Source organism: Paraburkholderia heleia NBRC 101817 (assembly GCF_000739775.1).
GTDB lineage: Bacteria > Pseudomonadota > Gammaproteobacteria > Burkholderiales > Burkholderiaceae > Paraburkholderia > Paraburkholderia heleia.
In genome coordinates, this window is sequence record NZ_BBJH01000023.1 from 1 (window position 1) to 54219 (window position 54219).

64 protein-coding genes and 1 pseudogene (1 of these 65 only partly in view) are annotated in these 54219 nt (G+C 60.6%); 10 read left to right on the forward strand and 55 right to left on the reverse strand.

Annotated elements, in window-relative coordinates; translation table 11 throughout:
* Positions 1-222 precede the first annotated feature (222 nt).
* On the forward strand, positions 223-714 hold the full coding sequence (locus BHE01S_RS19255; protein ID WP_245639786.1) for an IS21 family transposase: 492 nt from the start codon (positions 223-225) through the stop codon (positions 712-714).
* An 88-nt stretch (positions 715-802) separates the two neighbouring features.
* Here the strand turns inward: BHE01S_RS19255 and BHE01S_RS19260 are convergent, their stop codons facing one another.
* From BHE01S_RS19260 to BHE01S_RS19330, 17 genes and pseudogenes are all read right to left on the reverse strand, one after another.
* The gene (locus tag BHE01S_RS19260) at positions 803-1078 is read right to left on the reverse strand and encodes a BrnA antitoxin family protein (RefSeq protein ID WP_042266759.1); all 276 of its coding nucleotides are present in this window, start codon (positions 1076-1078) and stop codon (positions 803-805) included.
* Positions 1050-1331 (reverse strand): BrnT family toxin, encoded by a 282-nt coding sequence (locus tag BHE01S_RS19265; RefSeq protein WP_042266761.1) that lies wholly within the window; start codon positions 1329-1331, stop codon positions 1050-1052. Before BHE01S_RS19265 ends, BHE01S_RS19260 begins: the two co-directional genes overlap by 29 nt.
* Positions 1332-1385: 54 nt before the next feature.
* A complete protein-coding gene (locus tag BHE01S_RS19270) occupies positions 1386-2453 on the reverse strand; it encodes a phage late control D family protein (RefSeq protein ID WP_042266763.1) in 1068 nt (355 codons plus the stop codon).
* Between the two features lie 278 nt (positions 2454-2731).
* Positions 2732-3154, reverse strand: a pseudogene (locus tag BHE01S_RS39670) (phage tail protein); the annotation flags it as partial.
* Between the two features lie 25 nt (positions 3155-3179).
* Positions 3180-5759: a phage tail tape measure protein gene (locus tag BHE01S_RS19280; protein ID WP_042266766.1), complete on the reverse strand. Its 2580-nt coding sequence runs from the start codon at positions 5757-5759 to the stop codon at positions 3180-3182.
* A complete protein-coding gene (locus BHE01S_RS36870) occupies positions 5752-5877 on the reverse strand; it encodes a GpE family phage tail protein (RefSeq protein WP_084069001.1) in 126 nt (41 codons plus the stop codon). The genes BHE01S_RS19280 and BHE01S_RS36870 overlap by 8 nt, the downstream gene beginning before the upstream one ends.
* A gap of 8 nt (positions 5878-5885) precedes the next feature.
* A complete protein-coding gene (locus tag BHE01S_RS19285) occupies positions 5886-6248 on the reverse strand; it encodes a phage tail assembly protein (RefSeq protein WP_042266768.1) in 363 nt (120 codons plus the stop codon).
* 62 nt (positions 6249-6310) lie between these two features.
* The gene (locus BHE01S_RS19290; protein ID WP_042266769.1) at positions 6311-6820 is read right to left on the reverse strand and encodes a phage major tail tube protein; all 510 of its coding nucleotides are present in this window, start codon (positions 6818-6820) and stop codon (positions 6311-6313) included.
* Between the two features lie 27 nt (positions 6821-6847).
* Complete coding sequence (locus tag BHE01S_RS19295; protein WP_042266771.1) at positions 6848-8020, reverse strand: phage tail sheath protein; 1173 nt, start codon at positions 8018-8020, stop codon at positions 6848-6850.
* Positions 8021-8060: 40 nt separating this feature from the next.
* Positions 8061-8504, reverse strand: coding sequence for a tail fiber assembly protein (locus BHE01S_RS19300; protein ID WP_042266773.1), 444 nt, complete (start codon positions 8502-8504; stop codon positions 8061-8063).
* Positions 8505-8506: 2 nt separating this feature from the next.
* Positions 8507-8740, reverse strand: coding sequence for a gp53-like domain-containing protein (locus tag BHE01S_RS39995; protein WP_456152311.1), 234 nt, complete (start codon positions 8738-8740; stop codon positions 8507-8509).
* Between the two features lie 114 nt (positions 8741-8854).
* Complete coding sequence (locus tag BHE01S_RS38460) at positions 8855-9040, reverse strand: hypothetical protein (protein ID WP_042266775.1); 186 nt, start codon at positions 9038-9040, stop codon at positions 8855-8857.
* A 5-nt stretch (positions 9041-9045) separates the two neighbouring features.
* Complete coding sequence (locus BHE01S_RS38685; protein WP_042266778.1) at positions 9046-10629, reverse strand: hypothetical protein; 1584 nt, start codon at positions 10627-10629, stop codon at positions 9046-9048.
* Positions 10626-11195 (reverse strand): phage tail protein I, encoded by a 570-nt coding sequence (locus BHE01S_RS19315; RefSeq protein WP_042266781.1) that lies wholly within the window; start codon positions 11193-11195, stop codon positions 10626-10628. The genes BHE01S_RS38685 and BHE01S_RS19315 overlap by 4 nt, the downstream gene beginning before the upstream one ends.
* On the reverse strand, positions 11188-12099 hold the full coding sequence (locus tag BHE01S_RS19320; protein WP_042266783.1) for a baseplate J/gp47 family protein: 912 nt from the start codon (positions 12097-12099) through the stop codon (positions 11188-11190). The genes BHE01S_RS19315 and BHE01S_RS19320 overlap by 8 nt, the downstream gene beginning before the upstream one ends.
* Positions 12096-12446 (reverse strand): GPW/gp25 family protein, encoded by a 351-nt coding sequence (locus BHE01S_RS19325; protein WP_042266784.1) that lies wholly within the window; start codon positions 12444-12446, stop codon positions 12096-12098. Before BHE01S_RS19325 ends, BHE01S_RS19320 begins: the two co-directional genes overlap by 4 nt.
* Positions 12443-13132: a phage baseplate assembly protein V gene (locus BHE01S_RS19330; protein ID WP_042266786.1), complete on the reverse strand. Its 690-nt coding sequence runs from the start codon at positions 13130-13132 to the stop codon at positions 12443-12445. Before BHE01S_RS19330 ends, BHE01S_RS19325 begins: the two co-directional genes overlap by 4 nt.
* A 378-nt stretch (positions 13133-13510) precedes the next feature.
* Here BHE01S_RS19330 and BHE01S_RS37885 point away from each other — a divergent pair, with 378 nt between their 5' ends.
* Together BHE01S_RS37885 and BHE01S_RS37890 are read left to right on the forward strand one after the other, a co-directional pair.
* Positions 13511-13951 (forward strand): hypothetical protein, encoded by a 441-nt coding sequence (locus BHE01S_RS37885; protein WP_157025481.1) that lies wholly within the window; start codon positions 13511-13513, stop codon positions 13949-13951.
* 122 nt (positions 13952-14073) lie between these two features.
* Positions 14074-14451, forward strand: coding sequence for a hypothetical protein (locus tag BHE01S_RS37890; protein ID WP_167337696.1), 378 nt, complete (start codon positions 14074-14076; stop codon positions 14449-14451).
* A 69-nt stretch (positions 14452-14520) separates the two neighbouring features.
* Here the strand turns inward: BHE01S_RS37890 and BHE01S_RS19335 are convergent, their stop codons facing one another.
* The 12 genes from BHE01S_RS19335 to BHE01S_RS19390 all read right to left on the reverse strand — a co-directional run bounded on the left by BHE01S_RS19335 (position 14521) and on the right by BHE01S_RS19390 (position 21120).
* A complete protein-coding gene (locus BHE01S_RS19335; protein WP_281177762.1) occupies positions 14521-15006 on the reverse strand; it encodes a phage virion morphogenesis protein in 486 nt (161 codons plus the stop codon).
* Positions 15003-15500: a phage tail protein gene (locus tag BHE01S_RS19340; protein WP_084069004.1), complete on the reverse strand. Its 498-nt coding sequence runs from the start codon at positions 15498-15500 to the stop codon at positions 15003-15005. Before BHE01S_RS19340 ends, BHE01S_RS19335 begins: the two co-directional genes overlap by 4 nt.
* A complete protein-coding gene (lysC, locus tag BHE01S_RS36875) occupies positions 15493-15726 on the reverse strand; it encodes an Rz1-like lysis system protein LysC (RefSeq protein ID WP_245639787.1) in 234 nt (77 codons plus the stop codon). The genes BHE01S_RS19340 and lysC overlap by 8 nt, the downstream gene beginning before the upstream one ends.
* The gene (lysB, locus tag BHE01S_RS39125; RefSeq protein ID WP_042266790.1) at positions 15614-16045 is read right to left on the reverse strand and encodes an Rz-like lysis system protein LysB; all 432 of its coding nucleotides are present in this window, start codon (positions 16043-16045) and stop codon (positions 15614-15616) included. The genes lysC and lysB overlap by 113 nt, the downstream gene beginning before the upstream one ends.
* A complete protein-coding gene (locus tag BHE01S_RS19355) occupies positions 16042-16848 on the reverse strand; it encodes an N-acetylmuramidase domain-containing protein (RefSeq protein ID WP_042266791.1) in 807 nt (268 codons plus the stop codon). Before BHE01S_RS19355 ends, lysB begins: the two co-directional genes overlap by 4 nt.
* Positions 16845-17117, reverse strand: coding sequence for a phage holin family protein (locus BHE01S_RS19360; RefSeq protein WP_042266793.1), 273 nt, complete (start codon positions 17115-17117; stop codon positions 16845-16847). The genes BHE01S_RS19355 and BHE01S_RS19360 overlap by 4 nt, the downstream gene beginning before the upstream one ends.
* Before the next feature lies 1 nt (position 17118).
* The gene (locus tag BHE01S_RS19365; RefSeq protein ID WP_042266794.1) at positions 17119-17463 is read right to left on the reverse strand and encodes a putative holin; all 345 of its coding nucleotides are present in this window, start codon (positions 17461-17463) and stop codon (positions 17119-17121) included.
* A 17-nt stretch (positions 17464-17480) separates the two neighbouring features.
* Positions 17481-17687, reverse strand: a complete 207-nt coding sequence (locus BHE01S_RS19370) for a tail protein X (protein WP_042266796.1) — start codon at positions 17685-17687, stop codon at positions 17481-17483.
* Entirely contained in the window at positions 17687-18169 is a 483-nt protein-coding gene (locus BHE01S_RS19375; RefSeq protein WP_052405987.1) for a head completion/stabilization protein, read from the reverse strand. Before BHE01S_RS19375 ends, BHE01S_RS19370 begins: the two co-directional genes overlap by 1 nt.
* A gap of 99 nt (positions 18170-18268) precedes the next feature.
* Positions 18269-18994, reverse strand: a complete 726-nt coding sequence (gene gpM / locus BHE01S_RS19380) for a phage terminase small subunit (RefSeq protein ID WP_042266798.1) — start codon at positions 18992-18994, stop codon at positions 18269-18271.
* Positions 18991-20004, reverse strand: a complete 1014-nt coding sequence (locus tag BHE01S_RS19385) for a phage major capsid protein, P2 family (RefSeq protein ID WP_042266799.1) — start codon at positions 20002-20004, stop codon at positions 18991-18993. Before BHE01S_RS19385 ends, gpM begins: the two co-directional genes overlap by 4 nt.
* A gap of 48 nt (positions 20005-20052) precedes the next feature.
* A complete protein-coding gene (locus tag BHE01S_RS19390; protein WP_084069007.1) occupies positions 20053-21120 on the reverse strand; it encodes a GPO family capsid scaffolding protein in 1068 nt (355 codons plus the stop codon).
* A gap of 153 nt (positions 21121-21273) precedes the next feature.
* Here BHE01S_RS19390 and BHE01S_RS19395 point away from each other — a divergent pair, with 153 nt between their 5' ends.
* Together BHE01S_RS19395 and BHE01S_RS19400 are read left to right on the forward strand one after the other, a co-directional pair.
* Positions 21274-23037, forward strand: a complete 1764-nt coding sequence (locus BHE01S_RS19395; RefSeq protein WP_042266802.1) for a terminase ATPase subunit family protein — start codon at positions 21274-21276, stop codon at positions 23035-23037.
* Entirely contained in the window at positions 23034-24101 is a 1068-nt protein-coding gene (locus tag BHE01S_RS19400; protein ID WP_042266803.1) for a phage portal protein, read from the forward strand. Before BHE01S_RS19395 ends, BHE01S_RS19400 begins: the two co-directional genes overlap by 4 nt.
* 229 nt (positions 24102-24330) lie before the next feature.
* On the opposite strand, the gene BHE01S_RS37895 is transcribed toward BHE01S_RS19400, so the two are convergent.
* Positions 24331-25206: a hypothetical protein gene (locus tag BHE01S_RS37895; protein ID WP_157025487.1), complete on the reverse strand. Its 876-nt coding sequence runs from the start codon at positions 25204-25206 to the stop codon at positions 24331-24333.
* A 779-nt stretch (positions 25207-25985) separates the two neighbouring features.
* Between BHE01S_RS37895 and BHE01S_RS19405 the strand changes: the two genes are divergently transcribed.
* The gene (locus tag BHE01S_RS19405; protein WP_042266804.1) at positions 25986-26282 is read left to right on the forward strand and encodes a hypothetical protein; all 297 of its coding nucleotides are present in this window, start codon (positions 25986-25988) and stop codon (positions 26280-26282) included.
* Between the two features lie 117 nt (positions 26283-26399).
* On the opposite strand, the gene BHE01S_RS19410 is transcribed toward BHE01S_RS19405, so the two are convergent.
* From BHE01S_RS19410 to BHE01S_RS19445, 9 genes are all read right to left on the reverse strand, one after another.
* Positions 26400-27893 (reverse strand): ATP-dependent nuclease, encoded by a 1494-nt coding sequence (locus BHE01S_RS19410; protein ID WP_084069009.1) that lies wholly within the window; start codon positions 27891-27893, stop codon positions 26400-26402.
* 2 nt (positions 27894-27895) lie between these two features.
* Positions 27896-28882, reverse strand: coding sequence for a reverse transcriptase domain-containing protein (locus BHE01S_RS36880; RefSeq protein ID WP_084069010.1), 987 nt, complete (start codon positions 28880-28882; stop codon positions 27896-27898).
* A 447-nt stretch (positions 28883-29329) separates the two neighbouring features.
* On the reverse strand, positions 29330-30019 hold the full coding sequence (locus tag BHE01S_RS36100) for a DUF2971 domain-containing protein (RefSeq protein WP_052405991.1): 690 nt from the start codon (positions 30017-30019) through the stop codon (positions 29330-29332).
* Positions 30020-30087: 68 nt separating this feature from the next.
* A complete protein-coding gene (locus tag BHE01S_RS19420) occupies positions 30088-30330 on the reverse strand; it encodes a hypothetical protein (RefSeq protein WP_042266805.1) in 243 nt (80 codons plus the stop codon).
* Positions 30331-30425: 95 nt separating this feature from the next.
* Positions 30426-31067 carry an AAA family ATPase gene (locus BHE01S_RS19425; RefSeq protein WP_042266806.1) on the reverse strand — a complete coding sequence of 214 codons (642 nt, stop codon included), beginning with the start codon at positions 31065-31067 and terminating at the stop codon, positions 30426-30428.
* Positions 31068-31142: 75 nt separating this feature from the next.
* Positions 31143-31355 (reverse strand): ogr/Delta-like zinc finger family protein, encoded by a 213-nt coding sequence (locus tag BHE01S_RS19430; protein ID WP_042266807.1) that lies wholly within the window; start codon positions 31353-31355, stop codon positions 31143-31145.
* Positions 31352-31615 carry an ogr/Delta-like zinc finger family protein gene (locus BHE01S_RS19435; RefSeq protein WP_042266810.1) on the reverse strand — a complete coding sequence of 88 codons (264 nt, stop codon included), beginning with the start codon at positions 31613-31615 and terminating at the stop codon, positions 31352-31354. Before BHE01S_RS19435 ends, BHE01S_RS19430 begins: the two co-directional genes overlap by 4 nt.
* On the reverse strand, positions 31612-33495 hold the full coding sequence (locus tag BHE01S_RS36105) for a replication endonuclease (protein ID WP_052405992.1): 1884 nt from the start codon (positions 33493-33495) through the stop codon (positions 31612-31614). Before BHE01S_RS36105 ends, BHE01S_RS19435 begins: the two co-directional genes overlap by 4 nt.
* A complete protein-coding gene (locus BHE01S_RS19445; RefSeq protein WP_157025489.1) occupies positions 33495-33743 on the reverse strand; it encodes a hypothetical protein in 249 nt (82 codons plus the stop codon). Before BHE01S_RS19445 ends, BHE01S_RS36105 begins: the two co-directional genes overlap by 1 nt.
* A gap of 146 nt (positions 33744-33889) precedes the next feature.
* Between BHE01S_RS19445 and BHE01S_RS37900 the strand changes: the two genes are divergently transcribed.
* The 3 genes from BHE01S_RS37900 to BHE01S_RS37905 all read left to right on the forward strand — a co-directional run bounded on the left by BHE01S_RS37900 (position 33890) and on the right by BHE01S_RS37905 (position 36127).
* A complete protein-coding gene (locus BHE01S_RS37900; protein WP_157025492.1) occupies positions 33890-34300 on the forward strand; it encodes a hypothetical protein in 411 nt (136 codons plus the stop codon).
* 388 nt (positions 34301-34688) lie between these two features.
* Positions 34689-35018 carry a helix-turn-helix domain-containing protein gene (locus BHE01S_RS19455; RefSeq protein WP_042266817.1) on the forward strand — a complete coding sequence of 110 codons (330 nt, stop codon included), beginning with the start codon at positions 34689-34691 and terminating at the stop codon, positions 35016-35018.
* A gap of 575 nt (positions 35019-35593) precedes the next feature.
* Entirely contained in the window at positions 35594-36127 is a 534-nt protein-coding gene (locus BHE01S_RS37905) for a hypothetical protein (protein WP_157025494.1), read from the forward strand.
* A gap of 266 nt (positions 36128-36393) precedes the next feature.
* Here BHE01S_RS37905 and BHE01S_RS19460 read toward each other — a convergent pair whose 3' ends face one another.
* Positions 36394-37719 (reverse strand): hypothetical protein, encoded by a 1326-nt coding sequence (locus tag BHE01S_RS19460; protein WP_042266818.1) that lies wholly within the window; start codon positions 37717-37719, stop codon positions 36394-36396.
* Positions 37720-38326: 607 nt separating this feature from the next.
* Here BHE01S_RS19460 and BHE01S_RS19465 point away from each other — a divergent pair.
* A complete protein-coding gene (locus tag BHE01S_RS19465) occupies positions 38327-38767 on the forward strand; it encodes a hypothetical protein (RefSeq protein ID WP_042266820.1) in 441 nt (146 codons plus the stop codon).
* A gap of 160 nt (positions 38768-38927) precedes the next feature.
* Here the strand turns inward: BHE01S_RS19465 and BHE01S_RS19470 are convergent, their stop codons facing one another.
* From BHE01S_RS19470 to BHE01S_RS19540, 15 genes are all read right to left on the reverse strand, one after another.
* Positions 38928-39965 carry a porin gene (locus BHE01S_RS19470; RefSeq protein WP_084069012.1) on the reverse strand — a complete coding sequence of 346 codons (1038 nt, stop codon included), beginning with the start codon at positions 39963-39965 and terminating at the stop codon, positions 38928-38930.
* 139 nt (positions 39966-40104) lie between these two features.
* Complete coding sequence (locus tag BHE01S_RS19475) at positions 40105-42636, reverse strand: glucose/quinate/shikimate family membrane-bound PQQ-dependent dehydrogenase (protein WP_042266822.1); 2532 nt, start codon at positions 42634-42636, stop codon at positions 40105-40107.
* 53 nt (positions 42637-42689) lie between these two features.
* Positions 42690-43793, reverse strand: a complete 1104-nt coding sequence (locus tag BHE01S_RS19480) for a porin (RefSeq protein WP_084069014.1) — start codon at positions 43791-43793, stop codon at positions 42690-42692.
* A 290-nt stretch (positions 43794-44083) separates the two neighbouring features.
* Complete coding sequence (locus BHE01S_RS19485) at positions 44084-44818, reverse strand: trimeric intracellular cation channel family protein (RefSeq protein WP_042267000.1); 735 nt, start codon at positions 44816-44818, stop codon at positions 44084-44086.
* The gene (locus BHE01S_RS38690) at positions 44815-45030 is read right to left on the reverse strand and encodes a hypothetical protein (protein ID WP_042266823.1); all 216 of its coding nucleotides are present in this window, start codon (positions 45028-45030) and stop codon (positions 44815-44817) included. The genes BHE01S_RS19485 and BHE01S_RS38690 overlap by 4 nt, the downstream gene beginning before the upstream one ends.
* A 56-nt stretch (positions 45031-45086) precedes the next feature.
* Positions 45087-45515: a MarR family winged helix-turn-helix transcriptional regulator gene (locus BHE01S_RS19495; RefSeq protein ID WP_042266826.1), complete on the reverse strand. Its 429-nt coding sequence runs from the start codon at positions 45513-45515 to the stop codon at positions 45087-45089.
* A 201-nt stretch (positions 45516-45716) separates the two neighbouring features.
* Positions 45717-46877 (reverse strand): porin, encoded by a 1161-nt coding sequence (locus BHE01S_RS19500; RefSeq protein ID WP_042266828.1) that lies wholly within the window; start codon positions 46875-46877, stop codon positions 45717-45719.
* 488 nt (positions 46878-47365) lie between these two features.
* The gene (locus BHE01S_RS19505; protein ID WP_042266830.1) at positions 47366-48100 is read right to left on the reverse strand and encodes an ABC transporter substrate-binding protein; all 735 of its coding nucleotides are present in this window, start codon (positions 48098-48100) and stop codon (positions 47366-47368) included.
* Between the two features lie 96 nt (positions 48101-48196).
* On the reverse strand, positions 48197-48973 hold the full coding sequence (gene benD, locus BHE01S_RS19510) for a benzoate diol dehydrogenase BenD (RefSeq protein ID WP_042266832.1): 777 nt from the start codon (positions 48971-48973) through the stop codon (positions 48197-48199).
* Entirely contained in the window at positions 48970-49992 is a 1023-nt protein-coding gene (benC, locus tag BHE01S_RS19515) for a benzoate 1,2-dioxygenase electron transfer component BenC (RefSeq protein WP_042266833.1), read from the reverse strand. The genes benD and benC overlap by 4 nt, the downstream gene beginning before the upstream one ends.
* 52 nt (positions 49993-50044) lie before the next feature.
* Positions 50045-50533, reverse strand: a complete 489-nt coding sequence (gene benB / locus BHE01S_RS19520; RefSeq protein WP_042266835.1) for a benzoate 1,2-dioxygenase small subunit — start codon at positions 50531-50533, stop codon at positions 50045-50047.
* Complete coding sequence (locus BHE01S_RS19525) at positions 50530-51900, reverse strand: Rieske 2Fe-2S domain-containing protein (RefSeq protein WP_042266836.1); 1371 nt, start codon at positions 51898-51900, stop codon at positions 50530-50532. The genes benB and BHE01S_RS19525 overlap by 4 nt, the downstream gene beginning before the upstream one ends.
* A gap of 113 nt (positions 51901-52013) precedes the next feature.
* A complete protein-coding gene (catA, locus tag BHE01S_RS19530; protein WP_042266838.1) occupies positions 52014-52949 on the reverse strand; it encodes a catechol 1,2-dioxygenase in 936 nt (311 codons plus the stop codon).
* Positions 52950-52990: 41 nt separating this feature from the next.
* Positions 52991-53281, reverse strand: coding sequence for a muconolactone Delta-isomerase (catC, locus tag BHE01S_RS19535; RefSeq protein ID WP_042266840.1), 291 nt, complete (start codon positions 53279-53281; stop codon positions 52991-52993).
* Positions 53282-53310: 29 nt separating this feature from the next.
* On the reverse strand, positions 53311-54219 hold the 3' portion of the coding sequence (locus BHE01S_RS19540; RefSeq protein WP_042266841.1) for a muconate/chloromuconate family cycloisomerase. Its footprint extends 240 nt past the window's final position; 909 of the gene's 1149 nt are visible here — the last part of the coding sequence; its start codon lies beyond the right edge, outside the window; its stop codon occupies positions 53311-53313.

A 54219-nucleotide genomic window follows, 5' to 3' on the forward strand; every position in this document is an offset into this window, starting at 1 on the left:
TGGCGTCGGATGGCCCGTCAAGGCGGGAGGCGGCCATTCCATCTATAAAGCGACTACAAACAAAACTGCGATAATTTATGTTATGTCAAATTGCAGGGGCTAACGAGTTGAAAAACTATCAACTCCGACAGGTTGAGTTAGACGTTTGTAAACATACTTACAAATGCTTACAGAAATTCAGCCTTATCGCCCATGATTGTCGCAGCCCCCCGACATGGCGACTTGTCCGATTTCCTGACGTTGACCGATGGTCTGTCAGTCGCCCGTGTCGCCGATATCCTTCGCTGCTGCACCCGCACCGTCCGTAATTACGCCGCCGGCCGGTCTCCAATCCCGTGGCATCGCATCGAGCTGCTGCGCCTGCTGAAACGCGAATCTACCGCTGCAGCTCCGCGCGCCGAAAGCCCGTCCAACAATTCCGATGTTGGAGTGACGGCGAACATCGAACCCGATCCCGCCGCGCCCGATGTGCCACCCGCCGAAATGCTGGCGTGGGTCGGCGTCCACGCGCCGCACTATCTTTCGAGTCAACGCAGCTTCGCCCTCTATGTGCGCGGCTGGAATGTCGTCGACAAAATCCGCCGAGCGAAAGCCGAAGGCACGTTCGCCGGCGTCCTGGCGCGCTGGCGTGTGCTCGCGGCGGAACTGCCAAAGACGTGGCGCTCTGGCCGCATCTGGAATGACATAGGCCCACCCGCGTACAACACGGCGTAGACGCGGTGGATGCGCAAAAGGGCCGCTATATGGCAGCCCTTTTGCGGGAGTCTTGAAGCCCAGGTTGTTTAGGCATGCGTCGTCAAGCTTATGCGTGATGTGTTCTCAGCCATTCACGCAGCGCATTGTTCATGCGAGTCTGCCAGCCCTCGCCTCCCGCCTTGAAGCGTTCGACAATATCGGCGTCGTACCGCACCGTGACCGCGACTTTGGGATTCGCGAGTTTCGGCCGTCCGCCGCGCCGCTTCATCTGTGCAAACTGTTCGTCGGTTGGCTCGAACGTGTCAGGGTCCGCAGCGATACCGCGAGCAATTGCGGCTTCCTCTTCGGGCGTGTTACGGATCAATTTGCGTGGCTTGTTCATAGCGGTCAATCTCCCGGTTGTTGGCCTTGCGCAGACTGATAACCCGAAAGGCCTCTCCGCGCTGGGTGAAAACGACGCAATACAGACGGTCAGCAATCACCGCATAACCAATTTCGCGCAACTCGCCGTAATCCTTGCGATCGTCGGGCGCGCACCATACAGCCGACCAGTCGATAGCTTCTGCCAGGGCCAGCGAAACACCGTGCTTGTACTGGTTCGAGTCGCTTTTGGCTGGGTCGTAGGTCGTTTCCATGTGGTTATTGTAGGTACAAAAACATAGAACATCAACAAGTTTTTGTAACTACAATTATTTGTCACCTTTGCGGAAATGGGAGCGGTGGCGGTCTGTCGTTGGGTCATCGCGCACCTCCAGCTCTAGCGCGGTCGTGAATCCGCCTTCGCCGATCGTGTGCGTCGCCTTCTTCACGAGCCAGGGCGTTTCGTCGATTTCAGCCTTGAAGCCGGAAACGGTCACGGGCAGCTCAGGAAAAATCTCGGCCTGCCCGAGCGCGAGCGTGTAGTCGAGCGTTGCCTGACTGCGCTGCGTGCGCGCAAACTCCGCTTCGGCGGCCGCGCGCGCTTCGGCTTCGGTCGCATAGTCTTCGGGCAATACCTTGACGTTGTGATTGTTCTCGCCGCCGACTATGACCGACTTGCGCTTTCCCTGCCCGTTTGAATGGTAGTGCGCACGCACGGCCGCATAGCTCTCGCGCTGCGATATGTGATAGCGGTGCTGGTCGCCGCTCTTGCGCGTGATGTTGAGCACGCTGAGCGCCCTTCCGCTCGCGGTCTTGCCGGTGCCGATCGGCATGAACAGCAGACGCAAATCCTTGACGTTCATCACGGCGTCGTAACGCTTCGCGACGCGCGTGAGGAAAGACATATCGCTCTCGTGCGTCTGGTCGATATGCGCGATCACGATTTTCGCGAGCGCTTCGGCAATGGCCGGTTTGAGCGAGTGGCGGCCGGCGATCGCGCTCACGATCGCGCCGAGCGTCTGCGCGTGCCAGCTCTGTTCCCGCCGCTCGTGCATCGCCTCTGTCATCGAGGCCGAGCGCGCGCGGATCGTGATGATATCGGGGGCGCCGCTGTGCTCAACTTCGTCGACGGTGAACGTGCCTTTGTCGACAAGCGTCTCGCCGACCCATCCGATCGCAACCTTGATCGCGGCGCCGCGCTTCGGAATCGCGAACGAGCCTTTCGAGTCGTCTAGCACGAGGTCGAGTGTGTCGGCTTCTTCGGCGCGTGATTCGGAAAGCGACAGGCTGATAAGGTTCGGCGCGATCAGGCGCGAGAGGTCGCGCCCGTCGAGCGTGATGCGGTAATCGGCCTGCGGCTCTTTGCGCAATACGACTTCGGCGGCCTTGTCCGTCATGCGCCCCCCGTCTTTTCGAGAACATACGCAACGACCGTGTTGACGGCTTCGCCGGTGTCAGCACTGATTGTTTTCGCCGCCTTCAGGGCTCTATCAAGCGAGATGCCGCTCGCGGTCGAGAGCCCCTTGAGGGCCGCTTCTGCAGCGTCAGGCGCGACAGTGACGGCTGCAGTGATCGCCGCGGATTTCATGCTGCTGAGCGACAGGTTTTTCACGTTGTCGACGACCTGCGCGCCGACCCTGGCGACGGCGCCCGCCTGCGTGAGCAGCTGCTTTGCCTCGCTCTTTGTCTTGTCGCTGTCGGCAGTAACGGCGAGTGTTTCGTCGGCGACGCGCTTGAGCGTGAGCGTGAATTCGATTTTCTTTGGCGCCCCTTCGGCCGTGTGGAACGTCTGCGTCTCGTTCAGGCTGTCGATGATATAGGCGCCGTACACATTGCCGGCGCCGTCGACGAGCACGTAAGCGTCGCCGGCGTCGGCCATCGTCGCGAGCTGCTTGATAGATGCGATCGAGCCGAACGACTCGGCCGGAACGACGGTTCCGTTGAGCGTGATCGTGTCGTCGCCGGCGCCGGTGTACTGGCTCGCATCACGCACGCCAACGCGCGAGCTGGTGCGGTGCTTCCAGTTGCGTTGACGCTGCAGCTCCTTGTAAGGCGCAGTCGACAGGCTGAACACGAATTGATCGAGCGCCATCATCATTTTGGGTTTCCTCCTGGCTTATCGATTACCCGCGATCGGAAAGGCTCGAACCGATGCGCGAACGCTTCGCGCTCTCGCGGCGGTCCAGTTCGGCCGCAACGGCGCGCGCAATCGCCTGCGCATCGGCGCCGGCCTGCGGGTAAATGTTGATGACAATTGGCGCCGGCGCGCTCACGGCAGCAGCGGCCGCCGGCTGGCTCGCGAGCGGCGCCCGATTGTCGATCGGCACGGTCGGCCGCACGAACGGCGCGGCGGCGGTAATGCCTGGCACGCCGAACGTCGTTGCCGCAACGGTCGCGAGGCCTGCGGCGGCCCTGGCGATGCGCCCTTGGCCGCCCTCCATGCCGATCGCAGCGCCCTCGCTCATGAATCCGCCGAGTTCGGCGAATACCCGGCTGGGGCTGTGAATGCCGAGCTTTTCCTTGAACCATCCGACCGTCGAGCTGGCGACGTTCACGATCGCATCCTTGACCGTGCCGAGGCCGCCCGTGAGGCCATTGACGAGGCCGCTGACAATGTTCGAACCGAACCCCGCGAATTGCGCCGGCAGGGTGGAAAACCACGTCATCGCGCCCGCGAACGTCGCGCGCACGCCGTCCCACAGGCCGCCAAAGAACGTCTTGACTGGTTCCCAGTACTGGTAAATCAGGTACGCGCCAAGCGCGATCGCGGTGATCGCGAGGCCGATCGGGTTCATCAGCATCATGCGGCCCACAAACATGATCTCCGAGCCAAGCATACGGAATGCGCCGGCCCCCATGCCGATTACGCGCGCCAGAATGCCGCCCTGCATGCCGAGCGTCGACATGCTGAACTTGAGCACGGCCATCGGGCCGAGCACGCCCGCGAGCGCGATCGTCAGCGTGCCGCAAACAACGAGGATCGCGGCGAGCGCGGCGAGAACGGTGAGGATCACTTTCGCGGCCGTGCCGTATTCCTTCATGAACCCGACAACCTTCTGCGTAGCGCTCGCCGTCAGTTCGAGGCCTGCGTTGTACATCGGCGTGATTTTCTCGCCCATTTCCGTTTTCAGGTCCCTGAGCTGTCGGTACGCTTCCAGCTCGCGGCCCTGCGATAGCTGCGCGCCCTTCCCGGCCGCTCCATCAATGCCATCGGCGCCGGCGTTCAGGTGCTCATTCTTGTGAATCTGCTCGCGCTGCATGTACATCGTCGTGAACAGGTTCGCGGCCGTGCGATTCGTGAAAATCGTCGCGATCATGTCCTTGACCTTGTCGGGGTCGGTGATGCCCTTCGCTGCGAGCTTCGGCAATAGAACCTTTTCCATCCATTCGAGCGGCGAGGCCTTCAGCACGTCGCCGCCGGCGAGCGCGCCGGGTTTGATCTGCTTGATCATGCCGATCTTGTTGTATTCGACCATCTTCGGGTCGAGCAGTCCGAGGCCTTGCATGACCTTCGCCGCCTTCACGGTCGTTTTGCCCTGGTAGATGTTGCTGTACGCCGACATCAGGCCCGTGCCGACAGCATGGCCGCCCATTTCCTGAATGAGCGGTTCCATCTGGTAATAGAACGCGTCCTTGCGCATCTGTTTCGCAGCAACGCCGCCGGTCTGGATGAAGTTGCGCCACTCGTCGCCGCCCACGCGGCCGCCGGTCGCCGTGAGGACCTTCTGCACCATGTTCGCTTCGTCCCTGAACGTCGCTTCGTTTTTCGTGCCGCCGCGCAGCTCGATCACCTTCAGCATGTTCATGAACTTTTCTTCGTTCGCGTGCGCGTCCTCGCTTCCATACAGGGAATCATTGGCGAACTTCATTTTCGCGAGCGTCGGCATCACCATTTGCGCGTGATGCTCGTCGGCGAAAATGCTCAGCGCGTCGCGCATCATCACCATGTTGTCGTTTCGCGATACGCCGTACTGGTTCATCGATTTGACGTAACGCACGGCGTCATTCGATGCGCGATCGCCGAGGCCGAGCGCACGCACGCGCATTTCCTCGCGCTGGAATTCCTTCGCTTCGTTCAGCGATTCGCGCAGGTCGCCGAGTACGTGCGTGCCGGTCGAGCGGGCCGCGTAGCCGCCTACGGCCATGCCGGCCGCAGCGCCCTGCATTTTCTCCATGTTCCGGCGAGCAGACGCCACACGCTTTTCGCGATCGCCGATCGCTTCGAGCTTGCGCATCTGGTCGTTCATCGTCGCGGTGGTCGACGCGATGCTGCTGCGCAGGTCGCGCTCGTGCCGGGACAGGTTGCCCGTATTCACGCCGGCGGCCGCGAGCTGGTTGCGCAGCTCGCGCACGCGGGCCGATTGCCGCTCGTGTTCTGTTCCAAGGCTCGCGGCCGTCCGCCTGGCCTTCTCGAATTCCGCGGACATCTGGCGCGAGGGATTGGCGGTTGCCTTCAGCGTGGCGGCCAGCTCGCTCACGCGACCGCGCGCGGTGTCGAGCTGGGAAGCGGTCGACGCGAGCCCCTTGCGCACCTCGCGAAACTCGCCGATGGTCTTTTGCGTCTTGCCCATTTCGGCCAGCTCGCGCCGCGTTTCCTTGAGCGAGCCGGCAAGCCCCTTGTTACCGGCGAGGATGTTTTTCAGGGGCTTCGTCATGTTGTCGACCATATCGAACATGACGCGAAGTTTCAGGGCGTTATCCATCGTTTCCGTTTCCGCTTCTCACGCGCGCACGCTCGCGCCATTCCATCAGTTCAGCAAGGCCGAACCCGTCCATTACGACAGGCGTCCATCCTGTGAAAATGGTCGCGATATCGGCCATCGCGTCTTCTACATGCTCAGGGATTCCATGCGCGCTTTCGCGGCCTTCGGCATCAAAAAACCGGCAAAGATACCTCCCAGTTGCACGAGGTCGGCCGGGTCGATGTTGGCGACATCGAACTCGGTGAGGGTCGGCGTCGAGATACGCGGGAGCACTTTCGAAAGCGCCGTAACGTCGAGGTTCACGAGGTCGGAAAGCGACACGCCGCGCAGCTCGCCCGATCGCGGCTTGCGCAGCGTTACGCGGTCGATCACCTGCTTGCCCTCCCCGCGCACGAGCGGGGTGTCGAGAATGTGCGTGTTCGGATCGGCGGACGCCGGCGGGTTGGATTCGTTTTCCGGGGCGCTGTTGGCGTGGTCTGCTCGTTGCATGGTCTGGGTCCAGGGAATGAGGTTGGAGAGGCTTGGCGGCCCGTTTCCGGGTCGCCGTGGCATTACAGGCCGATCGCGGTGCGAAGTGCCTGCAGCAGATCGGTGCCGTTGATGTTCTCGATCATGTTCACGAAGTCGAGTTCGATGATCGTTTCGCCGTTCACGGTGAGCTTGTAGTAACTCGCGGCGGTCGTGATCTTGACGGCGGTGTCTTCCTTCGCCTTCGCGTTGCCGAGGTCAATTTCCGAGTGACGGCCGCGCACGACGACTTCGATCGCGTCGTACTTGTCGGAGTCCTCCGCCTGATAGCCGCCGGCGAAACGCAGCAGTACGGCGTCGTGCTTCAACGCTGCGTACTGCGTGAGGACCGACTTCACGAGGCCGCCGCACGTCCATTCCATCTGGATCGCTTCCTGGCCAAAGTCGACTTTGACCGGGCCGCTCATGCCGCCGGCCTGATAGTCCTCCATCTTGCGAGTCAGCTTCGGCAGCGTGATTTCGGGAACCTTGCCGGCGAAGTTCTCGCCGTTGTGAAAGAGGTTGAACCCCTTCAGTTTGCTAGGCAGGGCCATTGCGTTTTGCTCCTGTGTTGTGCCGGCTTACGCGGTAACGCGCGAGGCGAAATCGGCGAGGTACTGGTCGGTGATGCGCTGGCGCAGCAGCAGGTTTTCGAGCGGCGGCACGGGCGTATAGTCGTAGTCGATGTACGCCTTGCCCGACTTGAGCACGTCGGTCGTGTTCGGCTCGGCATCCCACCACGACGACCCGCCGATGAGATAGCCCTGCGAGGTCCATTCGCGCATCTTTGCGTTGATGCTCTCAATGATGTCGCGGGGCAGCGAGGGATTGAGCGGGCCGTCGACAACGGGCATCTGCGCTTCGGCGATCGAATCGGCGATGACCTGCGCGGTGCGCGTGTAGTTCTCGAACATGAAAAGCGGATCGTCGGAATAGGTGCGCGATCCCCAGAAACGGTAACCATTGCGGTTGATGAGGGTCGTCACGTCCTGCTCGTTCAGGTAGCCCGCATCCGTCGACGGGTCCTGCAGATCCCATGACACGTCGGCGCTGATACCCGTCACGCCATTGACGGCGACGTTCGAGAGCGTCTTGTGCCAGCCCGTGTCGTTGTCGATCTTTGCGCGCAGGCCCATCGCATACGCGACGGCCGGCACCTCGGCCGTTGCGCTCGTTGTCTCGTCCCATGCGAGGAAATTCGGCCAGATCACCATGACTTCGCGCTGGCTGAACTGCTTGCGGTAGGTCGTGACTTCCTCCTTGGTCTTGCAGCCGTTTGCGAAGGCATAGACAAAGCCGCGAAGCGTCTGCGCGATCGAGGCAAGCTCGGCCGTCACGGGTTGCGTGTCGAGGAACGGAGCGCCGAGGATCCGCGGTTTGACGCCGAGCTTCGCCTGCGCCGTGAGAAGCGCCTTGATGCCGGTGTATTTGCCATCGGCCGTGACGGTGCCGATCACGTTGGTCGTCGTTTCGGCGTCGTCCTTGCCTTCGGCCACGCGCACGACAACGGTGACCGGCTTGGTCTGCAGGCCGATCGCGTTCAGCGCCCTGTAAAGCGTGCCCCTGGTGCCGGCCTTGCCGAGCGCCGCAACGACGTTCGTGAGCAGCACGGGCGTGTTGAGCGGGAACGTCGCTTCGTCGGCATCTTCGGCGGTCGCGACGAGGCCGAGCACGGCCGTCGACACGGTACGGATAGGCCGCGTGCCTTCGTTGATTTCCAGCACGCGTACGCCGTGGTGATAGTCCTGCGGCATGTTCAGGTTCTCCGGTGAGAGTGAGAGAGGAAAGCGGCCGTTACAGGGCCGTGACGAAATCCGGCACGGCCGGCAGGTCGACACTCGGCCATTCGGCCAGGTCGGGCAGATCGCGCAGGGTCTTGCGGTACGCGAGCAGCGATGCGTACTGGTCGGCCGTGAGCGTGGTGGCGCCGCCGAGCGCCAGCTCGTCCTGGTGGCGCGCAACGATCCAGTCGGTCGCCATGATCGCCGCATTGCGTTCGGTGCGCTTCAGTTCGGCGATTGCGTCGTCAGTGGGCGGCGGCGGGTCGAGCAGCACAGGATTACCGTCCGCGTCGATGCTCGGCTTTTTGCCGGTGCTCTGTCCTTCGAGCATCGCGCTGTACTGCGCAGCTGTGAGCTTCACATACTGCGCATCTTTCGGCGGCGAGCAGATAGCGTCGTCGTAGTAGCCAGTGATTGTCCTGGTGGCAACGTCATAGGATGCGTATTTTTGGCCCATGTTTAATATCCGAGTACGAGAAGCATTGCGCCGGGAATTGCGACTGTGTAGGTATTACCCACCGATACGGCTGTTTTTGAGGGATTCGTTGGGTTCACGCGATACGTGGCAGTAAATCCGCCGTCCAGGGAGTTTGCAAACGCAACAAAGCCCAAGGTCGGGAACGCGATCGGGAGCGTGACCTGCACACTCCCCTGCGGCCCGATTGAGCCGAGCGTGACCCACTGGATAATCAAGCCGCCTAGCCATGTTGGAAATGCGATATACCCGCTCGTCCCGAGCGAGATCGCGAAGCCGGCGCGCAGCTTCTTCGGCGTGACGATCGTCGCGTCGTCGGTGCCGGTGTTGGTCTATGCCTGCGTGGCAACCTTCGCAGTGCCCTGCGTGGCTTCACCAGCCTGTTCGCCCTTGAACCATGCCGAGGTGATAAGCGACGAGCTGCTGTCGCCAGCGGGCGGCGCTTTGCCGGTCACGATGCCGCTCGCGGCGGCCGAGAGAAGCCGCCCGAGCGCGGCAAGATTGGATGCGAGAGACATTGTTTTCAGACTCCAATCGAAAACCAGCGTATGTTTTGCGTAGTGGTATAGCTGTTAAACAGATATATCGACGAAAGATTGTTCGTGTTCGCCCCGCATGCAACGCCACCGCCAACGCTCCCGTTGAAGCAACAGAAAGCGGCCAGGGTCGCCGTGGTGTAAGAAACGTTCAGCGTCACTGCGTACGCGATCCCATTCGCGGCTACAGAAGACGAAATGCCCCACTGGAAGATGAACCCTCCAAGCCACGAGGGAAATGCGATGTAGCCGTTATTCGACAGGCTGATTGCAAACCCCGCGCGCATCTTCTTGGGCGTGACGATCGTTGCGTCGTCGGTGCCGGCGTTGGTCTGTGCCTGTGTCGCAACCTTCGCGGTGCCGATGTTCGCCTCGCTCGCCGCTTCGCTCTTGAACCACGCCGAGTTAGTAACGTTCTGGCTGTTGTCGCCGGCCGCCGGCGCCGGGACAGTCGAGCCGGCATATAGCGCGAGCGGACCGCCCATCACATCGCCCGACTTCTTCACAGCGTCCACAACGCTGAACGTCGAGAACAGGTAAGCCGTGAACTGCTCGTCGGCGGTCGCGGCGTTGGTGAGCTTGATCGTGACGCCGTCAGTCGCGAGGAAGTCGGGAAACGCCGCGGTGCCGGGTTGCTGCAGCGCGCCGTTGCGTTCGAGCATCACGGCGCCGGGGGTGTAGCCGCCGACAATGTTGATCGTATTGCCGGTGATGCCCGTGATCGGCACGGGCCGAAAGCCCGCCTGGCCGCCCGCGCTCGCGAACTTCATCGCTGCGCCGTCACTGCAGACGATCACGGGCGAGCCGGCGGGCAGCACAACGCCCGTGCCGCCCGCGACTTTCGCCGTGATGTTGAAATTGCCGTCAGCGCTGTTTTCGATGATCCACTGACCCGATTGCGCCGGGAATACGAGGTCTTTCGAGGCCTTGAGCGTGCCCGAGAGCGAGAGCATTGCAACGCCATACTGCGCGGCCGTGAGCGTGATCGTCGTGTCGTCAACGCCCATATCGACAACCTGCCGGCCGTCCGTCGCGGCGAACACGGCCGCCATGTTTGCGGCCCGGCTCGATTTGTCGCCGACAGGTGGCGTCACAATGCGCGCCGTCCCGCCCGAGATGGATTGAATCACCCATGCGCCGCCGTTCGCCTTGTTGATCTGCGTATTGAGGCGAGCGCGCACGCCCGCGCCAGCCGGCAGATCGCCCGCGCCGAGGTCCGCGTGATCGGCGCCGAGCAGGGGCAGCTTCGGAATCGTGCTACCCGCTGCGCTCGTCGGCGTGAACGTGCAGGCGTTGTCGTTCATCACGGCAACACGAAAGCACGCCTCCATGCCGTCGACGAGTTCGGTGATGGTCGGCGACAGGTTTGCGACGATGTTGTTTTTTGTGCCCGTGTCGGGCGTGTAGGTCGTGCGGCCGAACTGCAGCATGCGGCGCAGCCAGCTCGTGCGGTTCGCGAGCTGCTTCGTCGGCACGTTGTCGATGCCGTCAGGGCCGCCCTGCACCGGGTCCGATGTCTCGAACTGGTAAATCCCGTCAGCCCAATCGCCGGTTTCGGGTAGATAACTCATGCTTCGATGCTCCCTCTCGTGTATTGACCGTCATAGCGGCCCGTGGCGTTTCGGCGCAGTGGTGCGGCGGTGTAGTCGAGCAGGTACAGCTCGGAGCGCTTCGGCGCATACCGTTCGAGCACGGCTTTCAGGCTGTCGGCCTGGTCGCGCGTGATCGGCCGATGCAGGCGAACGATGTACTGCGCCCACTCGCCCCGCTCATTGCCGTGAACCCATTCGCCGCTATAGCGCGCAGTGCCGTCGCGCCGGCGCACGTTGCGCCCTTCGATCAGGTCAATCTCGCCAAAGCCCAGGCGCCGGATGACCTCGCGCACGGCCCACGGCGTGCCGCGTTTCTGGTGCAGCTGGATCGCCCCCTTGATGAGCGCGCGGCGCGCTTCGTCCGATTCAGCGAGTTCCCATCCGTCGACAGAGACTTCGGCGGCGAGATAAGGCAGCAGCGCGACCGGACAGGTGTCCGGGTTCCAGTACTCGCGCGCCATCGTCGGCACGTCGTCGACCACGGCGAGCGCAGTCGCGGTGCGACGTTCGAGCGGTGTGGCGTTCGGTGGCAGCAGGTCAGGCATAGATGCCGCCGTATTCGATGACGATTTCGAGGCAGTACGAGGCCTGCGTCGCGCCGATCGCGATGTCGCCGGCGGGCTCGATCAGCTCGGTTTTAGTGAGGCCGGCCGCCTGACATACGCCCTTGATGCCGGATTCGGCCACGCCTACGCCGAGGCGGCGCACCTTGTCGGCATAGGCCTGCGCGTTGAGCTTCGCCTGCTCGATCAGCACGTCGGCGCCCACGGCCGATCGCGTGTAACCCTTCGCATGGATTCGATACGTGATGATTTCGGCCGAGCGCGCATATACGGTGTCATTCATCGGCCGTTGATCCTCCTCGCTCAGTGCTGTCGTGACCGCTGCGCAGAGTTCGTCGTCGACCGATCCATCGCCCTCGCGGGAAAGCAGCGTCACGAGCACGTCGCCCGGTTGCGGGCGGGTCGCGGTCGCATCGAGCAGGCGCCCGTCGACGGCGAGCGCCCTGGATTCGTAGGCGGCCGCCGGCCCCGCTACGCTGAAACCCTGCGGCGCGAGCTGCACGCGCAAACGCAGGTCGTCGTCGTCTTCGTCGACTTCGGCGATGTTGTTGGCGGCGTCGGCCGGCGTGACGATCAGGCGCTGAAGGCCGAACAGGGCCGCGCGCTGCGTGAGGTCGTTTCCCCTGGCGAATGCGAGCATCACGGCGCGCACGGCATCGTTGACGCGCTGGCGCCATACAAGCTCGCGGTAACTGTTTTCCTGCAGCAGACGCGCGAGCGGTTCGGATTCGAGTTCGACGGTCTCTGCAATCTCGGCCTGCTCGTCTTCGGGCCAGAGCGACACGAGCGAGGCCTTGCGCTCGGCGTAGATCGTTTCGAAATCGAGGATTTCGAGCACATCGGGAACCGGCAGGCTTGCGAGGTCAATGAGGTTGGCGGTCGTCATGCTGCGGTCCCGTTCGTGAGGTTGACACGCGTGCGAACGGCGTCGCCCGATACGGTCGTATAGCCTTCGAGGTCGATCACCTGGTCGCCAGCGTCGTCAATGCTCAGCTGTACGCGCTGCAGCGTTACGCGCGGCTCCCACGTCATCAGCGCAGTTGCAACGGCCGCATACAGGCGCGTGCGCGTGGCGCCGTTGAACGGAGCATCAACGAGGTCGGGCGTCTCGGAGCCGAAAGTGCGGCGCTTCACGCACGACACGAGCGGCGTCGTGAGAATCTTCGCGATCGACTGGTACAGGTGCGAGAGGTCGACAATCGCGCGGCCGGTGGTAGCGTTCATGCCTTTCATTGCGGTTCGCTCACGAGTTCGCCGTCGCCCTGCTCGCGGTGCTTGTGGTGCATCGAGCTAATGCCGCCTACCTTCACGTCATCTTCGAACTCTGCGCCACCGGCGATCTTCATCACGGCTTTACCTTCGCCGCCCTTGCCCGTCATGCCGTTCTCGAATGCAAACGGGCCTTTGACAGTGAGCGATTTCGTCACGGTTGCATCGCCGTCGAGCGTGATCGTGTCGGCCTGTACGGTGGCCTGCTTCGTCTGCACGTTCACGGCGCCCGGTGCGACGATCAGCACGGTCGCGCCTTCGGGCAGCGTCGCCGTGAGGGCGTGCGCTGCGTGGTCGTATTCGAGCTGGGCGCCGTCCGGGTAGACGCGCAGATGCTTGTCGGGGCTGCTGCTTGGCGCCGGTGCTGCGTCGGAATTGATGCCCGCAACGGCGATACCCTGTGCCGGATCGCCCATCGGGCACAGCAGAATGACCTGCTCGCCCTTCGTGAGCGGGTTCCATTCGCGGGTTCCGCCGGCACGAGTCGTCGCGAACGGAATCCAGTTCGTCACAAGGCCGGGATTGTCCGAGTCGTCGGGGTCGCCCACGGAAACCCGGCACGTTGGCGGGTTGCTCGTGAGATCAACGTCGAACACGGAACCCTTGCGAATCAGGTTGACGATGAGGCGGCGGAATTCGTTGGCGTCCATACCGCTCATGTTGCCGGCCGCGCGCGCGGGGGGCGAGCGCCGCTAGACGTTTTCAGGCTGGATACAAATATAAGACGGCGTGTGATTCGCAAACCTTGCTTTTCATCGATTTCTTCATACTGGAATTCCTCGAATTGCCACCGATACCATGACTGTGGATGCTGATGCGCAGTAGAGAATTTTTCTTTGAGTAGTTACTGAATTAATCATTTTTATTTCCATTCATCGCTCATCGTCTAATGTTTTAAAACCTTCTGATTTGGTCCGGCAGTCACGTTCTTTTTAATGTGTCCAAGCGCACATCGGAACGCAATAAAAATATGAAGTTTTCGCTGATTCTCCTACTATGACATTGAATGTGAGAGGTTTACAGGCGACATGAGCTCATCTGACATCAAGAAAGACGACAAGCCACTTGAAGGATTCCTTAAACAGGCTGCTCAATATAAGGAATTTATTGCGATCATCGCTGGCTTGGTTGTTACGGCATTTTTTGTTCGAGATTATTTTGCCACAAAAGAGGAAGTCAGAGTTCTTCAATGCCAAGCGGAAAATGGCATAGCATTGGTAGAAAATAAAGTTAATGCCGAAGATTCGAAGACAAAAATTCTCGCAATTCAAAGACAGATAAACGATGCGATTCAACGGGGAAGAAACCAAAAGGGTGTGGCTGCTCAGGCTGCCTCAGAGACGATTATGACCCTCAATCTTGACCTTGATCAGCTTAAGACGGATCTTGCAAGCGCAAATGCTGCGCAAGCGACGGCGATATCAAATCTTACGCCTGGCGTGTGCGACGGGAAGGCGACATCAAAGTGAAATGCCTATTTCTCCTCCTAATTCTCTTCTTGGCTAACACGTGTATTGCCGAAGAGATACAACTCGGCGTCATTTCGAACCGAAACTGTAGCAGACTATCCTATGATCAAGGTCAGCAGATAGTGAATAACCAAAATTACGAGCTAAATCAGCAGGCTCAGAAAATACAGAAAAGTACGATGATCCAAAGCGATCTGGCAAATCAGCAAAATCAGCAAAATCAGATGCAGCCGTTGTTGCCATCCAGAATCTACGACAATTCATCTGCGATACTTAGCGTTCAATTGGAATCAACAGCGGAAGATGCTCGGAGCAAGAGTATATTGAAAAATTGTGCGCTGCGTGCAAGCGACAAAATGGGATTGCGTCAATTTGATTTTGATCCTATTGAGGCGTCACCAGTATTTCAGCAAACATTACAAGACTGCGTCGACGCATTAGATCCCAGTATCCGAATTTTCTCCGCCATATTGAAGAGCAAGGGTCCCTGCACAAGGTAATTTCGGCATTGTGAAAGCCAGTTGATTCGCAGCGCGCATCGATCCCCAATGAAATGCGGTCCTCGCGCATCACGACTTATTCATGACATGCGAAAGCAGTCTGTCGCGTACCAGCTCGCGCTCAGCATCGGTGAAGCCGAGCAACACTCGCGCCGGATATCGCGCGTTGGGGCCGCCGGGTGTAACGGGCGCCAATTCGCCGAACTGGTGAATGCGCGCGATACGCGCAACGCGGCCGGCGAATCCGAGCGCGAGGCCTGCAGGTGTCGCTTCGAGCTGCATGTAGCGGGCCGTGCGCAGCTTCGCAAACATCGCAGCGCGTTTGATGCGCCCGCGCTTGCCGCGTAGTTTCTTGCCGTCTTTCTTTGCCTTGATCTTTCGCGGCGTGTATGCGGTGCCGTCCGGGTCCTGCTGTGACGCAATGCGGGCCTGCTGGCTGCGTCGCAGCTCGCGCGCAATGTCGAGCATCGCCTTTCGACGGCCCGCCGGCGAGAGCTGCATAAGCAGCGCGCCGGCCCATCTTTCGACGGCCTGCAGCTCGTCGGCGCCGCTCACGCGGGAACCTCCGAGCCATCGCGATCGCTGCGCGCGATCACGTCGAGAGGATCGCCCGCGTACTGCGCGCACCATGAAAGATCATTCGGGTCGAGCTCGGAATCGTCGACGTGCGTGATCGTGCGCGTGCCGTCCTCGCCGACCTTGACGACAACGCTCTCGGTGAGCTGCAGCTTTACAGATACGTCGGCCGTCGCGTTGGCGAGTATGTCGACTTCGTACGTGATGCCGTTCGCATGCTGGTCAGCATTCGTGAACAGGTCCGACTGATACCGCCTCGCCCATTCCACAACTGCGATGAAAAGATCGTCGGAATCGCCTGCAAAATCGAGCAGCATGACATTGCAGGTATAGCGGTATTCAAACGACGGCGAGCGCGCGCCCGTGGCCGCGATACTCCCCTGGTCAATGAACACGGTGAGGTTTTCGGGCGAGGCCTTGAGAGAGGGAATCGCCGCGACAATCGCCGCGCGCAGGCTTGCCGGCTTAATCATGCGCCTCGCTCCCCTGCGCGCCCTTCTGCTGGCAGTTGAACACCATGTCGACGATCGCCGCGCACGAGGCCCATGCGGCGCGCGCGATCGTGAGCGCGTCGTCGAGGTCGCCGTTAGTGCGCGGGGCCATCGCCGGGAGCGTGCAGCGCGGCACGGTCTGGCACTGCTGCACGGAAAACGTCGGCGCCGGTTTGGGCGGGGGTGTTGTGCAGGCGGGCAATGTCAAAAGGCAAAGGCGTATCAGCCCATGCGCGAATCTCGGCGTTTTCATTCTTCAGTCTCCGGTTTTCCGTCAGGGCCGTCTCGAGCTGGGAAGCGATCGCGGCGCGCGTGCTATCGAGCTGCTTCTGCTGCCTGGCCTTTTCGGCGGCATCGTCCTGCAGGCGCTTGATCGTGTCGTCGCGGTCGGCGATGCCCTGATTCGCGCTCGCGAGCTGCTGCGCGCTCCCGGCGAGTTCGGCGCGCAGCTCGCGCACGTAGAACACGGCGGCCGCCACGGCGAGCAGCGCGACGAGCGCGGCGCCAATCTTTGCGCCGATGCTCATGCGGCCGCCTTTTCGGTGCCGGCGTATTTGTTGTACGCGCGCGTGAGCTTCACGTCGTACAGGTTGCGGGCGAAATCCGGCCCGTTGTAGCCCTTGGCGAACGGGCCGAACTTGCGGGCCTTGAGCGAGGCAAGCAGGCCGCTGTCGGCCGCCACAAAGCGCACGAATGCGTCGAGCTGGTCGCCCTCGCTGTTCTCCATGCGGCTCACGAAGTCGTCGACGCTCGCATAGCCCAGGCGCTCCCAGTTCTCGCCCATCACCTGAAACGCGCCCCAGCTCGCCGACTCGTATGCGGCCGCCGGGTCGATCAGTTCGGCCAACGCGAGCCGGGTGTACTCGGCCGCGCCGCCCTGATAGCCGCCGGGTGTCTGGGAAACGATGTTCGGGTATTTCGCGGCGAGCGGTGCCGGGTCGATGCCGCGCGCCTTCAGGCGGCGCCAGAAAACATGACGCTCGAACAGGATTTTCGGCCGGCCGTCGACGAGATAGCCCGAGCCGGTCGATTCAACTTCGTTCACGGCACGCACGCACGCGAGCGGCACGCCGAGCGTATCGGCGGCCCGTACGAGGTCCGCGTCGGCGAGGTGCTTCGGGTCGCGCTGGCCGGTCGCGAGCGCGGCGTATGTCTTGGGGCCGGCGATGCCGTCGACCACGAGGCCGGTTTTCGCCTGCAGCGCGCTCACGGCGGCTTCTGTGGCGGCATCGTAGACGTGCGACACGGCGAGCGCATAGCCGGCGCGATTCAGGCGCGTTTGCAGGAGGCCAACGTCGGCGCCAAAGTCGCCGAGGCGGTGCGTTTTCATGGGGCATCACTCCGCAAAAGGCGCGCGACATTACCGCGCGCGCAAAAAACGAACAGGGAGAGCAGAACGGCCTTCCCCGCTTCAAAAAACCCGACCTGCTTCGCGTGCAGCGCGAGCTCGATGGACGAGCCGCCGAGCACGACGACGAGCAGCCAGGCGAGCCATGAAACGTGGTGCCGGTGGCGTGCGCCGTTGCGGCGCCAGGTGAGCAGCAGCAGCGCTGCCGCGAGCTGCACCACGAGTGCGATCGTCGCGAGGGTGATGTGCATGTCAGCCCCCTTTCTTCAGGAACGCGAGCAGGTCGACGCTTTTGACGCGCTCGATCAGCTGCAGCGTTACGGTGATCACGAGCGCGGCCGCGAAAAAGGCCGCCACGCCACTGGAGCGGATCGGCGTCGCGTTGACGATTTCCGGCGCGGCGAGGTAGCCCATCACGAGCGAGATGAGCAGGTACGCGGCGCGCTTGAGGATGCCGATGTCTTTCGACGTGACGACGACGAGCGCGGCGCCCGTGAATGCGCCGATCAGCGCGTTTCCGTCGATACCTGGAGCCAAGCCTGCGAGCCCGATCGCGGCCGAGATGGCTGCGGCGGTGGTGGTGTTCGGTTCGGCCATGCGTTCGGCTCCTTGCGTCAGTCAAACAGTTGCAACAGGGGTTTCGTGGTTTGGACGGTCGTCAGATCGGGCAGATCAACGAGCGTGCCGAGCGGCAGCACGACGCCTAGATCGGCGAGGCCTTCATTCGCCTCCAGAACCGCTTCGACTGTGCCATCGGTGCGGCCGTAGTAACGCCAGCAGATCGCGTCGACGGTATCGCCCTGCAGTGCGGTGACTTTCATCAGATCAGCTCGATCGTGGTGCGCCGGATGCCGCGAATATCGGCGAGCGCATTGCGGACATTGCGCCGCGCCTCGCATATCGTCGCTTCGAGTTCTTCGGCTTTCTGTCCGCCCGTTCTGGTCGTGTCGAGGCCGCGGTATTGCTCGGTCAGGTCTGCGCGCACGAGGTTGTAAATCGCGCGGCGATACCGGATAACGTGTGTGCTTTGGCCGCCGAGCTTCGGCGCCGGAACGTCGTCGAGGTCTGCATACCCGGCCGCGAGCTGCGAGGCCTGCCACGATCCCAGCTCGGCGTTACAGCTCGCCATCGCATCGAGCGCGGCCGAGCGCAGGCGCGTATCGGTCACGGTGCCGTCGAGGCGCGATTCTTCGCGCAGCTCGGCGAGTTCGATGTCGGGAAACCAGCCGTCATTGGTGAGCGTCGTTGACGGGGCGAGCGGCGTGCTGCTGGCCGTGGGTTCGGTGGCGATAAAGCTGCTCATGACAGGGCCTTGAATAGGTGGCGGTGGACCGGCGTTCGAATCCCGTTGCCGTCAGGTGTAGGGAGTGAACGCCGGTGCCGCCATTGCCGGGGGGGCTCTTTACGTGCGGGCGGCCTTGCGGCGGCCGTCCGCATCGCTCAACAGTTTTTCCAGTCGAGCAATGTTCTGTTTCACGCCGGCGCGCGCGTTGAGCTGCAGCGCCGTCTGGAGGTTCTGGCGGGCCTGCTCGGCACGCGCCCAATCGCGCGCGTCGTCGAGCTGGTCGTCGCCGATCAGCTGCATCGCTGCGAGGCCGAGCGCCTTGTACAGCTTCGAGCGAATCTGGTCGTGCATGTCGGCGGCTTCGGTCAGCTCGCGCACTTCGTTGAGCTGGTCGACGTCGAACGTGCCGCCGTCGGCGATCGCGATGAGCGCAGCGTCGGCGAATTCTTCGGCGATCGCGGCCGGCGCCGCACGCTCGTAATGCGCGGGCAGCGTCAAACCGTGCTGCAGCGCATAGCGGGCGATGTCGAGCGCGCCGGCGTAGTCGCCAGCGTCGACGCGCCAGATCATGACCGTCGTCAGCACGTCATCCTGAGCGCCCCGCCCGCCTTTCAGCGCGCCGCTCACATAGTCGGCGTATTCGGGCAAAACCTCGCGCTTGACTTCGACCTTGCGCGCCACGGATTGCAGCGCTTTCAGGCGTCGTCGATCGGCGGCGAGCTTGGCGAGCATCAGCTCGTAATGGCTCGCGCCGGCGAGGCTTTGACCGGGCGCCGCCGAGGCGGCCGCCTGTTCGGCGCGTACGCGCGCCTGGTGTCGTCGGGCGGGGGTGCTCATGGTCAGGCCGCCGGTTCGATTTCGATGTTTTCCACGATCGCGCCGCAGCCGTAATCCTCCACGACATACGCCTCGTTGCTCGATTCGTAGTTCTCGATCTGGTCGCGCTTCGGGTTGTCGATGATCGAGCGGCGGCGTGCGCCGTTCTGGAAGTAAATCGAGAGGTTGTCCAGGCGCGTGATAAGCATCTTGTCGGCCGGCATGAAAGGCGCGCTCACAGCCTGCTTGCCGCCGATGCGCTTCCCGCTGATAACCATGTCGAGCGCGGCCTGCTCGGTCGCGACGTTCGCGTTGCTCACGATCGGGAAATACTTGTCGTGCAGCAGCGCGCTACCCATCACCACGACGACAGACGGATCGTCGCGATACCACTCGTCGAGCAGCTGCAGGGCGTCGAGCACGAGCGCGTCGAGGTTGGCGTAATCGCCACCCTTGCCCACCTTGACCTTGCCGGAGCCTTCGGCGGCTTCGTGCATCACGCGATCGGTCGCGTTCGTGCGGTACTTCTGCAGCCAGCCGATATTGACGTCCTGCAGCAGCGGGTTCGCCTCGCGGTCAGACGTTGCTGCGCGCGCCTTGCCATTGAAGCCGATGCAGATGCGGTCGAGCGCGGTGCGCTGCACGATCGCGTCGCGAATGCGCGTCTGGAAGTCGGGAAAGTGCGCCCAGGCATCGAGGCGCGAGTACTTGAGCGCTGTGTCGAAATTGGTCTGCGTGCAGACATAGCCGCTTCCGTCGAGAGTCGCCGGGTCAAGCGGCGTGCGATCCTGCTTGCTCGTGTCGGTCGTGCTCGCGATCGGTGAGCCGATGCCGAGGCCGACCTTCTCGCCGCTCTGCTCGTCGACGCCGATCATGTTGATGCGCTGCAGGAATTGGCTCGATTGCTGGATGCGTGTTTCGAGCGTCTGCTGCACGGACGGGTCGACCGTGAATTTCACGTCGGCGCGCGGCACGGCGTTCAGTTGGGCGATCGCCTCCACATAGGCAGTGAACGCGGCGCGGGTCGGGTTACGCATGGGGTATTTCTCCGAAACGTTGAGGAAAAGGCCAGTGGGTGCGTGCGATCAGCAGTCGGTTTTCTGGACGCCGTTCGCGCCGGTTGCCGGCGGCCGTTGCTGTCCGCCCGGTTGCGTCGAAAGCGTGGCGGTCAGTTCGCCGAGCTTCTTCGACGTGTCCGCGTGCGCGGCCTTTTCGGTGTCCAGCTCGGCGCGCAGCTCGTCGAGCTTCGCGGCGTACGTCTGGACTGTTTTCGCCTGTTCCTGCGAGAACGTCGCGAGCAGTTCGACGGCCTGCGTGATGTCCGTAAAGCGTTTGTCGTCGGTGGCGCCCTTCTCTTTCACGAAGCCGAGCATTTCGCCCACGCGATGGAACAGGCCGGCAACGGCGCCCGCCGGCGTTTGCGTCACGGGCTCGAACTCGATCACGGTTTCCTCGGCGGCTGAAAACAGGTTGTCGGGCGCCTGCTTGCGCGCCTTGAGCGGGCTGTTATCGCCCTGGCCGGCGGCGAATGCGAGCATTTCAGTGCCGAGGCTCGCAGGGCTGTCGGTCACAGCGAGGCCGATGAGGTAGGCCTGCTTCGTGTCGGCAAACGAGAAGTTGATCTCGATCGACGTGTACAGCTTCTGGCGCGACTTCTGCAGGTCGAGCAGCGCCTGCGTCGGCGTGATCTGCGCGTACAGCGCGAGCTTGCCCTTGAGGGGGCCGTCGACGACCTGCTCGGACTTGAGCGCGGTCACGTCGCCATACGCGCCGAACGGGTTCGTGTCGGACAGGGGCGCATACCCTCGAATGTGCTCGCAGTTCACGCGTGCGCCATAGAGAGCCGTGTTGTACTGCGCGGCCATCTGCTGAATCCATTCGCGTTCAATGTTGCGGCCGTCCGTCGTCGCGCCTTCGACGGCCACGCGGAACCATTTCGACGTGCTGGCGTGGTTGCCGTCCGCGTTCGAGGTCGAGCCGATGCCGAGGCCGATCGCGGCGCCTGCGGTGCCGAGGCTGGCGAGCATGTCGCCGTGTTGCAGGCCTGCGCCGATCGCCGACACCGTGGCCGTAGCGGCGTGCGCGTCAAGCGCAATGAGCGAGGCCATCGAACCAACGGCGAGAGCCACGAGCGACAACTTGCGTTTGAACATCGTATGTACTCCGACAGGTGAATGTTTGGGTTGCTTCTTGTTTTATGTATGGTGCCGTGTGGAGGTTGTACTCACAACGACGTGCGAACGTGATGCGGCCGGGTACAAATCGCGGTTCTGCGCGCGCGTGCGACGGACCGGTACGCTTCTGCCATGCTCGAAACTACCGACATCACGACTGCAGCCGCGGACCCGAAGAAGGCCGCACGCGCCCTCTACTGGCAGGGCTGGCGCGTGTCGTCGATCGCCCGTCATCTGGAGCTGAAACGATCGACGGTTGAAACGTGGAAGCAGCGCGACAGCTGGGACAAGGCCGCGCCGATCGACACGATCGAGCTGACAACCGAAATGCGCGTCAATGCGCTCATCGCGAAGGAAAAGAAGGACCCAGGCGACTACAAGGAAATCGATCTGCTCATGCGGCAGCTCGAACGCATTGCACGGGTGAGGAAATACGGGGAGACCGGAAAGGAATCGGATCTAAACCCGAACATCGCGGCGCGCAACGAGGGACCGAAAAAAGGAAGCCGCAATGCGTTCAGCGAAGCGCAGATCGAAAAGATCAACGAAGCGTTTCGTGACTCGCTGTTCGACTATCAAAAGGTCTGGTATCGAAACGGCGATCAGCGCACGCGCAACATTCTCAAATCGCGGCAGATCGGCGCGACGTGGTATTTCGCACGCGAGGCGCTTGTCGATGCGCTCAACACGGGCCGGAACCAGATTTTTCTATCGGCGAGCAAAGCGCAGGCGCACGTATTCAAGCAGTACATCACGCAGTTTGCGCGCGAGGCGGCCGATGTCGACCTGAGCGGCGACCCTATCGTGCTGCCTAACGAGGCGATCCTTTACTTTCTCGGCACGAACGCTCGAACCGCGCAGAGCTATCACGGTAACTTCTATTTCGATGAATATTTCTGGGTGCCGAAATTCACGGCGCTCAACAAAGTCGCTTCAGGCATGGCCATGCATAAGCATTGGCGCAAGACGTACTTTTCGACGCCTTCGAGCATCGGTCACGAGGCGTACAAGTTCTGGAGCGGTGAGCATATCAATCGCGGCCGTGCGAAGGCCGATCACATTCACTTCGATGCGACGCACACGGCGCTCGCGAGCGGCCGGCTGTGCGAAGACAGGCAATGGCGGCAGATCGTCACGGTCGAAGATGCTGCTCGGCTCGGCTGCACGCTGTTCGACCTCGCTGAGCTGCAGCTCGAATACAGCGCCGAGGAATACGCCAACCTGCTCATGTGCCAGTTTATCGACGATACCGCGTCGATATTCACACTGGCGAACCTGCAGCGCTGCATGGTCGACTCGTGGGAGGAATGGACCGATTTCGAACCGCTCACGCTGCGGCCGTTCGGCCATCGGCCCGTATGGGTCGGCTATGACCCAGCCCTTTCCGGCGACTCGGCCGGCTGCGTTGTCGTCGCGCCGCCCGTGGTTGAAGGCGGCCCGCTGCGCGTGCTCGAAAAGCATCAATTCCGCGGCATGGATTTTGAAGCGCAGGCCGAGTTTATCCGGGGTATCACGCAACGCTACAACGTCGCGTATATGGCGATCGACACGACCGGCATAGGCCAGGGGGTCTATCAGCTCGCGAAGCAGTTCTATCCGGCCGTGGTCGCGTTCAACTACTCGCCCGAGGTAAAGGGCCGTCTCGTGCTCAAGGGGCTCTCTGTCGTCGGCAATGCGCGCCTGCAGTTTGATGCCGGTTGGACAGACCTCGCGGCCGCTTTCATGGCGATCAAAAAGACCGTGACGGCGAGCGGCCGGCAGGTCACCTATGAGGCAGGCCGCAACGAGGAAACCGGACACGCTGACCTCGCCTGGGCAACCCTGCACGCAATTTCAAACGAGCCGCTGGAAGGCATGGCGGCCCGGAATACCGGCTTTATGGAGATATCCGCATGAAGGCAAGACACAAGCGCGCGCAGCTCGCTCGCGAAACCACGCCGGCCGCTGCGGCCGCATCGTGCGCCGCGCCGGCGACAGCGTTCACGTTCGGCGACCCCATGCCTGTGCTCAACCGTGCCGAGCTGCTGGACTATGCCGAGCTGGTGCAGATCAACGGATGGTATGAACCGCCGATCAGCTGGTCGGGGCTCGCGAAGTCGTTTCGCGCGGGCACGCATCACGCATCGGCGCTCTACTTCAAGCGCAACGTGCTCGCGTCGACATTCATCCCTCACAAGCTGCTCTCGCGCGACACGTTCAGGCGTTGGGCGCTCGATTTCCTGATGTTCGGCAACGGGTATCTAAGCCGGGAGAAAAACAGGCTAGGCGGAACGCTGCAGTTCGCGGCGCCACCGTCGAAATACGTGCGCCGGCGTGTCGACCTGCAGAGCTATGTCCAGACAGACGGATGGAAAGCCGTTCACGAGTTCGAGGCGGGCTCGGTTCATCACCTGATTGAACCGGACATCAATCAGGAGGTGTACGGCCTGCCGGAGTACCTGGGCGCCCTGCACGCTGCATGGCTGAATGAATCGTCGACGCTGTTTCGCCGGCGCTACTACGAGAACGGCAGTCACGCGGGGTTCATCCTGTACGTGACCGACCCAGCGCAAAAGCAGGAGGATATCGACGAGCTGCGCTCAGCATTGAAGAGCGCGAAGGGTCCGGGGAATTTCCGAAACCTGTTTTACTACGCGCCACAAGGCAAGAAAGACGGAATTCAGCTTATCCCTGTGTCGGAAGTCGCCGCGAAAGACGAGTTTTTCAACATCAAGAATATTACGCGCGACGACCTGCTTGCGGCCCATCGCGTGCCTCCGCAGCTGCTCGGCATCGTGCCGAGCAATACAGGTGGCTTTGGGGCAGCTGACACAGCTGCAAAAGTGTTCGGTCGCAACGAAATCACACCGCTCCAGTCACAATTTCTCGCATTCAACGAATGGGCAGGCGATGAAATTGTGAGGTTCGAGCCGTATGGCATCGATCTAGTCGAGCCATCAGTCGGGAAACGGAATTCGTGAGACTGGCCCGAAGTTTGTGAGGCTGGGATGACGGATTCGATGTGACTGCCGGGGTTGACGCCCCGGCAGGTGCGCGGGACGCCGGCCGAGGTTGACCCGTCTCTTTCGTTCGGGACAATGCCACGTTGAAGTTCGGCTCCAAGCAACACCGGCTACTGGTCTGTCGCGTCGATATACCATATGTCGCCGCAAAAAGACTTCTGAGTCGCCAGATCAGAGCGAGGGCGACTCAATCTGTCAAAGACAAATATTGTTGCATTTGTCTGACGGACATTTCAGAGAGGAACATAAAATCGGGGTCTAGAGAATTAACGCCAACGCCCAAAGAATTCAGTAAAGACGAAATGCTCCGCATCCTTTTTTCTTTAATGGGCTCCCCCCATATTCTCGAAAAACTCGCCTTGCCGTCTTTCTGTTTCACCGAATCTGTTAGCAAACCTTTTACGTAGGCTGGAACCGTTATTTTCTGGGCTACAGCCGCATCCAAAACCTCAATTAATGTATTAATGGATTTAATAAAGGCGGCAACGCCTTTAAATTTTGGATGTTTGCCATCATTGAATTCTTCGATCAAATCGCGACCACTCAAATTCCCGAATTTATTTGGATTTGACTCGTCGGATATCAAATTATTTTTAATGAAGGTTTCATATTGTTTCTCTAACTCATTTTCAGCGTGAAAATGAATTAAATTATTCCTCCATTGGATGGCGAGGTGTACCAAGGAAAGCTCGAAACCTATAGGCAATGCGATTGCACTCGTAATCGAATTTAATTTTACAAAGATTGATCGATTCGTTAGCTGATCATTGAGCGGTATGGATAGCTGTGAAAGGTCGTAGATGGATCTATCTGCCAAGTCGCCTAGGTATGCATCAAGCGCATCGACGGCCCACGAAAGTGCGGCTGCGCGTGCGAATCTTCTTGCACGTTGGCTGGTCGAATTTAGATCTTTGGGGTTCCAGCTAACCTTAAAGCTCTCATCTTTCACCACCTTACCGGTACGAACTCCTTCTACGCCAATGAGCAATGTTATAAGGAGTTGATTCGTGTCGCCGAGGAGCTTTTTTGCAGCGATGCGCGCGCGTGTATGATTTATTTGCATTTTTTGAGGGCTTGGAACGACTTGAACGTTCTACTCTTACTTTAACGGAACATGGTTCTTTCAAGGTAAGTATGTACCCATACACCGCAAGCCCGCCGCATTATACTTCAAATTGCCTTCGAATCCACAAGCTGTAACCGCGAAATGTTGGTGGATCCTCGGGTAATCCGTAGTATCGATGGGAAGAAGTCCAGCGATGCGCTTGCGCCAACTGGCGACATTCGACCGGGTTCAGCCGTTTCGTCGCTCCCACACCCGGCGCGACACAATTCGGTCAGTCTCACGAACTCCGTTTGCCTCCACTGCTGGCGCGATCGTGGATGTTAGGCGTCGCACGGGACATTCTTTTGCATTTTTTCCCTGAGCCCACGTCCGCCGCGTGCGAAAAGACGGAAAAATACACAAAGTGCGACTTTTTCGCGTTTACGTGCGTTAACTGTGACGCGTATAAATCCGGCTGCGCCCCACTGGTTGCGCGACTTGCCGGCCGTTCGCAGCCTGCGTCAAAACAAGCTCGTCTAGAAGCGTGCAGGCGGGGAGGGGGACCGCGTTTTTCCACCCTGCGTCGCCCCGCACGCGCTCCCCACCTTGGCCCCGTATCACCTGCCCGGCGGCCTGCCAGCCCCGCCACGCCGCTCCGGCCGCCCTACCGAAGCCAGTCCCGCCCCGAGAGTGCTGGGTGCCCTGACGCCTTCTGGCACGTCGGCCGCCGCTCCTCACGATACAACCGCGCACCGCTATACTGTATATCCGTACAGTATTAGATTCGAGTCAATGCCATGCCGCACCGCCCGCCGCTCACCGCCGCCCGCCTTGCCGAGATCTGGGATGAATGCCCGCAGCCGCTCGTACTCGAACTGTTGTGGGAGATTCATAGGCTGCACGCCACTATTCGACGCGCGCACCAGATTCGCAGCCTGCTCGGCCCCGGCGGATCGGGCGTGGTGCCTTCGACCGTCTGGAGTTGCTTCGAGCGTGAGCTAGACCGCGAGCCATGCTTGACGGACAAGCCCACGCCGCGCCAACAGGCCGTAATTGACAGGATCGTTGATAGTCGAGCGGCCCCGAAAGAGTGAGTCTGTGCAGACTTGAAAACCGCGATGCAAACGCAAAGGCCGCCGCGTGTTACCACGCAGGGCCCTTTTCATCCTTCTGAGAGTTATCTTGAATTTACCTTCTTCGTGAAGGCAAACTCATCGAGAACTTCTTACTTTAAGCGCGTTGACTAACTTACGTAACGAAGAGCAGACGTAATCCCACGTTTGACGGAAAATAGATGTGTTTGGAGGCGCCTGAAAATTATCATAATTTTCATCACTTAATTCCAACGATTCCTCTTCGGAAGAATTAATGTTAAGGAATTTATCTATATTCGACACAAGCCTCCCTATATCCGATCGATATTTTTCGCACAGGTAATCGAAAAGCTGATGATTCGAGTAAAGCTTTGCCTTTCTCAAGGCGTCACACAATCCCTTACCATCCAACTTGCTAATATCACCCTTCCACCAGGACGGAAGTTTTTTTAACTTCCCCTTTGAATAATCCGAGAAAATCTCTTTCTCGACACTCGCAAACGGAAGAAACAAAATATTCCCTAAATTTTTTACAAATGGCTCATTTTTTTGGTCGCCGTCAAGCACAACAATAACCTTTCCCGTCTCAGAGAAATAATGCTCCTTTGCATCTCGCCTCATAAGATCAACCGTATTTGAGGCGGCCCCAACGTTAATCACTCTATATTTGAAGAAGACGTTTTTTATATATTTATCAATAATATGATTTAGGAAATTCTTCAACATCAAATCTTCGGTCAAAATATATCGATCCCAACCGGAGAAACCAAACAGTCGACTCTTCACATAGTTGTACGACGCATTTCGATGCTCCATATTCCCGTCGGAATTCTCGACGTACAGCAATTCTTCGGGATTCAACATCTGCATCATTGCAAGCGAATGAGTCGTAAAGACAATGTTGACTTTGTATTTTTTGCAAAAATCCCTGAGTTTACTAATGAGATGAACTTGTGCGGCCGCATCTAGGGAGATATCAATCTCGTCAATGACGATTAGTCTTTTCTTGTTTTTTATTTTCCGATACAAGCTAATGACAAAATACTCACCTGAGCTGAAATAGTCCTCTCTGATATAGCGACTACCCTCCAAGATGATGCAATAGTACTGCCGCCCATTTATGTTTATTTCACGCAGACTATCGAATCTGTCACTTCCGTATATATGCGACAGAAGTTCGATAAGCTCCTCTGGTTTTGAGTAATTCTCCAGAACGACGTTTTGCCGTATTTCCGCGTCGTTTCTCCAAATCGTCCTGAAATAATTAAAACGCTCCCCAAATGGCATGGGCAATTCAACTTCAATTTCCTCCCGAAGCGTTCGCGGGACAATCGATCTACTATTTAAGCCATGAATGTTTGGGTCGTACGTGTACTCGAATTCGCGTGCGCCATATTTATATACAATCCGACTGCGCTCCGAGAAAATACTCTCATCTGACGTGATTTTATATGTATCCGAAACCCGAAGATTTCGGATTGCCTTCACGATCGACGTTTTTCCAACGCCATTTCTTCCGACTATGCAAAATAGCTGATGGCCGTCAAACGGAACTGCTATGCAGGCACTGACGATGTGTTGGACATGTTCTATTTGAATGTATATCTCCATCGTCACTCTGCCTTCTTCGAATCCGTTTTCTTAGGTTGATGAATTAATATGTCGACAACCGTAACGCCATATTTTCGCCGAAGTTTATCAAGATAATCTTGATCAATTGTGTTCGCGTAATTCAAAAGCCCAGATAACTGAACCACACTATCTTCAAAATCGATTTTTGTGGCATCGGAGAGTCTGTCTTGATTGTTAACGTATAGATGAAGAAGCGTTTCAATCCGATTCTTCATTTTGGCATCGAGTGAGACTTGCCCATTTGGAAGAATTACCATTCCAAGTATTTTTACTTTTCGACCCTTACTGCTGATTTTTGTTTTTTCTTCATTCAGCCTCAAATCATAATAGTCACAATCTGACAGGGTATCTGCTATTACCTGACTCATATCCATGAGCGGTTCTTTCTCATCTGATGAAATGATAATATCATCAGAATATCGGGTGTACACTAGCTGCTTGCTTTGACAATAGCGCGCAAGTTCTTTGTCAAATAATAGCAATGCGGCATTACTTATCACAGGTGAGGTGGAGTAGCCCATTGGCAATCTACCATCGACCGTAACCAAATCGACAATTCGATCCAGATACTGATTTGTGTCAGCAATAGGAAGCACATCTTCGCCGTTTATTATGATTTGACGAACGATATCTGAAGTGATGCTTCCGAAGAAATTAGAAAAATCTGCCTGATAAAAATGTTTACTCCCCGCATGCATTCGAACTGCGGCGGCAGCATTTGTGCCTTTTCTATAAGAAAAGACCACACCCTCATTTACAGGTAGTCGATTGAATATAAATAAATTAAGAAACGAATGATATTTTCTTAAAGTCCTGTCCGTAATAAAAACCAAACGCTCTTTTCCTGCGTCATCTTTAATTGTTTTTTTTGTAAAATGACGATCGATTTCACCCGTCGCAAAATCATCAAAATTTTGCTTGTTGTGGTACATCGCATCGAAAAGCACTCGCAATGGTTTTTTTGTCATTTTCGATAAAGCCCGCGTAGAAACTAAACGTAAGTTGCTGATTATAGGCACAAAACAATCTGCGAGCAAAAGCGTGCTGCCGAAGCGGCAAACGGAGCGGAAAGGGAGATGAGATAGGACGGAGCGCCGTGCCGCGCACATACGAAATGGGCGACCCCTTAAATTTAAGGCGTCGCCCACACGTAAATATATGCAGACCCGGTAGAGGCCAGACTTCGGACCGGAGGATACTCCTGGTCGCTGGCATGATCCTACTATACGACAGATCAATACAGATACGCAAGCCGAGGGCGAGGCTACATCGAGTCTTTCGGCCGATGAATTGGGGCACGTACGCTCCCGCTGGTAGTCCAGGCACCATGCGCGCGTCGGCATTGCGGCCGCCGTCTTCGGGCGAAAGCGTGAGTCAGTGGGTCAGAGGAAGTGCTAGGCCGCGCCGCGCTCTTTTCACGGAGACGCGCGTTTTCCGGATCGATCTCGCACCACGCCAAAGGATTTAAAAGCCCGCCGTGTCTTTGTAACGGATGCCGATAACTGGCCGGCCGCCAAAGCCGCCTTCACGTCACTGACGGTAGTCGAGCAGTCGGGACCTATGAGCACTCCCACCAGTTTCATGTCTTTCTGGAAATCGTAGAACTGTAGTTTTACAGGCCCCTGCGCCCCCATGTTCGGCCCATCCTTTGGGATCCAGTCTTTGGCAAAAATGAACTTCCTCCACTCTTGCTCGTAGGCCCACGAACTCGACTTCGTTACCAAAGTTTCGAGGAGCACCGGCTCAAGCTGCGGCGCTGCATGGCGAGCTACATCGAGGCTGTATGGTTTGCGCGTCTTGCGATACGAGACCGGATGTACGCCCTCGGGGCCTGTGTCGAACGCCAGAACCATTCCCCGATGGCAATCTGCGTAATGACTCCACATGACAGGCTCTGAACTTGACCTGCTAAGGCACAAAAGCCCGACTTGGGGCTCCAAGAATTCCTTCAATTTACGCTGAATTTTTCGCTCGTCCTTTGTTTCGAAGGTTAGCGAAAGCAATTCGAACGGATCATTCAGGTTCTTGAGCGTCGCAACCTTCAAATGTCCAGTGCGTAATGTTTCCAAGGCATAAGACGCTTTCGTGTAGTGGTAGAGGCGCATGCGCAGTTCATGAAGTCACGAATGCCACGATTATTGCGCATCGAGGATTGGTGGTGGTGGCCCAGCGCCTATTCGGCGTCGAGGAATCGTGCCATTGCAAGATTGATCGCGGCGGCGCGAGAGAGCCCGAGTTTGACGGCGTGCGCGTCGAGCCGACTGAGCAGCGTCCCATCGACGCCTAGGCTAATCACCTCTTTCCTTCGCCGCGCTGGCTCGGCCGTCTGTTCGTGCGCAGCGTCTGGTGCGCGCGAGATAAAGTTATCTGCGCTCTCCGCATAGCCGCCGCTCGCGGGCCGTTTCGTGATCGTCATATTTTCGCCCTTCCCTTTCCGATACCTAGTCGATATCGACTAGGTATCTACTAGATATCGAACGGGTATCGAATAGATTTCTTTTCGATATTGCCTTACGCACCAAACACCGCAGCCGTGAGCCGGTCGACTTCGGCACAGGCCACGGTGTCACGCCGCGGCATTTCTTCGACGTGCAGGCCGGCGCCGCTCGCGTTCGCGAAGGCTTTGCGGCGCCCGAGGCGGTACGGCAGCAGCTCGACTTCTTTGAAATCCGAGATCGCGGCGGCCGCATCGCGGTTGTCGGCGCCGTTGGCGTCCGCTGAATTCAGGAACGCGAAGGCTTTCAGATCGTGGACGGCGCGCGCCTCGTCGACGAGCTGCACCATGTCTTGCATAGCCCACACGTCGAAAGTGCGCGGCAGGCAGGGAATGACGACGGCATCGCAGACCGTGAGCGCCGCGCGCAGCGCGCTCGAATCACGGCCGCCCGCGTCGATCACGACGAAATCGTATGCGTCGCGCTGCTGGAGCACCTGGGCGCGCAGCGTGGCGCCGTTGGCGTAGGCCGACGCGGCAATCGGCGGCCACCCGCTCTCGGCCCGCATGGTGATCGCGGTCAGGCTTGTTTCCTGTCGGTCGCCGTCAACCATCCAGACGCGCGCGCCTTCGCGCGCGAGCCCGATCGAGAACTGTAACGAGCTCGTCGATTTGCCCGTGCCGCCCTTCGAATTTCCGACTACAACGATTTTTGCCATTTGCTCCCCGAGCATGATGAAAACAGAGTGCCAATATCGACTTGATATCGGCCTGATTGCATTGCGTCCGTCCGCCTATTCGTCGAACTGGAGTGCGGCCGTATCGCGCCGCTCGCGGCGCGGTATCGGCGTTTCCGGCGGATACATATCGAGCTGCGTGCGGTAGGTGTGACCGCACGTCACGTCGTCACACTGGAAATCGAGAAGCCAGGACGTTGGCGACACCTTCTCAATCGACCGTGCGATGCCGCGCGCCCCGCAGTGCGGACATTTGATGGTGAATCTCATGCCGCCCTCGCGAGCGCCGCAGTCGTGCGCGCATTGACGCCTCCGCGCAGCATCGGCGAAGGCCGCACTTCGAGCGCAATGTCGGCGCGCGGCTTCGCTGACGCCGACAGCGAGAACAGGATTTCGAATCCGGCCGGCGTGCGATAGCCGCAGTCATCGCAGACGAAATACATGCGGCGCATCGTGTCGGACAGGCCTTCCGTGTGCCTCGCGTCGATTTCGCCGTCGCAGCAAGGACAATCGATTTTCATGGTCGTCATTCCGGTCTCCCGTCAGTACAAATAGCGCCGCCCCCGGCGAAATTCAGGGCCACGGCGTCGGAATCTGTATCGGTCGGCGCGGCCGCGTGGTGGTCAAATGCCGGCTTCGAGGCCGGTCGCGTACAGTTATTCACACAGGTCCGAGGCGCGCGCTGCGCGCGCTCAAAACCTACAACCTCCGCGCGCGTTGCGGCGCGCACCACTTCCCAACGGAAGCGCTTCGAATCAATCGTGACCGTGCGCGGCATCACGTCAATCCAGTTGCCAATCGCGTCGCGGACCTTGGCGACTTCGAAATACTCAATGCCGACTGGTTTCGCGGCGGCTTCCTCGCCGTAGGCCGTGCGTGAGCCGTCGCGGAATGTCGCGAGACGCACCAGGTAATCGCGGCCGCAATGCACGCCGCCTTGCGCGTTGACGTAGTGATCCCATGCAACGGACGCGTTCTCGCGCCCTTCGAACTTCGCGACGCGGTTCACGGCGTTATGCGCCGCGCGCACATGCGCGGGCGCATCGGCCGGAACGGATTCGACGCGCCGCAGCTCGCGCCAGATCGTCACCGGCGGGCCGCCAATCTGCTGGAACTGGCGAATGCGCCAGCGCGATGCCCACGCTTCCACGCGCGCGGACGTTTCGAGCGCGTCATTACCAATCAAATCCTTGTCGAGCTTGTAGCCGTCGATGTTCTTCGCGACGTACTTCGCGATATAGGCGGCGGCCGTGCCAAGTGCCGCGTCCATGCGCTTGAAGTCGCAGCGCTTCTTTTGCGCGCCGGCTTCGTCGCCGTCCATTGCGAGCGCGTAACGGCGTACAGTCGATTCAACGGTCTTGTCGTGCTGCGGGGGGTAGAAAACGAGCAGATGCCAATGGGGCGTACCGTCGTGTTGCGGTTCGGCGATACGAAAGCCGTAGAGCTTGATTCCGCGTCGTGCGAGCGCTGCGCGAATGCAAGCCCACACGCCGCGCAGATACGCTTGTGCTTCGTCGGGCTTCGTGCCGTCGTAGTTCTTGTTGCGGATAGCCTTTTCGCGGCCTTCCGGCCCGACCAGCTTGAACGCGTGCATTTTCGACGGGCAGGTGATTGTCAGGAATAGGCCTGCATGGGCCGAGGCAATCGCGATGCGCTCGAAACCTGCAATGCGCGTCATCAGCTCGGCGCGGCGCACGGCCTTGTTTGCGGGTCCCTTTGCCGACAGCTCGGCGAGCGTGAATTCCTGGTCAGTGTCGAGGTTATGCGCGACCGTCGTTTCGAGCATCGCGGCGTTGCGCGCATTCTGCGCTTCGCGCGCGGCGAGCCCTTCATTGGACACGTACACATCCCGCAGACGGTTCACGAGGCCGAAGTCGATTGCGGCCGCTTCGACGGCTCGCGCGTGCGCGCGGCGCATGCGCATCGTCCACCACTTCGGCGCGATCATGCGACGCACCGCGCCTTCGTCGGTAATGCGGCCAGCGGCGGCCGCCACTCCGCGCGATACGCAGAAGTCGGCGAGCATCGCGCGTGCTTCGAGCGCTTCCAGTGGTGTCAGCTCGAGCACCGACATGCCCGCGGCTCGCGCGGCGCAGCGCCCTGCTTCCTGCCATGCCTCAAGCGACAGCAAGCGCACGCGCGCCTGTTCGGCGCACTCGCGCGCATGTGCGATCACGTCATGGTCGAGCGCGTCGAGCGGCAGTTCATCGCTCACAGCATGGCCAGCAAGAGCCGCGACAGTCTCGCGCAGTCCAACATTGGCAAAGCGCTGCGCGTCGTTCTCGGCCGTGGCCTTCTTCGGGTTGAATGTCGAGCGGCGGCGATCCCACTCACGCATCATGTTCGCCTGCCAGCGACGCGGGAACGGCGCGACGAGCCCAGCGGCCCATACGTCGTTGGCGCCGACCATTACGCGAAGCCCCGCACCGCGCGGGAGATTGCAGCCCAGTAGGCGTCAGGCGTCACGTTCAAACGGCGCGGGGTCGTGCTTTGTCCCGCGCCGTGCGCTGTCTTCGTTGTGGTGGTGAGAATGGATTTGATGCGGGAGAGCTCCGCGTCACCGCGTGCCGTGACGCGGATATGCGCGACGCTCGGCGCCGCCTGCGGCTTGAACGACAGGTGCGTATCGCCCGCATAGCCGATATCGCCATCCTCCACGCGATATCCGATTTCCCCGAACGCGGTTGACGTACGCATAGCGGTTAGGCGCCGAGCCAGTAGAAGAAGCGGTCGATAGCCTGTCCAAGGCGCGACTGGCGACGATAGAACGGGCCTTCAATGGTGTAGCCGCCGAGCGCGGAGGGATGAATTGGCGCGACAGGCTTTCTGCCCCCCGGACACCAGCACTTGTGGGCGTGACGCGGCCGATCTTGACGCAAAATATGCGTTTCACCCGAACCGGAGTAAAAGCTGTGCTGCGAAACAAGGATTTGATTTCGGACCGTCCCGCTACGATGAAGGACGTGACAGAGGTCGCTCAGGCTGTAATTGAGTCGTTCGGCGAGGTCATGATGAACGTGCTTGATGTTGCGCTGACCGCGGCCGTTGACGATCCATCCAAGCGTGAGGCGATGCATATTGCGTTGATGACCGCCCTGCCTACCGCGCGCGACGCGTACCGCGCCGATGAAAGCCTCTTTTCGGCTGTGCTCGCGAATGAGCTGTTCCGCGCTTTGAAGGAAATCCGCCTGGGTGATACGGAATTCAGCGGCTGAGCCTAGCTGTTCGCCGGATTGCTTGTGGTGGCGAATTTCGCCAGCACCCCTCTCAGCATCGGGGACAACCAGACCCTTATTTCGCACATCAGGCCGTTGCGAAGTGGTGAGACGTGTAACGATGTGTTGCTGAGACACAGACATTTGGCTACCCCCGATTCAACCCCGAGAACGATGTTTTTGAGAAACATCGCCCCGGCGGCCGGGTAGCAAATCCAGCACTGGCGGGGTTGAGGGCCAGTTGCCGGGGCGACTGGCGAAGCATAGTTCGAGGCCTAAAACTATGTCAAGACTCTCGAACGATTCGTAACCCTCGAACGTTGCATATTCTCGAATATCGAACTACTCTACGCCGCAAGGTTGATGTTAATTTTCAAGGGGTTACAAAGTGAAAGGAACCGTCGATTATCTCGATGACGCGAAGCGATGCCTTCACGTTGAATCGGACTACGCGCTGGCGAAGGCGCTCAACATTCGCGCTTCGACAATCAGCGGCTACCGCGCAGGTCGCAGCCATTTCGACGAAACCACCGCTCTCAAGATCGCGGAGGCGTGCTCGATTGACCCGATGGAAGTGATCGCCGCTGCTGCTTACGAGCGTGCGAAAACTCAGGACGTGCGGACCATTTGGCTGGGGGCTTGGGAAAAATTTTCCAAGGGTTTTCGCCTGCTGGCGCTACCCGCTAACGCTTGTGGGACTTGGCTCCCACAGGTGTAACGCCAGCTAAAAGTTAGCCTCTGCAACGACTAGTTTTTATGTTATGTAAAATAAAAAACTAACGAATTGATAGCCTACAACTCCGGTGCTGCACGCGCACCGTACGGAACTACATCGCCTGCCGTTTGCCAATTCCGTGGCACCGCATCGAGATCTTGCGCCTGTTTTTTTCGGATGTGTTGGTGCGGTGGCGCGTGCTTGTCACTGGGTTGCCGACAGCTTGGTGCTCCGGTTGTCAGTGGACGGATATTGGCCCACCCGCCCACCACAAAAAGTAAGGCGTTCTCTATGATGGAGTTGCCGCAGTCGGCCCTCGTAATCACTTGAGCGCATGCGTTGAATCGGCGCCATCATAGGTGGGTATGCGAAATAGATAGCCAGTTTGAATCGAAGTTTTCCTAAACGATTAGGTACGCAAAATAGTCGAAAATCCGAAAAAAATCGATGTATGATTTCGAGACTGTCTCACGATTCGTAGCAAGGAATGCAACGCGCGAGGTGCAGATCGTGCTTCCGTCTTTCTTGTCTCGCGGCCCTCCCCTCGCTTCCAAAACTTGATCGAGTCAGGAGCATCCATGGACAGGACATATTCTCTCGACACGTCGTATGTCGGGAAAAAAACCAGTGAAGATTACGCGCCATTTCCCGGCCCTAACGACCGTACCGACGCACTCGCGAATATTGTCTTTGCCTTTGTGAAATCCAGGGGAATTACAACAGAGGGAGTCATAGCTGTCGCGATTGACGGTCAAGATAACGTTTACGTAGCGTTTTCAGCGGCTCTGCTTGATGCTACAAACAGAATTTGCGGCGGCAATTACTCCACCATCGCAGGTCTTCTGCGTGACCGCATGAAGGGCTACGGCAGGGTAACGCTTTGTCATAAGTTAAATAAAACACAGGCTGGTCAATGTAAGGCGAGCTGCGCGGAGCCAAAGCTTATTGCAAGAATGTATTCTCTTAACGTGAACTTCGTTAGCTTGTGCGTTATTGGTTTCCCCGCAGGAACAACTATGGGCCTTCACCTCTGCGTAGCTTCGAGTGAAACCGCATACCTTACACCGTGCGAATACTGTAAGCATTTTTTCGAGATGTATTACCAGGGTTAAGAACTGATCTGTTCGATCGTTTGCGCGTGCCAGCCCTGTTCGCGCCGCTCGTGCATCGCTTCAGTCAATGCGCCCGCAGTTCGATGCCGACTGGACGGACCTCGCATGGGCAACCCTGCACGCAATTTCGAACGAGCGGCTGAAAGGCATGGCGGCCCGCAAGTTTGTGAAATGGGGGGAGACTAAATCCGTACTTAGGCCACTTTCGCTATCCGCGCAATAGCCGCCTACCTCGGTTCAGCGGTAGGCGGCTATCTGGCGGGCGATTATATCGGCTGTTGCTGAACGCCGATCAGGACGAAGTTCGAATTGCCGTCGATGATGGCTTGCGTACTGCCGGTCTTGCTCGATACCTCCACGTACACATAGGTGGTATGGCCATTCTGATCGACGTATTTGTAGGCATTGGCGCGAACGGTGGCTGTGTTCGAACCATTGCCGTCGATATATCCGCTGCTGGTGAACGCATGGCTGAAGAAATTAGGCATGCCGGGATCACTCTGGTTCGATCCGGCTTCCCTGAAGGTATACGTACCGCTCGAATCGACCGTCGTGGTCCCGGACAGACCACAATTTTCATACTCGACGAAGGTTTTCCCGTTGAGTTCGGCCGGATCGGTCACAGCTGTCAGTTCACCCGATGCATACGCGTACTGGGTGAGCTGCGTCGCTGCTGTGCTTCCCGTACAAAGCTCACCGATCCGATTGCCTAGTTGACTAACGATGCCCGAGAATTTGCCTGCATTGACAAACGACGTTGCTTCGCCGGTCGAATCGATCCTGGCTTGTGCCGAGAACGAGCCGCGATTTGGATCGTCCAGTGAGATGCCGAACGTACCGTCAAGGTTCACCGACGCACCCATCGTCATTGCGGTAAAACCAGGTGTCGTGTAGGCCGTCGCCGAATAGGTTTTCTGGGTCAGTGCCGAGCCCGAAGCAGCCTTCGTTGCGGCATCTTGTTGCGACAGACCAGCAGCCTGAAGGGCCGTTGCATATTGATCCAGCAGCGCGTCATTGGCATCGCCCACGCTGAATTGTGAGTTCAGCGGATTGAAGCCATTGGCAAGCGTCAGACTGCCCGGCAGCGTTGCGATTGCCGCCTGGACTTTCGCCAGCGCGCTCGACAGATTTCCGGCCGTGATAGCACTCGACAGGACGCCCGACGCAGCGCCATCAAGCGCCGATGCATTGCCGTTACCGAGCACGCCAACGATCAGATCGGTCAGCGGCGTCACGTTTGTGGTGCCGGGTGAAGCTGCGGCTGAGTGAAGCGACGATGCCAGTGCTATGCCGTTGGCCTGACCTCCCGCAACCTGCACGACGCAAGGATAATCCGCGGTCTTCAGCCTTGCAGAATATGTACCGTCCGAACCCGTCGTGGCCGATGCTGTTGCCCCCGAAGCGCATGTGAACGACACCGTGCCGCCAACGATGGCCGAGCCGATTGCCGCTACGCCGGTCGTGGTGCTGGTGGAGGTAGAGGGCGAGCCACTACCGCTACTGTTGCCGCCCCCGCATGCAACAAGCGCTGCGCACAAAACTGCACCCAGTGCGACCTTCGTAATCGGCGTATTGAGTTTGCTGTTCTTCACTACTTGTTTTCCTCTGCTGGTGGTGATTGGTTATGAATGAGCGAACTCGATGAGAACCGCGCGCGCCGGCTCGGGCGGGGCACGCAATCTGGAACACTGTCACAGGGACGCAATCGAAGTGCTCTCATTGATGCTTCCAGGAGCCCATGATGCCAATTGAATCGTCAGGTGAAAATTCGAATACGAAAGTAAACGGCAATGAATTGGAAAGCTTTAGCCTGTTCAGATATTCGTTTTTGCGTTTCCGTGCGTTAACTTCGAGACACCTGAAGCCAGCCGCGCCCTACTGGCAGCAGGTCTTTCGGGCCGGTCGCCTGCATCAAGGCGGGCCTTTTTAGAAGTGCGCCGGGGGCTGCACTTTCTGGCCCTGCGTCGCCGTCGCCGCGTGCGTGCACGCCACGCCGACCGTTTACCGCCCGCCGCTCACCGCTGCCCGCCTGCCGAAATCTGGGACGAATGCCCGCAGTTGCCTGTACTTGAACTGTTGTGGGAGATTCATCGGCTGCACGCCACGATTCGACGTGCGCGCCAGATTCGCAGCCTGCTCGGCACTCCACCAGGCACGCCTCCTGCGCCACCAATCCGTGCCGCCTCGCAGGAGGAACCCATGGCGTCCGCCCATACATCCAGGCAGCCACCCGGTGCCGGCTCACACCTTGAGCCGACGCGCGCACAGCGCGCCGCCGGCTGGCTCGGTCTGTGTGCGGTGCCGCTCATCTGGCTGCTGCATCTGGCGCTCGGCGTCACGCTCGTTTCCACGGCCTGCGCCGACGCCGTCGCGCAAGATCCGATGCCAGGCTGGCACGGCACGCAGTGGATCCTCGGCGTCGCCTCGGTCTGCGCGCTCATGCTCGCGCTCGCCATCACCTACGCTGCGGGCCGCGCCTGGCGCAAGATTGCCAACGTCGCGCCCGAAAAGCGCGACGCCAGGCGCTTCATCGCATGGTGCGGCGCGGCCACTTCCGTGGCCTTCACCTTCGGTCTCGCTTTCTCGATCTGCATACTGATCGCGGCACCGATCGAGCGCCTCTGCACGGCCTTCGACTAGGCAACCCGATCCCCGCACTGCAAACGCCGCCAAGCGGCCCGGGCAAGCCGCGCCCGTTGCGCGAACATGCTTTTGCCGACGCCGTCGCGGCCGACAATGCCAGTCGGCACGCGATCGAGAACGAGATTCAGCGAGTCGAATCCGGCACAACGGGTGCGCTTTAAAAGCGGTCGATCATGCCAAACTGCACACCGCGCACAGGCGCGCCCGGCCAGGACGGCGGCAGGCCGGTCACGTTCACACCGCGCAGCGTGTACGTCGCCTCACCGCGATTGCGCAGCCACCCTGCGCTCGCGTAGAGCAGTACGCGTTTCGAGAGGTCATACTCGCACGCGGCGCTGAACTGGTCGGCGTCGTTGTCGGCGCCCGAGAGATCATGCACCCAGGCGTAACCGAGCGATGCGCGAAACCGCGAGGTGACCGCATAGCGCGCCGAGATCGAGACGCCGTTGTTGTGGTTGCGCGGCGTGCCGCCATCGCCGTTGAAGTACGCGAGAAATCCGGTCACCGGCCCGAGCACGTACGACATGCCTCCCAGATTGGCTCGCAGCGCGCCATCGCCGTTTTGCTGCTGATGCGCATAGGACACGCGAAATGGTCCGCGCCGCCACTCGGCGGTTTCGATGTTGCCGGCCAGCCCGTTGATACCCGTGGACGCATCGCGCAGCGAGGCCATCAGCGTGGTCGAGAAACCGTAGATGTCGGGAGACAGATACGTGATCGCGTTGCTTTCGTAAGGCGTGATCTTCGAAAGATTGTTGAGGCCCGAGGCGATCGTGCCCGCACCGAACGCGTCCAGCTGTCCCTTGAAGGGAATATAGATCGGCGAGTATTGCCGCCCCACGCGCACCGTGCCCCACCGCGTGCCGAGTCCTATCCACGCCTGGCGATTGAAGATCGTGTTGGCTACGGCGAAGGTGCCGTCGTTGGAGCCGAAGCCGTTTTCCAGCTCGAACAGTATCTTGATGCCGGCGCCGATATCCTCCACGCCGCGCAGCCCGAATCGCGAGCCGCGATACGCGCCCGAGTCCATGCGCGCGACCCACCCCGCGCCCGGGTTCGTCACCTCGATGCTCGTGTCGAGTGCCCCGTACAACGTGACCGAGCTTTGCGCGTATGCGCTTATGGTGTGCAACGTGCCGAAGGTTGCCGCAGACAACACCGCCCAGGCGCGCGCCGCGCGCAATGTTCGATTCATGAGGGAAAAGCGGGTGAGGCGCACGAGCGGTGCGTCGCATGCTGCATGAATGGCGGCAGGTGCCGTGCTTGTCGCCTGCCGCCGCGCGGGAATCCCGTAAGCCGCGGCGGCCCTGTGCTGCCGGGCGGCCGCGCGTGACTCATTGCTTCGGCAGCGCGTAGGCAATCACGTAATCGCCGAGCTTCGTGCCGAACGAGCCGTGCCCGCCCGCCGCGATCACGACGAACTGGCGGCCGTTCACCGCGTACGTCATCGGCGTGGCCTGGCCTCCCGCGGGCAATCGCGCTTGCCAGAGCCGGTTGCCGTTGTTCACGTCGAAGGCGCGCAGATAGTTGTCCGCCGTCGCGCCGATGAAGATCACGCCGCCCGCCGTCACCATCGGGCCGCCCAGCATCGGCATGCCCGTGCGGAAGGCCACGGGAATCGGCGAGCTGTCACGCGTCGTGCCGATGCGCTTTTTCCAGACGATCTGGTTGGTCTTCAGGTCGACGACGGAGATATAACCCCATGCCGGCTGCTTGCACGGCAGCCCGATCGGCGACATGAACGGATTGAGCGTCACGCCGTAAGGCACGCCATATTGCGGCTGGACACCCGCCTCCGTGCCGCTGCCCTTTGCGCCCGGCTGCGGCTCGATCGGATTGCCCACCCCGCGCGGAATGAGCCGCGAAACGAACGGCAGCGCAATGGGGTTCGCCACCGCGATCTGCCGGTCGGTGTCGATGGCGAGGCCGCCCCACTCGAACATGCCGAGGTTGCCCGGGAAAATGAGCGAGCCTTGCAGCGAAGGCGGCGTGAACGTGCCTTCATAGCGCAACTGGTGGAACATCACGCGGCAGATGAGCTGGTCGTACATCGTGGCGCCCCACATGTCGGCGTCGGTGAGATTCTTCGTCGGCCGGAACGTGAGCTGCGAGAACGGCTGCGTGGCCGAGACGTGGTCGCCAGGCGCCGCGCCCTGCGGCACCGGCATTTCGGGCGCGGGCACGACGAGCGCGCCCGTGCGGCGGTCGAGTACGAACAGGTTGCCCGTCTTCGCAGGCGCATAGACCACCGGCACGGTCTTGCCGTCCTTGTCGGTGATGTCGGCCAGTGTGGGCTGCGAGGGCTGGTCCATGTCCCACAGGTCGTGGTGCACCGTCTGGTAGAACCAGGCGAGCTTGCCGGTCGACGCGTGCAGCGCGAGCAGGCCCGTTGCGTAACGCTCGAGGTCGGGCGTGCGGTCGCCGCCCCAGATGTCCGGCGTCTTCACGCCCATGGGCAGATAAACGATGTCGAGCTTCGCATCGTAGGCGGCCGGCGCCCACGAGTTCGGCGAATTCCACGTGTAGTGCTCGCCCGGCCCCGGAATCTTGTTCGGGTCAGCCGCGCCCGGATCGAATACCCACAGCAGTTCACCTGTGCGCACGTCGAAGCCGCGAATCACGCCCGAGGGCTCGCGGTTCGAGAAGTTGTCTTCCACCGCGCCCGCCACGACGATCACCTTGTTCGTCACGATGGGCGGCGAAGTGGGCTCGTACATGCCCGGCGTCGTGACCGGCATGGCGTGCTGGAGATCGAGGTCGCCGTTGTTGCCGAAGCCCGTGCAGCGTTCGCCCGTCAGCGCATCGAGTGCATAGAGGTGGCCATCGTTCACGGGCAGCAGGATGCGGCGCATGCACGTACCGTTCGCGGCGGCAGGTGTTGCTGCGGCTACGGGTTCGCTCGCGGGCGCAGCGGCTTGCGTGGCCGATGCGGGATCACTGGCTGGCGCAGCCGCCTCGGCGCCCGAAGCCGCCGCAGCGGCCGACGCGGCCACGGGCGTCGTTGCCGTCGCTCCCAGGTCCGCCGCCGCGGCGTTCACGGATGCCGCCGAAAGATCCACGAACGACACGCCCCGGCAGGTCACGTGCTGGAACGAGGGGTCGGCCTGAAGCTTCGGATCGAACTTCCATTTGAGTTCGCCCGTTTGCGCGTCGAGTGCGAACAGGATCTGGTGCGGCGAGCACAGGTAAAGCAGATCGCCGATCTTGATCGGCGTGACCTCGTTGGTGATCTCGACCGGATCGTTGGGGCCTTTCGTGTCGCCGGTGCGGAAGGTCCAGGCCACCTGGAGGTTATGCACGTTCTCGGGCGTGATCTGCTGCAGCGGCGAATAGCGCGTGCCTTGCTGGTCGCGTCCATAGGCAGGCCACTCGGACGGCTCGATGCCGTCGACGTTCGGCGCGGGCGTGGCTCTGACCGCCGCGAGCGAGCCGTTGATCTGCTGCGGGTCGTTGAAATGCGCATAGACGAGCACGCCGCCCCACACGAGCAGCCCGACCACGAGCGAAATCACGCCGAACTGGCGCGGGCGCTCCAGGTGCCAGCTCATGAACACGAGCAGCCAGATGCCGAACACCACCAGCACGCCCGAGCGCGGCACGAGCGCCCAGAAGTCCGGCCCCGACTCCCAGAGGCCCCATATCGCCGTACCGATCAGCACGATCGCGTAGAGCACGAACGCAGAGGGGCTCGCGCGCCACAGCAGCCACGCGAAGACGAGCAGCAGCACGCCCGTCACAACGTAGTACGGCGAGCCGCCAAGCGAAACGAGCCACGCGCCGCCAGCCAGCAGATACACCGCCGTGAGCAATGTGAACAGTACGGAGATGACGCCGATGAAGCCCAGCGGTTTCGATAGTCTGGCCATGATCTCAACCTTCCTCGAAGAATGCCGTCTGCGATGGCGAAAAAAACGTGGCGTCAGAACACGTGCATCATCCCGACGTAGGCGCCCGTTTGCGATTGACCAGCCATGGGGCTGGTCGGCGTGCTCGAGTCGCGCGGCGTGGCGAACACGGAGAACGTACCGTCCTTGCTGTTGTCCACATAAGCGACCGTGCCGTACAGGAACGTGCGCGCACTCAGGTTGTACGTCGCGCCGAGCGCGTAAAGCATGGCGTGGCTCGCGGGGTCGTGCGAGGCGTCGCCACCGCCCTCGCCCACGTGAATATAGAAACCCGCGGCGGTCACCGCCCACTTCGGTGTGGCCTCGTAGGTCGCGCCCAGCCAGTAGTGGTCGGCGGTATCGGAGATGCCGGGCGGCGAATCGGGTGCGGAGTAATGCGTGTACGCAGCCTGGATCTTGAACTTGTGCACGCGCAGGTTGCCGCCCACGAAATATTCGCGCGAGGCCGTGAAGATGTTGGAAAAGCGCCCGCTCGAATCGCGCAGTTCGTCGTAGATGCCGCGCAAATCGAAAAGCGGCGAATGATACGAGAGCATGATGCCGTCCGAGCGGCCGAACTCGCCTTCGGCGCCGGCGTTGAAGTTGCCTGGCTGGTTGCCGAACGAATACTGGCCCTGCACGTCGAGGCCGTTCCACACCGGGCTGTGATATTCGACGTTGTTGCTCGTTTGCTGCCAGTTGCGCCCACGCACGAGCGAGGCCGACGACACCGCCTGCTGCACGAACGGATCGAATGCCCACACACCGTCGCTGTCGATGAAGAGATTACGGCCGGCTTGCAGTTGCCCCCATGTGTCGTTCTTCAAACCCACGTACGCGCGGCGCGACCAGAGCCGGCCGCCGCCCGTGGTGCCGTTCATGATCTGCACGGCGGTTTCGAGGTTGAAGATCGCGGCGCTGCCGCCGCCCAGGTCCTCGGTGCCTTTGAGGCCGAACATGCTGGTGCCCCAGTCGCCACCTTCGGCGCTCCAGCGGGTCGAACTGCCGCCGTTACCGTTCGCGATGTGATTGAGGTATTCGATGCCGCCATCCACGCGGCCATACATCGTGACACTCGATTGTGCGCTCACGGCCGAACTGGCGGCGAGCAGCACCACTGCGCCCAGCGTCGTTTTCACTATGGCTCCCTCGTGGAGTCTTCTTTCCTGGTCCGGTCCATGCCGGGGCGGATCGCGTGGTTGAACGTGCGGACCAGCCGGCGTCCCAGGTCTCACGCCGGCCGCATCGCGCACCAAAAAGCATAGCGCGTGGTGAGAAAAGCCGTATTTTGGCTGGTCGGCAAACGACGTACAGAGTTGCACCGGCGCGACGGCGCCGGTGGCGTCGCGCATATTGCGTGCCGAGCCGCGCCGCGCCATGCGCGGCGCATCGCGCAGGCGTTCGATCCGGCGGCGTAAGGTGACCGACGCTAGCGCGCGTCGTGCCGCGAATCTGCCTTGCCGCCGAGCTTTGCGGCGTCGCCGCCCTGCGCCGGCTGCCGATGGTTGGCGCGCACAGCGTGAAAAACCGGCAAACGCCAGCCGAAATAGAGCGAGGCCAGCCGCAATGCCACGCAGGAAATCACGGCCACCCAGGGCGTCCAGAACGCCGACCAGCCCACATACGTGAGCCCCACCTGCACGCAGGCCCCGAGCAGTGCGGCCGAAGCATAGATCTCGCGCTCGAGAATGGCGGGCACGCGCGAGAGCAGCACGTCGCGCATCACGCCGCCTCCCACCGCGCTCACGATGCCGAGGATGATGGCCGGCTCCGCGCTCTGGCTATATGCGAGCGCCTTCTGCGCACCCGCCGCCGCAAAGAGTCCAAGACCGATCGCATCGAACAGCAGCACGGGATGACGCAGCCGCCGCACCTGCGGATACGCCGCAATGGTCAGTCCCGTAGCCAGCAGCGTGACCGCGAGATAGGCCCAGTTCGCGAGCCCGGCGGGCGGCACCGCGCCGATGCACAGATCGCGGATGATGCCGCCGCCGCACGCCACCATGAAGCTCACGACGACGATGCCGAACAGATCGAGCCGCCGCTGCCGCGCGGCCACGGCGCCGGAGATCGCGAAGGCGAACGTGCCGATCAGGTCGAGTGCCGTATAGGCCGCGTGAGCGTTGAGATGCGCGCCCACGTGGGCCCCGAGTGCCCCGCTCACGCCGCCTCGCTTGCGCGGCCAAGCCACGCGGCGGCCGCGCACAGCATCGCTTCGAGGCCGGCGCGCAAGGTGGGGTCGAGCACTGGCGCGAGCGCCGCCGTGCGCTCCTGCGTCGAGAGTTCAGGATGCTGGTGCAGATGCTTGTAGAGCGCTTCGAATTCAGGCAACAGCGCGTCGATGGCGGGTGCCGCGGTTTCGACCAGATTCGGCATGGACGACTCCCTCATGCGTATTTCATTGTGCAATGTGCGGCGTGCGCGACGCGATCTCAAACACCGTCGATCAGGCTCTGCGCAAGCTTGGCGAGCAACAGGTCGAGCGTCTTGCGCTCGTGTTCGGTGAGCACGGCGGCGAGTTCGGATTCGAGCTTCGAGCCGGCTTTTTCGGAGGCATTCGCCACCTTCGCGCCCTCGGGCGTGACGCGCAGCACGACGCTGCGCCGGTCCTGCGCATGCGTGCCGCGGCCAATCAGGCCACGCGATTCGAGTTCGCCGAGCGTTTTGGAAAGCAGCGTTTTTTCGATGAGCGCGCGCTGCGATACGGCCTTGGGCGTGATGCCCGGCTCGGCGCGGATGATGCGCAGCACGCGCATGGCACGCACGTCGAGATCCCAGCGCTCGCGATAGACCGCGTTGGCGCGCTCCATCAGCAGCGCGCTCGTTTGATCGAGCCTGAAGGTGAGGAAATCTGAATACAAATGCGTGCTCCCATCCGTACGCTAGCTGGACGCCAGTATAGCCAAATAGTTGAAGATTTCAACTATATGGATTCGGCGGAAGCACGATTGAGCGGGCGCAGTTGTGACAACGCGGCGGGCTCCCGTTTTCGGGAAAGCCCGCCGCGCAGGAGGAAGCGTCCGGCGGGGACAGGTGCCCGCCGGAGTCATCGCCGAATCGACTTAGAATGCGTGACGCATGCCCACCGTCACGGCGACCTGCGTATCGGTCGACGAAGGCGAGAGCGTGTTGATCATGGCGTGCGAAAGCACGGAGCCTTGCGGTGCGCCGTGCACGTTCTGGTACACGCCTTCGAGGTAGAAGTCGGTGCGCTTGCTGATCGCGTAGTCCGTTTGCAGCATGGCCGTGTTCCAGCCCGGGTTCGTGCCGTTGTAGGCGCCGTGCGTGTACGTGTACGCACCCGAAACGCTCCATGCCGGCGTGAGCGCGTATTTCACGTTCGCTTCGAAGTTGTCGAGACGCAGCGAACCGGCGAGCGAGCCGGCGGAGTTGTCGTTCGCGCCGAGATAGGTGCCCGTGCCGAACGAGTAGACGCCTGCGGCGTTGTCGATCTGAGAATGGCTCCAGACCAGACCCACCGTGGCCGGACCGTACGTGTAGTTGCCGCCGAGCGACCAGACGCGTTGGCGCTCCGCCAGGAAGTTCGCGCTGGTGTCGCCGGAAGTGACCGCGCCGCTGCCGTTGCCCGCGTTGTTGAACTGCAGGTAGCCGGCCGCGAGGTTCAGCGGACCCTGGCTATACGAAACGGCGAAACCGTACGAGCGGTTGTTGGCGAAGTCGCCGGCCTTGTTGCTGAACGAGTACATCGTCTCGAACGTCACGCCGTACAAGGTCGGGCTCGCGTACTTGACAGAGTTGTTGACGACCACCGAATTCGCGGCGAGGTTGTCGTTCTCGAACGGGTGGGCCGCGAGGTTGCCGCCCCACGTGTTGAATTCCGCCGTGAGCGGGCCTACGAGGTCGTTCATCACGTCGAACTGGCGGCCGAACGTGAGCGTGCCGTACGGATCGCTTTGCAGGCCCACCCACGCCTGCGAACCGAAGCCGAGACCCGAGAACGCCTGTGCGCCGTTGTTGAGCAGGAAGCCTTGCTCGAGCTTGAAGATCGCGTGCAGACCGCCGCCCAGGTCCTCCGAACCCTTGAGCCCGAACACCGTGTTCTGCGTGGAACTACTGTTCATCTGCCAGTTGCTGTGGCCGAACTGGTTGTTCGTGTAGACGATACCGGTATCGATCAGACCGTAGAGGGTCACGCTGCTTTGCGCGTGCGCGGAAATAGCAAAGGCGCTCAGGAGTGCCGCGGCGAGTAGCGATTTTTTCATGTTTTCAAGCTCCGGATTGGGCGGTGGGTTAATGCATCGAAATCAGGCAGCCGGCACCATCGACGTGCAGTCACGTATGCGTCCATTCCACTTCGGTGCAGATTCAGAAGCAAAAAACTATTCGCCGATGATTATTGCGAATCATGCAATTCATCGGTGTTGAAAATGCAACGACAAAATGGAAATCGTGTGGCGAGCGCGGTGCGAATCGAACACCCGCATCATAGGGTGTCGAAAATAAAAATGGTGTCGAAATTCGAACGACGTGGCGTCGATGGCACAACCGCGCCCGGCAAGGCTCGACGTGCGCCGAGGAATGTGCGGGGCGTGAATGTCTCCGGATAAATTACATAATGCTTTCGATGTAACGTATTAAATCCGGCGAGAATGGCCGATTATCCGCATCGAGAATCCCGGGAGTAATCGGCCGTCGGAGCGTGTTGATTGTTCTTCTAATGCGCTCTCTCTTTTGGCTTGACGTGATTCGTTCAGGCGGCCGGCGCAACCGATGCGCCCGCTATTGCGTGGCGCTCCAATGCCTCTGCGACGAATCCCGATGCCTTCATCGTTTCGATAAACGCGCCAAGCGCTTCGGCGGCCTGCGGACCGCGGCGCTTCGCGACGCCCATGGCCTGGCGAATCACCATGAAGCGTTCGTCGAGCAGACGCAAGCCGCCGGCCTTCGCGGCGTCGGCCTCGAGTTGCTGTTTCACGCCCGCGGCCACTTCGAGCTGTTGTTCGAGGAAGGTCCGCACGACGGCAGGCGAAGTCGGTGCGCGCACGATTTCCGCATGCTTCAATTCCCGCGTGAGAAAGAGGTCGTAAGCACTGCCCTTGCCAACGGCCACGCGGTTATGCGGTTGATCGACGTCGGCATGGGTGCGCACCGGCGAATCGTTGCGAACCAGATAGAAGCCTTCGATCAACACATAAGGCGCGGTGAACGCGATCGTCTCGCCGCGCTTTGGATCGATGGCAAAGAAGCCGAAGTCCGCACGTTCATCGCTCACGGCTTCGACCGACTTGCCCGCTGTGTCGAATACGACAAGTTCGAGCGGCACACTCAAATGCTGCGCGAAAGCGCGCGCGAGATCGACGGAAACGCCAAACGGTTCGCCCGACGCTACATCGCGATTCGCGAGTATCGGATTGCCGAGATTGATGGAGGCGCGCAACGTGCCCGTGGGCGCGAAGGCTTTGACGATAGCGGGTTCGATGTTCATGGGGAGCGCGGGGGCGGGAATCGGGCGCTTTCGAGCATATCACCTCGCCCGCCTGCGCGCGCCCACTGTCACCATGCGTTCATGCGTCGATGGCGCTCAGCCCGTATCGCCGCCGGCGACGGGCAAGATCGAGCCGGTGATATAGCTCGCCTCGTCCGAAGCAAGAAACAGGATCGGTGCGACCTGCTCTTCGAGACTGCCGTAGCGCTTGAAGAAGGTCGATTCGGTGACCTGCCGCACCGCTTCGCCCATCCAGGCCTTTTCCTGCTCGCTGTCGCCGGCGGCATTGCGCGGAACGCGGCGCGGCGGCGCTTCGGTGCCGCCCGGCGCCGTGGCGACCACGCGGATATTGTGCTCCGCGTATTCCATGGCCAGCGATTGCGTCAGCGCATTCACGCCGCCCTTCGCCGCCGAATACGGCACGCGGCGAATACCGCGCGTGGCGTTCGACGACACGTTCACGATGGTTCCGCGCCCGCGCTCGAGCAAATGCGGCAGCACGGCATGGCACGTATATAGCGTGGGCATGAGCGAGCGGCGAATTTCGGCATCGATCTGCGCCGGCTCGAATTGCGCGAACGGACGCATGCGGATGGCCCCGCCCACCCCGTTGACGAGAATGTCGATGCCACCGAACTTCTGCGCGGCGAAATCCATTGCCGCCTTCGCGCCTTCATACGTTTCGAGGTCGGCGACGAATCCCGCCGTCTGCGCGCCCTGCGCCTCGGCCGCGACTTCGGCGACGAAATCCGCGCGATCGACGAACACCACCTTGCCGCCTTCGGCCGCCGCGCGCAGCGCCACGCCGCGGCCGATTCCCTGCGCCGCACCGGTGACGACGACGACTTTGCCTGCGAATCGTTGCATGATCATGCCGCCTTCGGGACTGCGTTGGGGGTGAATTTCTCGTAGTGGAAGCTGTAGGGCTTTACGCCTTCGTCGTCGAAATACTTGCGCACGGCGTCCACCATCGGCGGCGGACCGCACAGATATACGTCGACGTCGCCATCGTTCAAGGCGTCGGCGGGAATATGCTGCGTGACCCAGCCTTTTCGCGGGTGCTTCGAATCCGCATCGGCGATAACGGTAGCGAAACTGAAGTTCGGCAGCTTCGCCGCGTATGCTTCGATGGCTTCGACGAGCACAAGGTCGAGGTCGCGCGTCACGCCGTAAATGAGGTGCACCTTCTGCTGAGCATTGGTGCGCGCGAGCACCTCCAGCATCGAGAGGAACGGCGCGAGCCCCGTTCCTCCTGCGAGGAACAGCAGAGGCCGCCGTACGTCACGCAGATAGAAGCTGCCGAGCGGCCCTGTCAAATCGAGCTTCGTGCCCGGTTGTGCCGCTTCGAGCCAGGTGCTCATCACGCCGCCCGGAATTTTCTTGATCAGGAAGCTGATTTTCGATTCGCCCGGTGCGGAAGAGAAGGAATACGAACGATGCTGGCCGCTTCCCGGCACGTCGATGTTGACGTACTGGCCCGGCAGGAACACGGGGCCCGTCGTATCGACGTCCAGTTCGAGCACGACCGCCGCGTCGTTGTGCTGCTCGACCTTCGCCACCGTGGCCGCAAACCTGCTCTGCCCGGTTTTGCACACCGTGGAAGACGCGGGAATCGCGATCACGCAATCGCTTTCCGGCACCATCTGGCAGGTGAGCACGAGACCGCTTTCCTTTTCGTCTTCGCTCAGCGCGTCTTCGATATAGTCCTCGCCCAGGTCGTAGCTGCCGCTTTCCGCGCGGCACTTGCAGGTGCCGCACACGCCGTCCGAGCAATCCATCGGCAGGTTGATGCGCGCGCGAAAGGCTGCATCGAGAACCTTCTCGCCCGCCTTGCATTCGATGAAGCGCGTGACACCGTCTTCGAAATTCAGTGCAATCTTGTAGCTGGACATGGTGTCTCCTTCTATCCCATGTTGAAACTTGAGTTCGATGTCAAACGTGATTTCACACGTGATAAACGTCGAGCACCTGCCGGATATAGTCGTTCTTCAGCACGATCTTTTTGCAGGCAATCAGGAAGTCGTCGCCGGCCCTGCGCAAGGTAACGAACATCGTGCCGAAGAAGCTATCCGTGGTCTTGTAGCGATGGCTGAGCGTGTGGAAGTTGTAGCGCACCTCCACTTCGTCGCCGCGGTCCGCGAGCACTTCCACGTTCGTGACGCTATGGCTCGTGCGCGGCTCCGGCATCGAAGCGCCGCTGCGTTCGGTCTTGATGCGAAACACGCGGTCTTCCAGGCCGCCGCGATCCGGGTAGTACATCAGCGAGATCTGGGATTCGTGGTCGTCGGTGAGCTGGTCATCGTCGTCCCACGCTGGCATCCAGTACGTGACGTCTTCTGCGTAGCAGGCGAGCCATGCATCCCACTGGCGCTCGTCGAGCAGGCGCGCTTCGCGGTACAGCGCGGCGCAGATTTTCTGGTAATCGTGGCTCATGCCTGCGCTCCCGCCTGTTCGTGATTCAGTTCTTGCTCGAGGGCGTCGCGCATGGTGTGCGCCCAGTACTCGTGCTGGACCACGAACAACCCTTCGTCTTCACTGCGTTCGCCGGAAATGACCGGTTTGAGGCCCATTTTCTTCGCGTTGTCGTCCGCACCTTCGACCCACAGCGGCGCGCCGCGGGAGAGATCGTTCCACATTGCCGTGGTGCCGGCGTAACCCGCCTGGCAGGCACGGAACTCTTCCAGATCATCGGCGGTGCCCATGCCCGTGACGTTGAAGAAGTCTTCGTACTGGCGAATACGTGTCGCACGATCTTCAGCGCTCTCGCCCTTCGGCCCGAAGCAGAAGATGTTCACTTCGGTCTTGTCCACGCTGATCGGGCGCACAACGCGAATCTGCGTGCTGAACTGGTCCATCAGAAACACGTTCGGGTAGAGGCACAGGTTTCTCGTCTGATTGACGATGAAATCGGCCTGCACGTCCCCCACGCGCGCCTTGATTTCGCCGCGATGCTTGTAGACCGGCCGCACTTCGGGGTTCATCGTGTTGGTCCACAATAGAATGTGGCCATGGTCGAAGCCGTAGACACCCGCCACGGACTTGCTCCAGCTATTGGCGTCCACCGCCTGGGTGCCGTCTTCCTTGCGCCGTCCCATGGTTGCGGCGTAATTCCAGTGCACCGTGCTGACGTGGTAACCGTCGCAGCCGTTCTCCATTTGCATCTTCCAGTTGCCGTCGTAGACATACGAGGAATTGCCGCGCAGCACTTCGAGGCCGTTTGGCGACTGGTCGACAATCTGGTCGATGATGATCTTCGCTTCGCCGAGGTAGTCTTCCAGTGGCTGCACGTCGGCATTGAGGCTGCCGAACAGAAAGCCCCGGTAGTTCTCGAAGCGCGCGACTTTCTTCAGGTCATGCGAGCCCTGCTGGTTGAATTGCACGGGATATTCGGTGGTCTTTTCATCTTTCACCTTGAGCAGCTTGCCGGTGTTGGAGAACGTCCAGCCGTGGAACGGGCAGGTGAAGCTGCCCTTGTTGCCATGCTTGCGCCGGCACAGCATGGCGCCTTTGTGCGCGCAGGCGTTGATCACGGCGTTCAGCGTGCCGGTCTTGTCGCGCGTGATGACTACCGGCTGACGTCCGAGCCACGTGGTGTAGTAGTCGTTGTTTTCAGGAATCTGGCTTTCGTGCGCGAGGTACACCCAGTTCTTCTCGAAGATGTATTTCATCTCCAGTTCGAACAGGTCGGCATTGGTGAAGATGTCGCGGCGGCAACGGAACACACCGGTTTGCTTGTCGTCCTGCACGGCGGTGGACAGCAGGTGATCCAGGTCACTGGCCTTGTCGATGATGGCTGACATATTAGCTCTCCTATGCATACTCCACACGCGGTACGGAGTTCCTGCATCGGTGTCGAATGATAATCGCGGTGAAACGAGGGGCGGCGGCGTTGCGCCGCCGCCATCCGGGACGGTTACGCCGTGGCTGCGGCGCGCAGACGGTGGACGAGCTGGTTGTCCTTGCCCTGAACCAGCGGCGTGAGCGTGAAATTGAACTCGATGTCCTTGTACGCGTCGGCTTTCAGGCCGAGCGCCGTGCCGCCGGTCTTCTCCACCACCGGCGGAATCAGTTCTTCACGCGTCGCGTAGGCGAAGTCATCCCAGATCAGCGGATCGCCTTCGATGTTGAACTGCGTGGTGAGCTTGCGGCGATTGTCCGCCGTAACGAAGAAGTGCACGTGCGCAGGACGGTTGCCGTGGCGGCCAAGGCCGTCCAGCAGCCGCTGGGTCGAGCCTTGCGGCGGGCAGCCGTAGCCCACCGGCATGAGCGTGCGGAATTCGTACTTGCCGTCCGCGCCGGTCTTGATCGCGCCGCGCAGGTTGAAGTCGTCCTGCGCGCCGGTCGGGTCGAAGTGCGAATAGAAGCCCTTCGAATTGGCGTGCCAGCATTCGACCACGGCGCCCGCGAGCGGTTTGCCGTCCAGGTCGGTGACCGTGCCGTGAATGACGAGCGGCCCCGCATCGGCGTCGGCGTTGATGTCGATTCTCGACACGCTTTCGCGCACCGGCGCGCCTGCAACATACAGCGGCCCTTCGATGGTGCGCGGCGTGCCGCCTTCGAGGCCCACTGCCTTGTCGGCGGCGTCCATGCGGATGTCGAGGTACTTCTCGAGGCCGAGACCGGCGGCGAGCAGCGCCGCTTCGCCGTCCTGGCCGAGCTTGTTCAGATAGTTCACGCCGGCCCATACTTCATCGGGCGTGATGCCGAGATCGTCGATGGCCTTGAACAGGTCGCCCAGCAGTCGATGGACGATCTGCTGGAAACGTGCGTTGCCGTTGCCGCCATCGAGATTCGCAGCGGCCTTCAGCAGGTCCTGCACTTCCTTCGTGTCGAATACTTTTGCGCTCATCTTTGTCTCCTGGTGCTTGCTGGTATTGAGGGGGAATCAGCTCAAGCGTCGTTGTCCCTGACGGAGGACGGGTGGCGACACAATGGCGTCACCGAAATCTTCATGTACGGGAAAAGCGGCAACGCGGTGAGAATGTCGTGCAGCTCCGCATGGCTCTCTACATCGAAGATGCTGTAGTTCGCGTACTCGCCCACCAGTCGCCAGATATGGCGCCACTTGCCGCTGCGCTGCAGCTCCTGCGAATAGGCCTTTTCGCGCGCCTTGATCTCGTTGGCGATATTGGTCGGCATGTCGGCCGGGATGTTCACATCCATGCGTACATGGAAAAGCATCGTCAAATTCCGTTTGTCGGTTATCCAGATTACTGCGCAGATGACTTCGTGACTTTCATGAGGCCATCGCGGGTGAAGCGTTTGATCTTCGCTTCGTCCAGTTCGATGCCCAGACCCGGGCCGCCCGGCACCGTCAACTCGAAGTTGCTGTAGTCCAGCGGCGTCGTCAGAATTTCTTCGGTGATCAGCAAGGGGCCGAACAGTTCCGTGCCCCACTGCAGGTTGGCGAAGCTCGCAAACAGGTGCGCCGACGCCACCGTGCTGAACGCGCCTTCGAGCATCGTGCCGCCGTACAGTTCGATACCCGCGGCGTCGGCAATCGTGGCCACACGCTGCGCCGCGAACAGTCCGCCGCTCTGTTCGATCTTGATGGCGAACACGTCGGCGCCCTCGTTTTTCGCGATCTCGAACGCGCTTTCTGGTCCCTGCAGGATTTCGTCGGCCATCAACGCCACCGGGAAACGGCGCATGAGGCGTGCTAGCGCCGCCGGCGAAGCGACCGGCTGCTCAATCAGTTCGCAGCCGGTTTCCGCCAGCGCGGGAATCGCCCATGCCGCCTGCGTCTCGCTCCAGGCCATGTTGACGTCCACGCGCACGGCGGCACGATCGCCCACGGCCTTCTTGATGTCGGCCACGTGCTTGATGTCGGTCTTGAGGTCCTTTGCGCCGATCTTCAGCTTGAAGATCTTGTGGCGGCGCACTTCGAGCATGGTTTCGGCTTCGGCGATGTCTTTGGAGGTATCGCCCGAAGCGAGCGTCCATGCTACCGGCAGGCGCTCGCGGCGGCGGCCGCCCAGCAGTTCGCTCACCGGCACGCCAAGACGCTTGCCCTGCGCGTCGAGCAGCGCGGTTTCCAGCGCGCACTTGGCGAAGTGATTGACCTTCACGAGCTTGCCCAGATGCGCCATGAGCGCCTGGATTCGCGTGGCGTCCTGGCC

Coding starts and splice junctions, on each gene's coding strand:
- BHE01S_RS19260 (WP_042266759.1), bottom strand. CDS start 1,078: ATGAACAAGCCACGCAAATTGATCCGTAACACGCCCGAAGAGGAAGCC.
- BHE01S_RS19265 (WP_042266761.1), bottom strand. CDS start 1,331: ATGGAAACGACCTACGACCCAGCCAAAAGCGACTCGAACCAGTACAAG.
- BHE01S_RS19270 (WP_042266763.1), bottom strand. CDS start 2,453: ATGACGGACAAGGCCGCCGAAGTCGTATTGCGCAAAGAGCCGCAGGCC.
- BHE01S_RS19280 (WP_042266766.1), bottom strand. CDS start 5,759: ATGGATAACGCCCTGAAACTTCGCGTCATGTTCGATATGGTCGACAAC.
- BHE01S_RS36870 (WP_084069001.1), bottom strand. CDS start 5,877: ATGGCCGATATCGCGACCATTTTCACAGGATGGACGCCTGTCGTAATG.
- BHE01S_RS19285 (WP_042266768.1), bottom strand. CDS start 6,248: ATGCAACGAGCAGACCACGCCAACAGCGCCCCGGAAAACGAATCCAAC.
- BHE01S_RS19290 (WP_042266769.1), bottom strand. CDS start 6,820: ATGGCCCTGCCTAGCAAACTGAAGGGGTTCAACCTCTTTCACAACGGC.
- BHE01S_RS19295 (WP_042266771.1), bottom strand. CDS start 8,020: ATGCCGCAGGACTATCACCACGGCGTACGCGTGCTGGAAATCAACGAA.
- BHE01S_RS19300 (WP_042266773.1), bottom strand. CDS start 8,504: ATGGGCCAAAAATACGCATCCTATGACGTTGCCACCAGGACAATCACT.
- BHE01S_RS38460 (WP_042266775.1), bottom strand. CDS start 9,040: ATGTCTCTCGCATCCAATCTTGCCGCGCTCGGGCGGCTTCTCTCGGCC.
- BHE01S_RS38685 (WP_042266778.1), bottom strand. CDS start 10,629: ATGAGTTATCTACCCGAAACCGGCGATTGGGCTGACGGGATTTACCAG.
- BHE01S_RS19315 (WP_042266781.1), bottom strand. CDS start 11,195: ATGCCTGACCTGCTGCCACCGAACGCCACACCGCTCGAACGTCGCACC.
- BHE01S_RS19320 (WP_042266783.1), bottom strand. CDS start 12,099: ATGACGACCGCCAACCTCATTGACCTCGCAAGCCTGCCGGTTCCCGAT.
- BHE01S_RS19325 (WP_042266784.1), bottom strand. CDS start 12,446: ATGAAAGGCATGAACGCTACCACCGGCCGCGCGATTGTCGACCTCTCG.
- BHE01S_RS19330 (WP_042266786.1), bottom strand. CDS start 13,132: ATGGACGCCAACGAATTCCGCCGCCTCATCGTCAACCTGATTCGCAAG.
- BHE01S_RS37885 (WP_157025481.1), top strand. CDS start 13,511: ATGAGCTCATCTGACATCAAGAAAGACGACAAGCCACTTGAAGGATTC.
- BHE01S_RS19340 (WP_084069004.1), bottom strand. CDS start 15,500: ATGATTAAGCCGGCAAGCCTGCGCGCGGCGATTGTCGCGGCGATTCCC.
- lysB (WP_042266790.1), bottom strand. CDS start 16,045: ATGAGCATCGGCGCAAAGATTGGCGCCGCGCTCGTCGCGCTGCTCGCC.
- BHE01S_RS19355 (WP_042266791.1), bottom strand. CDS start 16,848: ATGAAAACGCACCGCCTCGGCGACTTTGGCGCCGACGTTGGCCTCCTG.
- BHE01S_RS19360 (WP_042266793.1), bottom strand. CDS start 17,117: ATGCACATCACCCTCGCGACGATCGCACTCGTGGTGCAGCTCGCGGCA.
- BHE01S_RS19365 (WP_042266794.1), bottom strand. CDS start 17,463: ATGGCCGAACCGAACACCACCACCGCCGCAGCCATCTCGGCCGCGATC.
- BHE01S_RS19370 (WP_042266796.1), bottom strand. CDS start 17,687: ATGAAAGTCACCGCACTGCAGGGCGATACCGTCGACGCGATCTGCTGG.
- BHE01S_RS19375 (WP_052405987.1), bottom strand. CDS start 18,169: ATGAGCAGCTTTATCGCCACCGAACCCACGGCCAGCAGCACGCCGCTC.
- BHE01S_RS19385 (WP_042266799.1), bottom strand. CDS start 20,004: ATGCGTAACCCGACCCGCGCCGCGTTCACTGCCTATGTGGAGGCGATC.
- BHE01S_RS19390 (WP_084069007.1), bottom strand. CDS start 21,120: ATGTTCAAACGCAAGTTGTCGCTCGTGGCTCTCGCCGTTGGTTCGATG.
- BHE01S_RS19395 (WP_042266802.1), top strand. CDS start 21,274: ATGCTCGAAACTACCGACATCACGACTGCAGCCGCGGACCCGAAGAAG.
- BHE01S_RS19400 (WP_042266803.1), top strand. CDS start 23,034: ATGAAGGCAAGACACAAGCGCGCGCAGCTCGCTCGCGAAACCACGCCG.
- BHE01S_RS37895 (WP_157025487.1), bottom strand. CDS start 25,206: ATGCAAATAAATCATACACGCGCGCGCATCGCTGCAAAAAAGCTCCTC.
- BHE01S_RS19405 (WP_042266804.1), top strand. CDS start 25,986: ATGCCGCACCGCCCGCCGCTCACCGCCGCCCGCCTTGCCGAGATCTGG.
- BHE01S_RS19410 (WP_084069009.1), bottom strand. CDS start 27,893: ATGGAGATATACATTCAAATAGAACATGTCCAACACATCGTCAGTGCC.
- BHE01S_RS36880 (WP_084069010.1), bottom strand. CDS start 28,882: ATGACAAAAAAACCATTGCGAGTGCTTTTCGATGCGATGTACCACAAC.
- BHE01S_RS36100 (WP_052405991.1), bottom strand. CDS start 30,019: ATGCGCCTCTACCACTACACGAAAGCGTCTTATGCCTTGGAAACATTA.
- BHE01S_RS19420 (WP_042266805.1), bottom strand. CDS start 30,330: ATGACGATCACGAAACGGCCCGCGAGCGGCGGCTATGCGGAGAGCGCA.
- BHE01S_RS19425 (WP_042266806.1), bottom strand. CDS start 31,067: ATGGCAAAAATCGTTGTAGTCGGAAATTCGAAGGGCGGCACGGGCAAA.
- BHE01S_RS19430 (WP_042266807.1), bottom strand. CDS start 31,355: ATGAGATTCACCATCAAATGTCCGCACTGCGGGGCGCGCGGCATCGCA.
- BHE01S_RS19435 (WP_042266810.1), bottom strand. CDS start 31,615: ATGACGACCATGAAAATCGATTGTCCTTGCTGCGACGGCGAAATCGAC.
- BHE01S_RS36105 (WP_052405992.1), bottom strand. CDS start 33,495: ATGGTCGGCGCCAACGACGTATGGGCCGCTGGGCTCGTCGCGCCGTTC.
- BHE01S_RS37900 (WP_157025492.1), top strand. CDS start 33,890: ATGAATTGGCGCGACAGGCTTTCTGCCCCCCGGACACCAGCACTTGTG.
- BHE01S_RS37905 (WP_157025494.1), top strand. CDS start 35,594: ATGGACAGGACATATTCTCTCGACACGTCGTATGTCGGGAAAAAAACC.
- BHE01S_RS19465 (WP_042266820.1), top strand. CDS start 38,327: ATGGCGTCCGCCCATACATCCAGGCAGCCACCCGGTGCCGGCTCACAC.
- BHE01S_RS19470 (WP_084069012.1), bottom strand. CDS start 39,965: ATGAATCGAACATTGCGCGCGGCGCGCGCCTGGGCGGTGTTGTCTGCG.
- BHE01S_RS19475 (WP_042266822.1), bottom strand. CDS start 42,636: ATGGCCAGACTATCGAAACCGCTGGGCTTCATCGGCGTCATCTCCGTA.
- BHE01S_RS38690 (WP_042266823.1), bottom strand. CDS start 45,030: ATGCCGAATCTGGTCGAAACCGCGGCACCCGCCATCGACGCGCTGTTG.
- BHE01S_RS19500 (WP_042266828.1), bottom strand. CDS start 46,877: ATGAAAAAATCGCTACTCGCCGCGGCACTCCTGAGCGCCTTTGCTATT.
- BHE01S_RS19505 (WP_042266830.1), bottom strand. CDS start 48,100: ATGAACATCGAACCCGCTATCGTCAAAGCCTTCGCGCCCACGGGCACG.
- benD (WP_042266832.1), bottom strand. CDS start 48,973: ATGATCATGCAACGATTCGCAGGCAAAGTCGTCGTCGTCACCGGTGCG.
- benC (WP_042266833.1), bottom strand. CDS start 49,992: ATGTCCAGCTACAAGATTGCACTGAATTTCGAAGACGGTGTCACGCGC.
- benB (WP_042266835.1), bottom strand. CDS start 50,533: ATGAGCCACGATTACCAGAAAATCTGCGCCGCGCTGTACCGCGAAGCG.
- BHE01S_RS19525 (WP_042266836.1), bottom strand. CDS start 51,900: ATGTCAGCCATCATCGACAAGGCCAGTGACCTGGATCACCTGCTGTCC.
- catA (WP_042266838.1), bottom strand. CDS start 52,949: ATGAGCGCAAAAGTATTCGACACGAAGGAAGTGCAGGACCTGCTGAAG.
- catC (WP_042266840.1), bottom strand. CDS start 53,281: ATGCTTTTCCATGTACGCATGGATGTGAACATCCCGGCCGACATGCCG.